Here is a 43,230-nt window from a genome sequence, read left to right as displayed (position 1 = left end):
TTATCATCAAAATTATGCCCTTTTTTTGCCCTTTTTTAATCACCGTGAAAGTATATAATAACAAATGATTATGAATGCTTATTTAAATTGTCTAATCAGTTGTATATAAAATGTTAAAATGGCAATAAAAATTTTGAAATCAAGTGATTTTTATTTAATATTTTTTATCTGGAATCATTAACAAACGCCCAAATAACAAGTACAATAAATGCTGCTGCTAGCAAAATTGATGCAATATATGTATTAACCATACTATATAATGACATGACTATTAATGATATTGAGATAAGTATTTGTATAAATGGAGAATATAAAACTTGGTTAGTTAGTTTCAGAATGATAATTGCTATTACAATAGCGATTATAAATATTATGATTGCATAAATGTATAGATTTATATGCTCCATACCTACATTTCTATAACTGTCATTAAAAAAATGAGAAAGTTTTATTTTGTCACCATATTCTTTTTGGAAAAACTCTCTAGATTCATTTGCAGGTCTATAGAAAGTTAAGTAACCAAATAATAATAATATAAAATTAAACCCACAATACTTTAACTCTTCAAGTAATCTACTCATTTCAATCTCCCTTTTTATTAATGATATTAACGAAACAATAATAAAAGTTACCTTCTTCAAAACTGTTATTTAATTATTTTTTAGTGTTAAAATATCTATATATTATCATTCCTATCCTTGTTGTATCTGGAGTGTAAATAAATTAATAAAATACCAATTAATATAAAAATCAAGTGTCCAATTATACTTATAGTTTTAGATCGTTCTAAATTTAAAATATTGAAAACTATGGGCTGTAATACAATTAAAATTAAAAGATATAAACCTAATTTAAGTGAAGTAAAATATTTTGCCATATTCACACTCCTATTCATCATTTTTACTGTTATAGATAATGAAACTAATACTTAAAAATAATTCGTGAATTTGATATCACTTATAAGACAAGAATTTAGCCATATACACCCTCAATTAGTTTTTCACAAATTCTATTTTACACTTTAACATACATAATTACACAAACTCATTTCTCACTGCGACACAGGACGTTTCTCAGCGTTAAAAAACACCACAATTAAGTGGTGTTTTATAAGATATAAGTGATTCAACTTTACTCTTTAATTAACTATCATTCTACATTTTCTAATGGTAAACTCATGCCTTTCCATCCCTCTAGAGCCCCAGCTAACTCGTATGCCTCAAAACCATTTTGATATAATTCCAATAATGCCTGCTTGCCTAAAATAGTTCCACCAGTCCAATCATATACAACATAGACCTTATCTTTTGATAATTCACTTAAATATTCGTGTAATTCCTTAGCTGGTATTTCAATTGACCCTTTAATTTTATCTTTTTTTACTTTCTTAGGTGCGTTTCTAACATCTATAACAGTATATTTATTTGTACCTTTTTCCATATCTTCAAGAACAACGTGATGATTAATATAAAAGCTTAAAAAAGTTTCTAAAAATTCAATTTTATTCATCTTCTCCATCCCTTTCAATATTATTTCTTAACTTATTCATTAAATGGAAAAACATTTCTTTTTCTTGTTCATCAAAATCACTAAATACATTTGAAACAAAGTCATAGTTATATGGTAAAAACTCATTTAATTTTGAATAACCTAATTCAGTCATTTGTACATAACTAGTTCTCTTATCATTAGATATATTCACTCTTCTAACTAAACCTTGTTTTTCTAATCCTTTAATAATACCAGTAATAGTTGATTTTTTATTACCTATTTTCTTGGATAATTCTGACGGCGATAGCGTTAAATTCTCTTCATATAATAACAACATCAATATTGAAAATTTAGCCTCTGTCAATCCATAATCCTCTATAAAACTATCATAGTTATTTTTCATAAGTTTATAGGTTTTATTAATCTCAAGAAACAACAAGACAGAAATAATATCTAAGTTAAAATATTTCTTTTTTAGCCATTCTAATTTTTTATAAGTTGGACTATCTATCAAATAAAATTCATTCAAGTGAAATCACTCCTAAAATATAGTTAGGCGCCTAACCACTTAAACCCTAACATACCTTTTAGTATTTGAAAAGTATAAATACACTACATACAATAAAAACACCAAACCACTAAGGCTTGGCGCTTATTATAATTGATTATTAAACTTTTTGAATAGTAGTTTTATCAAACCCTAGTGCATATTTAAGCCCATACCCTATAGTTCTATCCATACTAATATGAGCCAACCATATTAAAGATATTTGTAATATTGTTTCTTCATTTGTAACTAAATACAACAAGGTAACAATGATAGGCAGAACATAAGTATGACCTAAATTATATACTTTACTACCAATATCTTTATTAACAGCATATCCAACCATAGAGATGTCTGGGACTAATAGAAATAGTAAAAATATCCATAATGAAAAATCAAAGATAAAATAAACACTGACCACTGCAATAAAAACACATGCATTTTCTAATCTTATTAGATTGCTCATGAAATCCCCCTTTATTTACATTATTCAATTAAATATTAACACTATAGGTTTAACTGTACTACAAAAATTTAGCTACATTTACTTATCTAACTTTTACAAGTTACAATACATGGGTACATATTTTGTTCATATCTTAGATCAAGTTACTTTGGGCGTCGTGTTTCCCTACTCCCTTTATCGAATACTCATTCATGTAGCTAACGTCACAAATTGTTACATCAGCTCATGCACTAAAATACTTCAAAATTGTATTTCTCACTACGTAAATATATAAGTTAGACAAGCCACATTCAGCTTTTCAGAAATTAGAAAACGGATATTTTCGTTTTCTAATGCACTGACTTATTGCATCAGCATTTGTATTAATTAATACGCTCATATTTGAGCCGGTTAAATATATATAGCTATTCAATTCTATTACTGAACTCACATTTGAGCTGAGTATAAACCAATATCCAAAAATTTGAGGATATTAAAAGGGCACCCCTAATTTGAGGCACCCTTTATTCTTTTATCAAACCACTTACCTATTTTAGGGTACTGGTTACAAGCGTACTTTTAAGTCTGTTTGTAACTTTATGAAATGTCAATTTTTGTCAAGTTAAAAAGTCTACATCTAACAGATACAGTCATTTAAAAAATACGCAATTTTGAGAAGTAAATTTCAGCAGCTGCAACTATTATCTTAAAAAAAGACTCTAAATGTATATGATAAACGCTTACTTTTTATAAAAATCTTTCACGTCGCACTTACATTATTGTTTATCTTTGCATTATTTCTATATAGTATCAAGACAAGAAGAAACTCGTTTCAAAACACCCAAATACATCCAACTTATAAATATGGATTCCCGTATTTTTCACAATATTTATAAAAGCCAAACCTTTTCATAAACATTGTCTTTTCAATATTTTCATCAACATCAAAATCAATCTCTCTTAAAACTGATTCAGTAAATTCAAGTGGTGCTGTACCATTTGCTGTTATAAGCAAATTATCACTAACACTCTGTTTTTCTAAAAACTTATTTTCAGGTTTATATTTTTTATAATTTTGCCAAATATAAACCGAATTACCAGTATGTTTATATTTATTTAAAAAACCATTTCTAGCTAAATAATCAACTGCACCACATATAGCACCAATTACTATCTTTTTGTTAAATGCTTCTTCAACAAAATCCAAAAGCTTCTCAGAATCATTATCCCAAGAATTACTTCCAACCATAACTAACAGATCATAATCTTTAGGTTCATCACCAATAATATAATCTACTAAAACAGAAAAGCCACCTAAAGAAGATACATTTTTTTCAATAGAAACAGTACTTACAGACCAACTATCATCTTGATTTAAAGTTGAAGACAAATGTGCACCTTCCCAATCTGCAAATTCATCTAGTAAAAGAAATAAAGCTTTTTTCAAAACTAAAAACCCCTTTTATTTTAATTTAATTCCTTTTAATAAACTTAAGAACATAAGAGATAATGGCGCACAAAATGATAAAAACTAACAAAGTAAGTCCTATATATAAACTACTCTCGTTCCACTTAACTCCTATCTCTACATTTCCACTACTTTCGAACTTTAAATATAAATTAAAGGCTATTAATAATAAAATACTAATGCTTGAAATAATGCCTACAATATCAAATAATATCTTAGCATGAGGGTATTTAACATTTTTATTTAACATAATCTTACCCCTTTTAAATTATCATTTATTAATCAATTTAAATACTAACAAAATAATATCTCAATTAAAATCAAAAATGACCATCTGAATATTTTCAGATAGGCTCTATTCAATCCTCTAACGGTACATCATCAACAATTATAGTTCTATTAGGATAGTTTTCTTTTATTTTATCTAGCTCTCTCTGTGTATCTTCTTCATCGCCTTCACTCCATTCGCCAATATTAACAATTACTGGCGTAACTCTTTTCTCTCAGTAAATAATTTATGGTATTTCCTAAGCATATCACGAGCTTTTAAACGATCACTAGGCTTAATAGGCACTTCTACTAGCTGAACATATTTATTATAAACTAGTTGGACTTGCCATTGACTTGATCAAAAACAAAGATTGTCAGCAGTTAACCTTAAAGTATTACCAATCATAGATATACTTTCGTTATTAATATTACATTCAAAATATTGCAGTAACGGTATTAAAAACAATAGAAAAGATGATTTAAAAAACTTCAAACATCGCAAAGACAGAAAATACAAGCATTATAGAAATATACCGTCCCTTTTGTATCACTTAACAAGATGATTAACTATTATGTTAAAAACAATTAATATAATAAACAAGGAACGAGACAAATGTCTCCAAGAGATTATTTACATCTCTTGTTTATTATGAAAGAACTTTGTTCTTTCCGTTTTAAGAGGTTGCCTCTTTTTTTATGCCTAAATTTCTAAAACTTTCAAACCGCGCCCTTTTCCTGCCCTTTTTAAATATTCAAAAACATAAAAACAACCCCGTAAGCCTATACTTACGGGGTTTTACAATAAATAATATATTATTGTTCTTCTTTAACATATGGTAATAAAGCCATATGACGAGCACGTTTGATAGCTGTAGTCAACATACGTTGATATTTCGCTGAAGTGCCTGTTACACGACGTGGTAAAATTTTACCACGTTCTGAGATAAAACGTTTTAATAATTCAGTGTCTTTATAGTCGATGTGTGTAATACCATTTGCTGTGAAATAGCATACTTTTTTACGACGACGTCCGCCTCTTCTTGGTCCACCTGCCATGGTTAACTGCCTCCTTTGACTCATTTTATTTTATTCGTTCATTATTAGAATGGTAAATCATCATCACTGATATCAATCGGTCCATTAGCATTTGCAAACGGATTATCCGACTGATTTGAGTTTGATGAATTATTGTTGTTGTAAGATGTATTTTGTCCTGATTGCTGACCACCAAATCCTTGACCGTAGTCTTGGAAATTATTGTTCTGTGAACGTTGGCCACCTTGTTGTGCGTTTTTAGGTTCAAGGAATTGAACACTATCACATACGACTTCAGTAACAAAAATACGACGACCTTCTTGATTTTCATAACTACGTGATTGTATGCGACCATCAACGCCAGCTAAACTACCTTTAGACAAGTAGTTATTTACATTTTCTGCTTGTCTACGGAAGACTACACAGTTAATAAAGTCAGCTTCGCGTTCCCCTTGAGCATTCGTGAAAGTACGATTAACTGCTAGAGTAAATGTCGCTACACTTACGCCTGAGGGTGTGGTTCTGTATTCTGGATCTTTCGTTAGACGACCTACTAATACAACTCGATTTAACATTTAAACGCCCCCATCTAAATTATTACTTATCTTGGTCTTCACGGATAACGATGTAACGAATGATATCGTCATTAATCTTAGCTAAACGTTGGAATTCGTCAGTTGATTTATTGTTATCAGTTTTAATACGTACGATGTTATAGAAACCTTCTTTGAAATCATTGATTTCATAAGCTAGGCGACGTTTACCCCAGTCTTTTTCTTCTAAAACTTCTGATCCTTCTGAAGCTAAGATACCATTGAAACGTTCAACTAACGCTTTTTTAGCATCCTCTTCAATGTTAGGACGTACGATATACATAATTTCATATGTTCTCATAGTTTATTTGCACCTCCTTGTGGTCTATACGGCTTATCAACATTTAATGTGATAAGCAAGGAATAATTTTCATTACTCACAGAAAAGAATTATAGCATAGAGCTTTACTTTTTACAATCAATTTCAGATGAATCTTACCCTTAAATATTGATGAGCATTATTTATTTTTGAAAATATCAATACAGATTATTGGTTTAAGACTCCTCTGAGACTTCCCTCGTTGTTCAAACGCAATGATCCTATTTATGTTATACATTACTTTATATTCAAATTATATTAATGTTACTTAATAGATAGTTGATACTTCATTTTAGTTATAATAACATCAAAATTATATTTCATATAATTGCACTTGATACTAAATTCATTATAAAGGAGTCGTTTATGTTAAAGAAATTTTCTTACTCAATCATTTCACTTTCAATTTTCGCTACTAGCCTTAATTTTATAGATACTCAAGCACAAGCGTCTTCATCTTCTGTAAGCGAAAAAGGTACAATGGGGTATGGCTATCAACAATACTTAAAAGACCATCCTAAAAAGCAACCTCATAAAACACAAAATCGTTCTACTTTCTCTGCTGAATCTAATATTACTGAAACAAATAATGGTGAAAGAGTCTTAGATATTTCTGAATGGCAAGGACTTTTAACTAACGAACAAATAAAACAACTAAAGAAAAATTATGATTTTATTATTTTAAGAGCACAGTACGGTTCAGAATATGTTGATAAGACTTTTGAAAAAAATGCAGCATTATTAGAACAAAATAAAATGAAATACGGCGTGTACTCTTATAGCATGTACGAAAGTCCAAAAGATGCACGTTATGAAGCTAACACTTTATCTCAACGTGCCCCCAAAGCCGCCTTTTACATCAATGATTATGAAGAACAAACCGTTACATCCGGAGATGATGAAACAGCTACACAAGCATGGGCAAACGAAATGAGAAAGCTTGCTGGAAACAAGAAGATCCTTTTTTATTCATATGAAAACTTCATGTTAAATCATGCATCAAATGCTGTCAGTTCTTATGATGGCTACTGGTTAGCAGCATATCAAGCTAAGGAACCAAACCGAGAGAAAGTGCTATGGCAATATACAGATAGTTACTACTCTCCTGAATTAAATCAAAATGTCGATGCAAATTACATTGACGAAAATGTGAATTCGTCTTGGTTCACTTCATAAATACGAACGCGTACGAACAAAAACACTTCACTTTAACGAACATTTGTTCTAAAATACATATGAGGTGTTTTTCATGAGATTAAATTTAGATTGGAATAAAGATTTCCAAGAGTTTCAAGATATCTTAAATAGTGGCATTCACCCAGAATGGCTATACTGCGCTAAAGCAAATTTAGTTCTTGAACCCGCATACACTGGTGAGGGCAAACAATTTTTTAGTACACAAGACATCATTAAAGCAAGTAAAATCATTCCATTTTTTTAAGAATTTGGAATCCTTACATAAGAGCAATGATTCTATTTCCTAACTACAAATAATCGCCTCATTAATAGTTGTCATTGTAGTATGCAGAATAATTTATCTCCTAATTTTCAATTTTATTATCAAAAAAACACCCTAAAACTAGAATTTGCTTCTAATTTTAGAGTGCCTCATTAATATAAATACATGCTTTAAGTTAAACATTAAAACGGAAATGAACAATATCCCCATCTTGCATGATGTAATCTTTACCTTCTAAACGTTGTCTTCCCGCTTCTTTAGCACCATTTTCGCCACCATGTTGTACATAATCATCATAGCTTGTTACCTCTGCACGAATAAAACCACGTTCGAAATCGGTGTGAATAATTCCAGCACATTGTGGTGCAGTCATTCCTTGTTTAAATGTCCAAGCACGCACTTCTTGCACACCGGCAGTAAAGTAAGTAGATAAACCTAACAAATCATATGTTGTTCTAATGAGTCTGTCTAAACCTGGTTCTTCAATGCCTAAATCTTCTAAGAACATTTCTTTATCTTCATCATCTAATGTGGCGATTTCTTCCTCAATTTTTGCACTAATAACGATAACTTCTGAATCTTCGTTTGCTGCATATTCACGGATTGCTTTCACTTTATCATTATCTTTATCTCCAATTTCATCTTCACCAACATTAGCAATGTATAACATTTTCTTAGATGTTAATAACTGAGCTTGATTAACCCACTTTTGATCATCTTCATTGAAATCAATACTGCGTACTGGTTTACCGTCTTCTAACGCTTCTTTAATTTGTGTTAATATACGTAATTCCATCTCAGCTGTTTTATCTTTTTGGCGAGCCATCTTCTCTATTTTCGGTAAACGTTTTTCAACAGATTCTAAATCTGCTAAAACAAGTTCCATATTAATGACTTCTATGTCATCAAGCGGATTAACACGCCCTGATACATGTGTAACATTCTCATCGTCAAACGCACGAACCACCTGACATATAGCATCTACTTCACGAATATGTGAAAGAAATTTATTTCCTAAACCTTCGCCCTTAGATGCACCCTTAACAATACCTGCAATATCAGTAAACTCAAAAGTAGTAGGAATTGTTTTTTTAGGTTGAACCATTTCTTCTAATTTTATTAAACGTGAATCTGGCACTTCAACGATACCAACATTGGGATCAATCGTTGCGAAGGGATAGTTTGCTGCTAATGCGCCAGCTTTAGTAATTGCATTAAATAGGGTAGACTTACCTACGTTAGGCAAACCTACGATACCTGCTGTTAAAGCCATTATTCATTCTCCTTACTTTCTTTGTCTTGATGAAATTCAAGAACTTTTTTCATTTTCTTATTAAACACTTGCCGTGGAATCATGACACTGCGCTGACAATGTTCACATTTAATACGAATATCAGCGCCCATTCTAATAATCTTAAAACGATTTGTTCCACATGCATGTGGTTTTTTCATTTCTACTATATCATTTATTCCATACTTTGACGTCATGAAATGACCTCCAATGATGATTAGCTTTTTCCTTCATTATAATTTGAAATGACTGGTTGTGGCATGCGAATACCTTCTTGTCTAAACATTTTTTGAGTTTCTTTACGAATAATACGAGCGCCTGAAAATCCTTCACCAGGAATTGTTTCTGCTGAAATTCGTATAGTAACCTTATTAGATTCTATCGCATCAATGCCATCAACAACTGGATCGCTGACAAATAAGTAATATTTACTGCGTAAAGAAACAAATAAACGATTGAGTTTCTTTTCAACTTGATCTATATTTTCATCAACTGATACTGGTAGTTCTACAATAGCAGTCCCATTTGTAATTGAAAAGTTCGTAATTTCACCCATGCTACCATTAGGTAAAATAGTCAGTTCTCCTGAAATTGTATTAATTCGCGTTGATCTTAAACCAATAGATTTCACAGTACCTTCTGCTACCGTAGTTCCTGAACTATTAATTTTAACATAGTCACCCACATCAAATTGATTTTCAAAGATAATAAAGAAACCTGTAATAATATCTTTCACTATCGTTTGCGCACCGAAACCAACCGCAATACCTACAACTCCAGCACTAGCAATAATACCTTCGACGCTAATACCAAACTTACTTAAAATTGTTGTGATAACAACAAACCATACGATATATTTTACTATGTTTTGTACAAGAGAAATCAGTGTTTTTGAACGCTTTTTATTCCCTTTTTTACTTTTATTTTGAATTTTAAATGCTTGCTCAATAATCTTATTCAAAATTGCTATAACAACAATCGCTACAAGGATATAAATTAAAATCATTATTACTTTAGTAATTAAATTTTCATATGTTTCAACCTTTGTTAAAGGTTCGAACAATGAAGATAAAATATGTTTTAGTTGATTCATATATAATATGCCCTCCTTTTCATTTTTTTGATAATTCATTTATTATAACTTAATTTATTCATTTAGATAATACGTCTATGGTTTTAAAATACTATCCTTTTGAGGGATATTTATAAAACTATGTATATGCTTCCTGTTTATAGAGGGCTAAACTTTTAATATTCCATATAATCTTTATTAAGTTGACGAATCAAGCGTTTGAATTCTGCTTCAGATTTAAATTCAAATGTGATTTTTCCAACATTTTTTGATGTCGAAATATCTACTTTCGTACCATATTGCTTTTTTAAAAATCTTTCCTGCTGTTGAATCATTTTCGGTTTACTTCCCTTAGTCTCTTTGTCAAGTTTCATTGAGATGTCTTTACTGACTAAACCATTGACATACTCCTCTAAATACCTTACACTCCAAGACTCCTGAGCAGCTTTTTTTGCCGTCTTTTTTATTTTACTGGCGTCTTTCAAAGTTAATAACGTACGCCCATGAGCACTAGATAACACCCCGTGTTGAACCATTTGAGCAACATTTTTAGGTAATTGTAATAATCTAAGCATATTGGCAATATAAGGACGTGACTTACCTAATCGTCTCGCAACTTCTTGTTGGGTAATGTTCAAATCTGTCATCATTTTTTTATAACTTTCTGCTTCTTCAATGGCATTTAAATCTTCTCTCTGTAAATTTTCAATAATTGCCAATTCCATCATATCTTCATCAGATAGTTCTTTAATAATAGCTGGCACTTCTGTTAATCCTGCCAACTTAGATGCTCTAAATCGTCGCTCACCCACAACAATATAGTAACCTTGAACAGTTTGACGTAATACAATAGGCTGTAGTATACCATGTTGTTGAATTGATGAAGCTAAATCATTGAGTCGTTCTTCTTCAAACGTCTTACGTGGCTGATAAGGATTAGGTCTAATTAATTCTAGTGCAATAAATTGCACACTATCATCATTATTCATTTTCAACCTCTGATCATCTGTATATGCCATCTCTTTTCCACATCTTTCTATCTTAGTTTAAGTACCTCTAATGAATAATCAATCCTCATTGATTCATTCCTTATTTTAAAAAAGTTCAATCCAATAATACAAGCCTTTCAAATTAATACTAACGGCTTAATATGAAGCTTATTACGTCATATATTTTCAGATGTATTTCTGATAATAAATTAATAGTTAAATCAAAATTTTCAGAAAAATCATTGACAAATAAATTCAAACTATGTAATCTATGTATTAACAATTTAAAAACATTTTACACACTGTAAAAAGGAAAGTAAAACTTACACTGCTTATACAGAGAGTCTTCACACGCTGAGAGAAGGCATTGAAAGAAAGTTTGAAAATGGCCTTGGAGTGTTGATGCCAATATGAGGTATCAACGGGTTCGCCCGTTATAGCGATACAGTATTAACATTGATGTTAAATGGCGTACTGGAAATTTTATACGTCACAATTTATCGTTAATACTCATTTATTCACATATGGATTAAATGAGTTTTTGTTTTATTTAATGATGTTACGATAAGAAAATTGTGTATCCGCTATTTTCAGTATACTGTTTTAACACTATGGCGTACTGATTGAGGTTACTTTAGTAATAAAGTAGCAAACAAAGGTGGTACCGCGAAGTTTAAGCTTTCGTCCTTTACATCCGAATCATTCGGGTCTAAAGGACGGAAGCTTTTTTATTTTTACTGAATAGGAGGAGCTAGCTATGAAGGATACAGATTTAGCTCAAATTGCTTTAACACAAGATCACACTGGCGCAATTGCCAATCCAATATATTTATCTACTGCATATCAGCATCCTCACCTAGGTGAATCAACAGGCTATGATTATACACGAACGAAAAACCCAACAAGAACAGCCTTTGAAGAAGCTTTTGCACAGCTTGAAAAAGGCATTGCTTCATTTGCTACTTCCAGTGGTATGGCAGCGATTCAGTTAATATGCAATATATTCAAACCAGGTGATGAAATTCTCGTTGCATTTGACCTTTATGGTGGAACGTTTCGGTTATTCGATTTTTACGAAAAACAATATGGATTGAAGTTTAAATATGTAGACTTTTTAAATTATGAAGAAGTGGAAAAAAATATCACGCCACAAACTAGAGCATTATTTATTGAACCAATCTCAAATCCGCAAATGATTGAAATTGATGTAGAACCATATTATATCCTTAGCAAAAAACATCAACTGTTAACAATTATCGACAACACTTTTTTAACACCTTATCTTTCGACACCACTCGAAGAAGGTGCAGATATCGTTCTGCATTCAGCAACAAAATACATTGGCGGACATAACGATGTGTTAGCTGGAGTTGTAACTGTTAAAGATGCTCAATTAGCTGAACAATTGAATCAATTCCATAATATGATTGGAGCAACGCTATCACCTCTTGATAGTTATCTTTTACAAAGAGGTTTAAAGACATTACATCTTCGCATAGAGCGTTCCCAAGAAAACGCTCAAAAACTCGCACAACGATGTCGCCAGTCAGATTCAATTGATGAAGTTTTATATAGCGGACGAACAGGCATGCTTAGTTTAAGACTGAACCAAGCATATAGCGTCGCTAAATTTTTAGAAAATTTAGATATTTGCATATTCGCAGAAAGTTTAGGTGGTACAGAAACATTTATCACCTTCCCTTATACACAAACACACGTGGATATGCCAGATGAGGAAAAAGACAAACGTGGCATTGATGAATATCTCATCAGATTATCCGTAGGTATAGAAGATTATAACGATATAGAAGCTGACATAATTCAAGCATTAGAGAATTCTAAAGTAGGAGTGATTTCATGAGTTTATCTAAAGAAACAGAAGTAATATTCGATGTACGTAGAGGTAAAGACTACGACTCAGCTAACCCACCACTTTACGATTCATCTACGTTCCATCAAAAAGTGTTAGGTGGTGAGAGTCAATATGATTACGCACGAAGTGGTAACCCTAACCGAACTTTACTTGAAGAGAAACTGGCACGCTTAGAAGGTGGTAAATATGCATTTGCTTATGCTTCAGGCATTGCCGCAATTTCAGCCGTTTTACTCACATTAAACGCAGGGGATCATGTTGTTTTACCTGATGATGTTTACGGGGGGACATTTAGATTAACTGAACAAATACTCAATCGATTCAATATTGAATTTACTACAGTTAACGCCACACATATAGATCATATCGCTGAAGCTATTCAATCAAACACAAAACTCATCTATGTAGAGACACCTTCAAATCCACTTTTCAAAATTACAGATATTCATGCTGTAGCAACGCTAGCAAAGGAACATAAGTTACTATTAGCTGTTGATAATACGTTTATGACACCTTTGGGTCAATCACCTTTAGCACTAGGCGCTGACATAGTTATTCATAGTGCAACTAAATTTCTAGGTGGACATAGCGATTTAATCGCAGGTGCAGCAATTACTAATAATAGAGAGGTTGCAAATGCATTGTACTTATTACAGAACGGCACAGGCACAGCCCTTTCTGCTTATGATAGTTGGGCACTTGCAAAACATCTTAAAACATTACCAGTTCGTTTTAAACAATCTGTTCATAATGCTGAACGTCTTGTTCAATTTTTGAGTCAAAGAGAGGAGATTTCTGAGGTGTATTACCCAGGAAATAATCCTACACACCTCAAGCAAGCTTCAACTGGAGGTGCAGTGATAGGTTTCCGACTTAAAGATGAATCTAAAGCACAAAAGTTCGTCGATTCTCTTACTTTACCGCTTGTATCAGTGAGTCTCGGTGGTGTAGAAACTATCCTATCACATCCCGCAACAATGTCTCATGCAGCAGTGCCAGAAGATGTGAGACGTGAACGTGGCATCACTTTCGGGTTATTCCGTTTAAGTGTAGGTCTTGAGAATCCAGAAGAACTCATCGCAGATTTTAACTACGCTTTAAAGGAGGCTTTCAATGAGTCATTTACTGAACCAATTAAAGAGCAACGTTTTAGTAGCTGATGGCGCTATTGGAACAATATTCTACTCGGAAGGACTTGATACTTGTCCGGAAGCCTACAACCTTACTCATCCAGATAAGGTCGAGCGGATTCATCGTTCTTATATCGAAGCTGGTGCAGACGTCATTCAAACGAATACGTATGGTGCCAACTTTGAAAAATTAAAGTCCTTTGGTCTTGAACATAAAGTTAAAGAAATTCACCAAGCTGCAGTTCAAATTGCCAAACGTGCAGCAAATGAGGACACAATTATACTTGGAACGGTAGGTGGATTTAGAGGCGTCCGGCAAGAGGATATCAGTCTTTCAACAATTCAATATCATACAGAACTTCAAATCGATACATTAATTGATGAAGGTGTAGATGCCCTTTTATTTGAAACTTATTACGATTTAGATGAATTAACTCGCATCGTCACTGCCACACGACAAAAATACGATATTCCAATCATCGCTCAACTCACCGCTTCAAATACGAATTACTTAGTTGATGGCACTGAAATTAATGAGGCATTGAAATACGTAGTTGAATGTGGCGCCAATGTAGTTGGATTAAATTGTCACCATGGCCCACACCATATGCAACGATCATTTTCACATATAGAACTTCCTAAACATGCGTATTTATCGTGTTATCCAAACGCGAGTTTATTAGATATCGAGAATAGTGAATTCAAATATAGTGATAATGCTCAATATTTCGGAGATATAGCTCAAGAATTAATTAATGAGGGAGTCAGATTGATAGGTGGTTGTTGTGGCACAACACCTGAACACATTCGCTATATTAAATCAGCAGTTAAACATTTAAAACCCGTTAAAGATAAAAAGGTAATCCCTATTAATAAAGCTTCATCTCAAAAGCAAGCGCGAGTTCTTAAACAAAACCTTACTTCTAAAGTTAAAAATGGCCCAACAGTCATCGTAGAACTTGATACACCCAAACATTTGGATACTGATACATTTTTCGATAATGTAGGCAAATTAGATGAAGCTGGCATAGATGCTGTTACATTGGCGGATAATTCGTTAGCTACCGTAAGAGTAAGTAACATCGCAGCGGCAAGTTTAATCAAACAACGCTACGATATTGAGCCTCTTGTACATGTAACATGTCGTGACCGTAATTTAATAGGATTACAGTCTCATCTTCTAGGTTTATCACTCATTGGTGTCAATGAAATACTGGCTATTACCGGAGATCCTTCTAAAGTAGGTCATTTACCCGGAGCTACAAATGTCTATGATGTGAACTCAAAAGGCCTTACAGAACTTGCACTAAGATTTAACAAAGGTATTAACACTGACGGCGATGCGCTGAAGAAACATACTAACTTTAACATCGCTGGTGCGTTTGATCCTAACGTACGAAAATTAGATGGAGCCATTAAACGACTTGAAAAGAAAGTAGCAAGTGGCATGAGTTATTTCATAACTCAACCCGTTTATAGTAAAGAAAAAATTATTCAAGTATATGAAGAAACAAAACATTTAAATACACCTTTCTTCATAGGTATCATGCCAATCGCAAGTTATAACAACGCACTTTTCTTACATAATGAAGTGCCCGGCATCAAAATGTCAGACGATGTACTTAACCAATTCAAAGCTGTTAAAGATGATAAAGAAAAGACTAAAGAATTAAGTTTAAGACTTTCTAAAGAACTCATTGATACAGTACACGAATACTTCAACGGTCTGTACATTATTACACCTTTCCAAAAGGTAGATTATTCGTTGGAACTCGCAGCATACTCTAAATCAATCACTGCCAACAAGGAGGCAATATTATGACAACAATTAAAACTTCAAACTTAGGATTCCCAAGATTAGGTAGAAAAAGAGAATGGAAAAAAGCAATTGAAAATTATTGGGCACATAAAATTGACAAAGCAGAATTAGATCAAACACTGACTGATTTACACAAAGAAAATCTTTTACTTCAGAAAAATTATCATCTTGATAGCATTCCAGTTGGAGATTTCTCTTTATATGATCATATTTTAGATACGTCTTTATTGTTCAATATTATCCCTGAACGTTTCCAAGGACGCGAAGTCAATGATGATTTATTATTTGATATTGCTCGTGGTAACAAAGAGCATGTTGCAAGTGCACTTATTAAATGGTTTAACACCAACTATCACTACATTGTACCTGAATGGGACAACGTAGAACCTAAAGTTGAAAAAAATACGTTATTAGAACGTTTTAAATATGCACAATCAATTAATGTAAATGCGCATCCTGTAATTGTTGGTCCTATCACATTTGTAAAATTATCAAAAGGTGGTCATCAATCGTTCGAGGAAAAAGTTGAAACATTACTTCCTTTATATAAAGAAGTTTTACAGTCACTTGTAGATGCAGGTGCTGAGTATATTCAAATTGACGAGCCTATTCTAGTGACTGATGATAGCGAAAGTTATGAAGACATTACTAGAAAAGCATACGACTATTTCTCAGATGAAGGTTTAGGAAAATACCTCGTTATTCAAACTTACTTTGAACGTGTTCACTTAAAATTCTTAAGTTCATTACCAGTAAGCGGTTTAGGATTAGATTTGGTACACGATAACGGCTATAACTTAAAACAAATTGAAGCTGGTGATTTCGATCAAAGTAAAGCACTTTATGCAGGAATCATTGATGGCCGAAATGTATGGGCTGCTGATATTGAAGCGAAAAAACAACTAATCGAAACATTACAACAACACACACAACAGTTAGTCATTCAACCCTCATCATCACTTCTACATGTTCCAGTATCACTAGATGATGAAACACTTGATGAATCTATTGCAGAAGGATTAAGTTTTGCTACTGAAAAGTTAGATGAATTAGATGCATTGCGTCGCTTGTTTAATGATGATGACCCGTCAAAATATGAACATTACAAAGCTCGTTATGAACGCTTCCAAAGTCAATCATTTAAAAATCTTGAATACGATTTTGAAAGTGTACCGACACATCGTAAATCACCATTTGCTAAACGCAAGCAATTACAAAACCAACGTCTAAATTTACCAGATTTACCTACGACTACGATTGGTTCATTCCCTCAAACTCGTGAAGTCCGTAAATTTAGAGCAGATTGGAAAAATAATCGCATTACAGACGCTGAGTATCAAGAATTTTTACAAAATGAAATCGCTCGTTGGATTAAAATCCAAGAAGATATTGGTTTAGACGTACTTGTACACGGTGAGTTTGAACGTAACGACATGGTTGAATTTTTTGGGGAAAAACTTCAAGGTTTCCTAGTAACAAAATTCGGTTGGGTACAGTCTTACGGTTCTCGTGCAGTTAAACCACCAGTTATATATGGAGATGTGAAGTGGACTGCTCCACTTACTGTAAAAGAAACAGTATACGCGCAAAGCTTAACTGACAAACCAGTAAAAGGTATGCTTACAGGTCCAGTTACTATTCTAAACTGGTCATTTGAACGCGTAGATGTACCTAGAAAGGTTGTTCAAGATCAAATTGCCTTAGCCATTGATGAAGAAGTGTTAGCTTTAGAAGAAGCAGGTATCAAAGTCATTCAAGTTGACGAACCAGCGTTGCGTGAAGGCTTACCTCTACGTTCTGAATATCACGAACAATATTTAGAAGATGCTGTACATTCATTTAAATTAGCAACATCATCTGTGCATGATGAAACACAAATTCATACACATATGTGCTATTCTCAATTTGGACAAATCATTCATGCCATCCATGATTTAGATGCAGACGTTATTTCTATTGAAACTTCTCGTAGTCACGGAGACTTAATTCAAGATTTCGAAGATATTAATTATGATTTAGGAATTGGATTAGGTGTTTACGATATTCACAGTCCACGTATTCCAACCGAAGAAGAGATTACCACTGCAATTAATCGTTCATTACAACAAATTGACCGTTCTCTATTCTGGGTTAACCCAGACTGTGGTCTAAAAACACGTAAAGAAGATGAAGTGAAAGATGCATTAACAGTGTTAGTCAATGCAGTTAAAAAGAAACGTCAAGAATCTGAATCAACAACAGCATAATACGAGCTAGAGGTGAGACAAATGTCACAGTATCCACTTTGGAATCAATTAAATACTTTAAAAGAGGCTCAGTGGGTCGATTTAACACATACTTTCGACCCAAATATCCCTCGTTTTAGCGAATTTGAAAAAGGTGAAGTCTCAACGCTATTCAATGTTAAAGATCATGGGTTTTATGTACAACGTTGGAGTATCGTAACTCAATATGGAACACACATTGATGCTCCAATCCATTTCGTTGAAAATAGAAGATATTTAGAAGAATTAGATTTAAAAGAACTTGTTTTACCATTAATTGTTTTAGATTATTCTAAAGAAGCTGCACAAAATTCAGATTTTATCGTATCACGTAAACATTTAGAAGACTGGGAACAACAACACGGTCGCATTGAAGCAGGTACTTTTGTCGCATTACGTACTGATTGGTCAAAACGTTGGCCAGATATAGAAAAATTTGAAAATAAAGATGTAGATGGCTATCAACATCTTCCAGGTTGGGGCCTTGATGCATTAAAATTTCTCATTGAAGAACGTGGTGTTAAATCCATAGGTCACGAAACATTTGATACTGATGCCTCAATTGATACAGCTAAAAATGGTGACATTGTTGGCGAAAGATATATCTTAGGGCAAGACACATTCCAAGTCGAATTACTTACCAATTTAGATCAATTACCTACCAGAGGTGCAATTATCTATGCAATCAGTCCAAAACCAAAAGATGCACCAGGCTTTCCAGTTCGTGCATTCGCAATAAAACCTTAATTAATGTCTTTCATCTAGCGTTCTCAACCACGTGGTGTTCAAGTTGTGCACAAACGCTATGATATGATTCCATTAATGTTCATCATCATAAGATTTTAATAGCAATGAAATCTTTCTAACTAAGTAAAAAGCTATAAACGAAGTTTTTAAAACGACTTCGTTTATAGCTTTTTTAATACACATTTTTATTATATAAAAACCGTGCTCCACTAAATATTAAACGCCATATTTAGATACAAGCGTAGCGATACCTTGACCGCCTCCGATACATAAAGATGCCACACCTGTTGGCTTAGCATCACTTAATTGATGTAATAATGAAACTAAAGTGCGTGCACCCGAAGCCCCTATTGGATGTCCTAGTGCAATCGCACCACCATTAACATTGACTTTATCTTGCGGTAATTGCAACTCACGATTTACAGCAATTGATTGTGCTGCAAAAGCTTCGTTTAATTCAAAAATATCAACATCATCTATCACTTTATTAGAACGTTTTAAAGCTTTACGTATCGCTTCAACTGGACCAATGCCCATAATTGAAGGCGCCACACCACTCGCACCAAAACTATCTAATACAGCTATAGGTTGTATTCCCAAAGCTTTCGCTTTGTCCTCCGTCATAACGAGCATAACAGCAGCACCGTCATTGATACCAGATGCATTACCAGCAGTTACTGATCCATCTTTTTTAAATGCTGGGCGGAGTTGTGCTAACTTATCAATTGTCGTTTGAGGTCTAATGCCTTCATCTTGAGAAATCATTAGGGGATCACCTTTACGTTGTGGTACCTCTACAGGTACAATTTCAGCATCAAACACACCTGCTTGTTGTGCACGTGATGCTTTTTGTTGGGAATCGAATGCAAATTGATCTTGTTCTTTACGACTAATCTGATACTGTTCAACTAGATTTTCGGCTGTGATGCCCATATGGTAGTCATTAAACTTATCAGTTAAACCATCAGCTATCATACTATCTTCTAAAGTTTGATTTCCCATTTTAAAACCGAAACGACTATTTTTAAGCAGCATTGGAGATTGAGACATACTTTCCATGCCTCCAGCGATAACAATCTCATTATCTCCCGCTACAATAGATTGATAGGCAAGTTGAATCGCTTTTAATCCAGAACCGCAAACTTTATTTACAGTAAAAGAAGGTACCGCTTCTGGCACACCACCATGAATCGCAGCAATACGAGCAGGATTTTGTCCTTGACCTGCCTGTAACACGTTCCCTAGAATAACTTCATTGATTTCATTAGGATCTATTTGACTATGTTCTAAAATTTGACGAATAACTGTTGCACCTAGTTCATAGGCAGGTATATCCTTAAATGCACCACCAAACACGCCTATAGGTGTTCGATATGCTTCAGCTAATACTATGCGTGACATGTCATATTCATCTCCTTAATATAACTTATACTTTTCTAAAAATGAGGGAAGAAGCAAACCTTCTTTTCTTATTGTCATTATATTTGGATATTCAAATCTATTATTTAAGAGTTTATCTCTTACCTTCATTGTATTTAAATGAGTATTACATACTTTAATTGTAGTAAACACATTCCACATTATATTACCAAATTTACATAGAAAAATTCCATTATGATCTATCGTCATCAAATGCATCACTTTCTTTCTAAGCAATGATCAATTTTAATTTCAGAATCACTTTCATTTCACTAAATATAGTTAATTCATTGCTGTAAAAAAGAGGAAACCATAAAAGAAATACTCATGTCTATACAAACGGGGTAGTCTAACCGTCCCACTTAACACAAGGCATCTTTATAAGATTTCCTCAACATCTACTATTATATCTACGATGATTTAACATTTCTAAGTTTTATTATGCAATCAATACTTACTTTCCTTTATATTTGTCACCCATGCTTCATAATAGAAACAACATATTCTACACTTATCTTTCCTATCAATTCACTGGTAAAGTGTTTTTAGAATCACCAACATCTTTGATAATAGATTAAGAAGCCGTATTTAAGCGTCTTGATGTCCCATAGACTTTTATGAATAAGTATAAAACGATCGCCATTGTTAAAAAACAGTTGAGACATATCATCTATTATTTATTCAAAACACGAAATCATTGATTTATCTGCACTATTTTTCCGAAAATGAATCCTATCAACGTATATGTATAAAAATTACATTAAAAGATTTTGACTAAAACCCTGATTTATTCAACAACCTTTTAATATAGATGAAAATTATTTATTTTGATACTGCTTAATCGCATCTTGTATCGTATCGTGTAAACTAGGTTCTTGTAACCAATGTTGGAACTTTTCCATAATTTCCCTTGGGGTCGTAATGTTTTCAGGAAAATTAATATCTTTCATACCTTCAAACAAATCTCCAAAATGACTTTTCTCACCTTCAAAATTCTTCATAAAACGATAAAAGCTCAATACCTAAACCTCCTATATTTTGCAACAATAGGCATATATTACCAAAATGAAGGCATTTACAAAATACATTTGTTTAAATTTAAGTAAAAAATTAATAGTTGAGGTCTTATTTATATGTTAAAAGTATTTCTTTTTTAAAAACTAATAAATTTTATTAAAACTTGTGGTACTAAAAATCAATTTTATACAACCCCTAAAGAGTATAATATATATGTCATTTTGACTAATATACTTGTCATAATGACAAATATATTATATAGTTTATATGTAAGGAAGTGATACAATTTGCGCAATAGACTTAAAGAATTACGAGCCCGTGATGGATATAATCAAACAGAGCTTGCTAAAAAAGCTGGAATATCACGACAAACGGTGTCTTTAATAGAACGCAACGATTTTACACCATCTATATTAACCGCAATAAAAATTGCAAGAATTTTTGGTGAACCTGTTGAAGATATCTTTATTATGGAGGAGGAAGACTTTTGAAAATAAAAAGATATGCACTTCTATGTTTATTAGGAGGATTAGTTGGAGGCATCATCGGATACATCATCGGAGCTATTAACTGGGAGAAGTTATTTAATTATGCACAATTCGCTAACTTTAAAGTTGTGCTTTATACAACCATCGTAGCATCATTAATAAATGTTATACTCACTGTGTATTTATTTATAGTCCAAAATGCGTCACTTCACTATAAAGCTAAAATTGACGCAAATATTTCAGATGATTTGGCAGATACATATGAAAATAAATCATACACCAAATCATTGAAAGTAAGATTTATTTACACAATGCAATTAATTGTCGCTTTTATTGCAATTTTAATACCCGTCATAGGAAATGCATCTGACAATCACATTGCTCTAATAATGATTCCTTTCATTATTACAATCATTTCATCCATAATGATTGGGATATTTTATAGAAAATTTGATGCTCGATACCCTAAATTAGGAGAGAAACATTACACTGAAAAAGCATTTAATATTATGGACGAAGGAGAGCGATACATCACACTCGTTTCCTTGTATAAAGTGCACCAGCAAAATATTGTATTACTTTTTATAGGAATTATGATGTTGGGGATATTCTCAATAACTACAGGCATGAATCAATCACTAGGCATGATTTTGTTCATCATTTTATTTATCTATAATTCATTGGGATATTTACTGAAAGTCAGTAATTTTTATAAATCAGAACAGAAATCCTAAAACTAATTTAAAGAAAAGGAGTAAATTATGGAAAACTTATTAGAAGTTCAGCAACTCAATAAATCATATAAGAATTCAGAATTTCAGCTTACTGACATCACATTCTCTGTTAAACCTGGCGAGGTAGTGGGTTTAATTGGAAAAAATGGTTCAGGTAAGTCTACCCTCATTAATACACTTGTAGGAAATAGACATAAAGATAATGGTTCACTGAAATTCTTCGATAAAGAGGTGACAGAGAACGACTTCAAATATAAAGAACATTTAGGCGTAGTTTTTGATGATTTACGTGTTCCAGATAAATTAACTCTACAATCTATCAATAAAGTTTTTACTGAAATATATGATGCTTGGAACAGTGATACATTCTTTTCTTTAACCAAAGCATTTGAACTACCAACAAATAATCAAATTAAGACATTCTCAAGAGGAATGCGTATGAAAGCAGCTTTAACAATTGCTTTAAGCCATGATGCTAAATTATTAATCTTAGATGAAGCTACAGCAGGTATGGACGTATCAGGACGTGAACATGTGTTAGAAATTCTAGAGGATTATTTAGGAGACGATCGTGCCATATTAATTTCATCACATATTTCTGAAGATATTGAACAGCTAGCTACTCAGCTCGTTTTTATGCGTGATGGTCGAATTATTTTAAAAGAAAGTAAAGAAGTTTTATTGAGCCAATACGGTATCATCGATCAACCAGTTGAGCATTTCAATATTTCAAATGAGTATCTAATCGCAACGCGCAGACGTAATGATCGACAAATCAGTTTAGTGAATAACTATCAAAAAGTACCTGATGCACAACCACTAAAGACAATCGATGATGCAACTAAAATTATTATGCGAGGTGAAGTATAATGAAAGGTCTTACTCTTAGTATATTTTATACAGCTAAAAAATCATTTTTCATCTACTTAGTAGTCGGAATTATTGCTGCAGTCGTTTTCTCATTTTTAAATCCAACGATGAACAGCTTTCTTGCTATCATTTTTTTAATATCTCCTATTACGGATAACTTCAAACGTGAAAAGGACTCAAGATGGATGAATTACATATCCACACTTCCTGTTAGAAGAGCTGATTATGTTAAAAGTTATTATACTATTTTTCTCTTGTGTGCATTAGTTGGGATACTTGCAGGTGTACCTAGTGTCGGTCTAATCACACAAAGTTTAAGTATGGTATTCATTTCACTATGTGTTGCCATTGGTGGCGCAGGGACTTTCTCCATTATGTTTCCTCTAACATTCAAATTCGGTTCTGAAAATTCAAATGTCATTGTGATGACTACAACATTTGCTGTCATTATTATCTATTTCTTATTCTATATCGCATCAATGATATTGAGTAATCAAACAGGAAGCGGCTCTATGATTACAATGCTGAGCAACACACAAAGCTATGTTGTATATTCCATTTATGGAATACTTGGATTGATTTCAATGATTATCTCTTATATTTTATCGATTAAAATTTTTAACAAACAAGAACTATAATATTTAATCTCCCTAAATTTTCGGTAATTGAAAATTCAGGGGGTTATTTATATCATTTAAGTTTTTAATAATTTATTTGCATTTAAAGATAATTATTTATTAATATATTTATAAATAGTTAATTAAAAATGGGATAAAGGAGTACTTTAATGACAATATTAACTAAAGTTTTAGATACTTTAACAGGCATATGTGTTGCTTTATTGTTTACCAAGTATTTTGTAAATTATGCAAATGATATGTTTGACTGGCACTTAAGATGGTATTTCCTAGAAAATGTACCTCACTTAGCGCTCATTTTGTTTATTCTAGTATTTATCTTTGCTGTTCCTTCTGAAATGATTAAAGATAAAAATAAGAAAAAGCATAATGATTCATAATCAATAAGTATATGACCATCATATTTTAAGTGTCACTGGCTCAATAGAACCCAACTTATCGGATTAGATGATAAATAAATGTATCTCGTAGGAGCTTAAAAAGAAAGAGGCACGCTTTTCCTATACTAATCTCGAACTACTTTATACACATTCGTTATTTACTCTAAATCATTGCTCTTTATTTCGGTCAAAAAGGGCCTACTGCATTCGAACTAAATTTCGAGTTATTAGTTGAATTATCAATCCTTTCGTATATCAATGTCTCCAATCAACTCTAGATTCATCTTACTTCTCAGTTTTTACAGCTAATACACTGATATGTTTATATATATGTATTAAAGGAACAGATTAAAAAAGAGAAGATCCATATACATTAAATTTTAACTAAAACTTGTGATAACTTTTATCTTTAATGCATATGCTACCTTTTTAATGGGTATTTTTAGTAATACCATCGATATATAAAAGGAGTAATATGATGAGTAATATCACAGTTTATAATGTCATTGAATTGGGCGTAAACAATCTTTTAGCCGATTATGACAATTGGAATGTTGAAGAAGTATTAGATAAAGAAACTCAACATTTCCCAAACACTTTACATTGGCAATATGGTCATGTATTAACAATCTTTGAACAAGCATTATCATTAGGCAATCAACATGTCGTAGATGTTGAAAAATATAATAAATTGTTTGGATATGGTTCAAATCCTAGAGACTGGAAAGGACAAGATGTACCTGCTATCAACGAAATCAAACAACACATTCAAACATTACCAGAACGTGCTAAAAAATTAACACACGAGCAGTTAGCTCAGAAATTAGACCAACCTATCGCAGGTTGTAACACACTTGATGAATTATTAATGTTAAATGCTATCCATGTGCCTTTACACACTGGTAAAATTGAAGAAATGACACGTGTACTTCGTGAAAAATAAGCATAATATATTTAAGCGTCTGGATTATCATCTCTAGACGCTTTTAAAGTTGTTAGAGGATTATCAAATTTTATTTGAATGCTTTCGCTAAAACAAAGATAAACATATCTTTCGAGGAGTTTTATCTAGTATACGTACATTCTTCTCTCAACAAGCTAAAAACATAACTATCTGAGAATTCTCCTTGTAAACGTTCATTACTTCTCAATATACCTTCTTGTGTAAACCCCAGTCTTATAGGTATAGCTCGACTTTTCTTATTTTTGGTAGACATTCGTATTTCAATACGATTAATATCATATTCTTCATATACATAACGAATTAAAGCTTTAGTACATTTAGTCATAATACCTTTCTTTTGAAAGTCTTCAGCTAAATAATAACCAATTGAAGTTGTTTTATTAACTAAATCTAAGTAATGCAATCCTATGACTCCAATCAATTCTTTATTACTCCATATTCCACAATGAAATCCATTACCATCGATAAATTGTTGCAACGCCGAATGGATAAAGTGTTTACTATCTTCAACCTTCTTCGTATGTTCAACAAAAGGTAGAAATTCAGCTAGATAGTCACGATTGCTATCTACTAATTTAAATAACTGTTCTGCTTCTCGTTCTTCTAATATTTTTAATTTAATATTTTTATTTATTTGATAACTAAACATACAAAACCACCCCTTTTTTAGAATTTTCTGTTATTTTAGTATACACGAATATAGGATTATGTCATAAAACTTGATTACTAGAATTCGATATTCTCTAAGTCATAAGTGTGTATGTAGTTCTCTTGTTTCTATTGTCTTATACCTACAACCAATATTAGAGTGAAAAAGCTTAACTTAAGATAGATAATCATCAACAACACAAACGTTAAAAACACAGAGAAAACTTTTTTAAAATATACTTCTCAATATTGATTAGTAAAATCCAAAAATTGTATTTATTTTTATAGATGTCTTAGAAACTTTACATTTTCTATAGAATTTTCGTTGATAAGAGAGTTAAAACAAGGTTTTTACAAACAACTTGAAAAATAAATTGAACCACCACAGATTTAAATTAATCTTTATCAAACTTCGATACAGTCTTAACTATAAATTTTTAATATTTACCAAATGTATTCATAAATAAAGCTTAAATTATAGGATTGTTTGGAAATATGTATCATGGAAAAGACTATTACCTGTAAGTGCTAGAAACCTCAAAATAGTGATAGTCAATTTTATACAAAAACTTGAAAAATCTATCTAATTTTTCAAACCCAAAGACAAAGCGATTGGGCTAGATGATTTTTCTTTCAGAACTTTCCTGTAGAAAATCTTTACGTTAAGAAATTTTTGAAATTATCTAATACGTTTAAAATGATATCTAGTCAATCTCAATGAAGAAGATACTAAGAAATTTGAGGAATTCGAGTGATAAAATTTGTTTCAATTGCGAGGATATTCTATATATTTATTCATTTTAAAAATGAACCTTTCTCAAAAACCAAATGCTTTCTAAACTATTGCAAAAATCGAATTGCTTTTCATTTATTAAATAATACAACAAATTTATATTTAATCAAAAGACTTTTCTAATTAGATTATTTGAACTTATTAAAAAATATACAACCTTTAACAATACGCATACACAGAAAATATCTTTATTTATTAATAAATTTCTAAAAAATTAAATCTTTTACTTTCGTAATAAATTAAACGTAATTTATCATACAATTTATCCCTCCAACATTTAAAAGTGTTGATAGCAAATAAACAGCTATGATTGTCACACAATTCTGTAAATTATACACATACGATCAAGCTATTGTGGATAATTTCACCCTTACTTAAACATTGCTATAACAACTTTTTTATTTTTCACCTTTCTAGTTATCCACAAATCACTTCTCATCTTTAAAAACATTAATAATTTTTTAATCTTAATTTTATATTGAATTAACGACCTTGGATTACGATTGAAAAGAAGATGAAAATAAGGGATGAAAATATGAATTTCGTTAAATCAAAAACTGACTTATTTAGACTCATAGACGATGAAGCTCAAACATCGACATCTAAGGTGGTTTTATTCTTAATATTAGGAACTATATTTTTAGATGCATATGATATTACTATTTTAGGTACAATGACTGATCAACTCACTCAACAGTTTCATTTATCACCAGCAACGCTATCTATAGTAATGACCTCTTTACCTATTGGTGCATTATTTGGTGCATTACTTGGTGGTACATTAGCATATCAGTTTGGACGCAAGCGCATTTTATCAATTGCCTTACTAACACTCACTGTAACGTCTCTTGGTGCAGCATTCGCACCAAATGTAATTATTCTAATAATATGTCGTTGTGTAATGGGGTTTGCTATTGGAATGGATAGTCCAGTTGCTTTCACTTTTATTGCGGAAATAAGTAATTTAAAGCATAAAGGAAGAAATGTTAATTATTGGCAAGTCGTTTGGTATGTTGCAATAGTTACTTCTGCTTTAGTGGTCATTGCGTTCTTTATGCTAGGGGCTGGTGCACATTTGTGGAGATATGCAGTTGGATTTGGTGCATTTATTGCTTTTGTCTTATACATCTTGCGAATTAAATATTTACACGAAAGTCCGACATGGGTGATTAATCATTATTCTTTAGAAAAAGCAACTGAATTTGTAAGAAAATATTATCATAAAGACATCCACCTAGAGGGAACGCTTGACGATGATTTAAGTTCTGATGTGACTTCGCCTCAAAATTCTTGGACAGACTTATTTAAACCGAGATATATAAAAAGAATTATCCTGGCAACCGCAATTTCAACGTTACAAGGTATGCAGTACTATGGTGTTGGTTTATACATACCTATTATTGCAACCTATCTTATTAGTAAAGAAAAAATAGGTGTATTATTAGGCACTGCCATAGTCAATATAGCAGGTATTCTAGGCGCATATTTAGGTGCTCAATTGACTTATAAATTAGGTACACGGAAGCTTACAATGATAGGCTTCACACTTGTTTTAATTTCAATGGTATGTGTAGGACTCTTTTATCATCATCTACCAATGCTTCTTAACACTTTCCTTATTGGATTATTTCTATTTGGCCATTCAGGAGGTCCTGGTACTCAAGGGAAAACAATTGGCGCCTTATCATTCCCCACTCATTTACGTTCACAAGCTACTGGCTTTGTAGAATCTGTAAGTCGTACTGGTAGTATCATAGGCACTTTTGTCTTTCCAATCATACTTGCTGCGGTAGGTCTAACGAATACTATGTTAATCTTGTCCATTGTCCCTTTACTCGGAATTATCATAACAGTATCTATAAAATGGGAAGCTGTCGGTAAACATATTGAAGTAGAGTAAATATTAAAAAACCCCTTAGTACGCATGTCATTGAAAATATGCACTAAGAGGTTTTTATTTAATTAGTTAGGAAATGTTCCAGGATTAAAACTACCACCCCACCGATTAAATGGCCAGTATCTCAAAACTACTTTTCCAACAACTTGATTTTTATCTAAAAGACCTACTTCATCCATACGACTGTCAATACTGTTTTGACGATTATCACCTAAAACCAAGTATTTACCGTTAGGAATTTTCATATTGCCATTCGTACCCTTAAGATCTTTAGAATTAAAGTTTTCCGTTAGATATTCTCCAACTTTATGTTTTTTATTTTCACTTAAATAAGGCTCATCTACTTTTTTACCGTTTAAATATAGTTGATCTTTTTTATATTCTACTGAATCACCTGGTTTACCAATAAGTCGCTTAATATAATCCTGCTTCGCGTTAGCATGAAAAATCACTACATCTCCTGTATCAATATGATCAAGCGTTTTTGCTATACGACTTACTATCACTTTTTCTCGATTTTCAAATGTTGGATGCATAGACGCTCCTTTGACTGTATAAGAAGCAAATAAAAACTTTTGCACAAGTGTGACGATTACAATTGCAACGATTATGGCTACAATCCATTCTATTATTTCTTTCTTCATTATTATAGCTCCCTTGATATGTTTTTATGTCATTTATCACTGAGCTTACATGGGCTCATAAAAGATTACTGAACAACACCATTTTTAACTTTAATGTGTTTTCCTTTTTCAATTTTGTCATATTGTTTTTTAGGTACAACAACGACACGCTTTCCTTGTTTGGTCTTTACAGTAACAGTATAAAGTTTCTCATGAGGCTTCATTTGTTGTTTCAACATATTAAATTGAGCATCTACACTGTTTTTCTTTTCATGTTGATTTAAAAACGAATATGCAAAGATATAATAGAATAACCAATTATTATAATAAGTTGTAGCTATATATTGAGACGAATACGGTGCACTTGAATCATATGGCCTTTGAGATGGCATTAAAGAACGAGATTGTGCTTTTTGGCTTGATACACTCTGTTGTCCTTTATTTTTGGTTGCTGTCACACGACTTGATTTTGTCGCTTGTTGGGCAGCACGCTGACTAGATTGTTGTGCATTACGAGACGCATTTACTGCACTAGAACGACTCATACTTGTACTTGAAGAAGTTGAACCTCTAGATGCAGAAGCTGCACTGCTACTTGAACTAGAACTTGCCGAACTGGAACTACTCGTTCCGCCCGATGTTGTTGCATGAGAATATGTACTGACAATACTTAAAGAAGACGTGAGAAATACCATCATTACGCAACTTGTTTTGTATAATAGCTGTTTCATTTTGTCACCTTTCTTTTACTTCGTAACTTCATCTTTCGAAATGGCTTTGCCTTCAACATCATCATCACCATAAATCATATATGGTGGTCGGTATACATGAATTTTCTTCCCATCTTTTACAATATATGGTTTTTTATTACCATCATCTAGTATATGTTCATACACGTGATCTAAATCAGCTTTTTCTATATGTGATTTACCTTTTTTATCTTTATATTTAATCTCAACATTTGGCGTTTCAGAATCTCCATCATTTAATATTTCATAATAAACATAATCATATTTATCAGATTTTTGACTTTCCTTAGATGGCTCTTTTTGTTTTCCAGAACCTCCACATGCACTTAAAGTAACAGTTATGGTAAGTATACTTATGATCATAAATACTTTTTTCATATTAATACTCCTTTTCTCCATTTATAAATTCATAATAAATTATAACAAACAATTTTTAAATTATTATTAATGATTAACTAAAACCTTATTTTTAAAAATTCAGTTTAAATTAAGCGTCATGGATAATCCGGCAAATTAAACCAAAAGCATACACTTATATGTATTTTGATAAATTATAAAACAAGTATCTTTCAAACATGTAAGTTTCATGTCTATAAATGTAAGTTTAGATAAAGGCAAGGAGGTCACAACCATCCTACAATTTAAATATAGATAACTAAAGGAGTGAGAGGATGGCTATTTTAACAGCAAATCAATTATCAAAAGTATATGGTCACAAACAAAAATATCGAGCTTTAAATAATATAAGTTTTTCAGTTGAAAAAGGGGAATTCGTAGCTGTCATGGGTCCATCTGGATCAGGTAAAACGACTTTACTCAATGTGTTAAGTTCAATAGATACTATTTCAGGTGGAACTGTGGAAGTTGAAGGCAAAGAAATTAATAAACTGAGCCACAAAGAAGTGGCAAATTTTCGAAAACAACATCTCGGTTTTATTTTTCAAGATTATAGCGTTTTACCCACATTAACAGTAAAAGAAAATATTATGCTACCACTCTCAGTACAAAAATTCCATAAATATGAAATGGAACAAAATTATAAAGAAGTGGCTGAGGCATTAGGTATTTATAACCTGGGAAATAAATATCCAAGTGAAATTTCTGGCGGTCAGCAACAACGTACGGCGGCTGCCCGAGCATTCGTCCATAAACCAACGATCATTTTCGCAGATGAACCTACTGGCGCCTTAGATTCTAAAAGTGCCCAAGATTTGTTACACCGTCTAGAAGATATGAATAAACAATTTAATTCAACCATTATGATGGTGACACATGATCCTTCAGCCGCTAGTTACGCTGAGAGAGTCATTATGTTGAAAGACGGTGATATACACTCAGAAATCTACCAGGGTAACGATTCAAAACAAACATTTTACCAAGAAATTATGAAACTTCAAACCGCACTAGGTGGTGTCACTCATGACATTTAACCAACTTATCCTTAAAAATTTAAGAAAAAATATTAAGCATTATGGAATGTTTCTATTTTCATTATTGATTAGCATTATACTTTATTTTAGTTTCTCAACTTTAAAATATTCACATAGTATTAATAACTCAGATTCTTCAACTATTATTAAAAATGGTGCCACAATTGGTGCTACAATTCTTTTTATCATTATTGTTGTTTTCTTAATGTATGCAAATCATTTATTTATTAAAAGGCGTACAAAAGAGTTTGCCTTATACCAACTGATAGGTTTAACACGTAGAAATATTCTAAGAATGCTCAATATAGAACAACTAGTATTTTTTATTGTAACAGGAATTTTAGGCACTTTAATTGGTATTTTTGGTTCAAAACTTTTACTTGTTATCGCTTCTAAATTAATGAAGTTAAACACACATATCTCTATTGGCTTTGAACCCCAAGCTATACTTATTACTATCGTAATGTTAGCTGTCGCTTTTTTATTGATAATGATACAAAATTACATTTTCTTAAAAAAACACAGCATTTTAGCTTTGATGAAAGACAATTATACCCCGGAAGCTACCCAAAAACGAATAACTACGTTTGAAGCAATCAGCGGTGTTTTAGGAATTATAATGATAGTATTTGGATATTATATGTCTACTGAAATGTTTGGTGTTTTTAAAGCCTTAACAACTGCTTTGATTACACCTTTTAGCATACTTTTCTTAACTATTATAGGTGCTTTCTTATTCTTTAGAAGTTCTGTATCACTTATTTTTAAAACGCTAAAACATATTAAACATGGTCGTGTAAATATCACAGACGTTGTCTTTACATCATCTATCATGCACAGAATGAAGAAAAATGCGATGTCTCTTACAGTTATTGCTATCATTTCAGCTTTCACTGTTAGTATTCTTTGCTTCGCGGCAATTACACAATCTAATACTAATACAACTTTAGAAATGACTTCTCCAGATGATTTTAATATAAGCCAGAATAAAATAGCTACGCAATTTAAACATAAACTAGATCAAGGAAATTTAAAATATCATCAACGGACTTATGAAGTAATCAATCCAAAAACATTAAGCGACCACGTCATGAAGAGTAAGAATGGTTCTGATATGTCTACTAATACAACATCACTAATGATGAACTCACATCTCAAGGGTCATGAAGCTAAAATAACGAATATACAATCATCAACGGGATTAATAGATATTCATTTAAATCATAAGATAACAGTTAAAGGAAAATCTAAACAATCTATTATCGTTAAAGACAAAGATGACTCTAAAATATATCCATCACAATTATCATTTGGAGCTCCTATAGTTGAGGTGAGCCCGGAGGTCTATAACACATTAAAAACTGACAATATTGTTAATAAGATGTACGGTTTTAATTTCAATACTCACAAAGATGTGAAAAAAGCAGAAAAAATTGCCTCAAAAGTTAATCGTAATATTGTGTCGCACGATGAATATAAGAAATTTATAAACCAAAGCAATGGCATACTTATCTTTGTAACATCATTCTTAGGAATAGCGTTTTTAATGGCTGCTGGTTGTATTATTTACATTAAACAAATGGATGAAACTGAGGATGAACTTGATAACTTTAAGATATTACGTCGTATAGGATTTACCTACACTGATATGTCTAAAGGTTTACTATTAAAAATTGCATTTAATTTTGGATTACCGCTTCTCATTGCTTTATTACATGCATTATTTGCAGCACTTGCATTTATGAAACTTCTAGGAAATGTCTCAATGTCACCTATATTTATAGTAATGATTATATATACAGTTGTTTATTTCATTTTTGCTATGATTTCATTTATACACTCGAGTCGTATGATTAAGCATTCTATTTAGTAACTCAATTCACAAAATTATTTTAATAAAGGACGGTTTTTACTATGAAATTCAAAGAATTAATCAAACAATCATATGAGGATTTAAAAAATTTAACAATCAATTGGTTTAACGTACTTAGTTTAACTGTAATCATATTTATTTTAAGTAACATTGTCACACCGCTTATTGGTATACCTGTGGGTTTACTCGGTGGTGCATATATCCTAAAGAGACGTGAAGAGAAAAATAAATAACCATAATACAAAAGCCCTCAATAGAGAGGTCAGTGTGACCTCTCTATATTATGAGGGTTTTCTTATACTATAAATAAAATTATTTATTTGTAATACCGTCAGCTTCTTCGATTCTCATGATATTATCCATAATACCTAGATAGAATTGACCTAATTCTCTACCTGTATGTGTTAAATCAAATGCATCCATACCTACTAAATCTAAATGGTCCCAATCATGTTGAACAGGTCTCACTTGCCAAACTCCTTTATCAGTAGCTGGTGTATGATCATCAACTTTTTTAAAGGCTTGATTAGAAGGATGTTGTGATGATATAACTGGAACTACACCATCATTCGGTCTAATTTCTTTGTTTGCATCCTTACCAATAATACGACTGGTTAAGTTCAACAAAAGAATTTCACTAGAATTAGGTAATTCATTACCAAGAGGTCCTGTGTGCGTCGCAGACCCCGTATAAGTAGTGTAGACAATATTAGGATTTAGACTTGTTTGTTGATTAATTTTTTCAGCACCTTGCGTTGTCAGATCATTAACAGCTTGATCTTCAGTATTCCAAATCTTACTTTTGGATACACGTTCCGCATAATCAATGTAGCTTTCATTTGGTTGTTGTTTTAATCCCCATTGAGAAAAACCTAAATCTATATCTACATCTTTACCACCACTTAATCTACCAATACGATTAATCGTTTCTTTTACAAGTTTACGTGTGCCAATTTTATCTGCCGCCGGTGTACCATTATGTGGTGTGCCAAGTGTAGTAATTGAAGCAACCATATTATCTTTACCACCTGTAAATAAATCGGATATAGTACCTCCATGTTGACGTTGATATTCTATTTCTTCTTGGTTACCATTTCTTAAGAACTCTTCCATTTGACGAATGGTTTGACCACCCATACTATGTCCTATAAAATGAATTTTTTTGCCAGGTTCCCAATCACGCATGATACCCTTGTATGTTCGACCATAGCGATGATGACCATATTTAGCTGCATGCGCTGCGCCGTAATCAACACGTCCTCCTTTGACATAGTAATATAATTCTACTGCGCGATCATAGTTACTACTAAAAGCACCGATATTTGCTTCATGTACATTGTAACCCTCATTAGTTAAATTTCTGTCAATATTGTATTTTGTACCACCCCAATATTTTGGAGCTAAACTAAATTGATTATCACCTGCAAAGCCTAGGAAACCATGGACAAATACGACTGGATATTGGTTTTTGAACTGTGCTTGATGTGTAGACTGATGATTTTGATTAGAATTTGCTGATTGCTTTTGTGTCTCCCTTGTTGTACTTCTATTAGATTGTTCTTTTGTAGCTACTTGATGATGATTTTTTTGTGATGTTGATGTATCATTTTTAGGCTCTTGAGTATGTTGTCTAGCATCTTGAGTGTCATTAGTTTTTTTAGAATCAACGTTATTTGTCTGTTCATTTTCAGTTGTTTGAATTTGATGTTTTGTTGTTTTTTCTTGAGGGAGCTGTTTAGAACTATCTTGTTTAGCTTTTGATTGTGTTTGATATGTAGAATCATTAGACGGCTTTTGTAATTTCACTAATGGCTGATCGATTTCTTCTGAGTCGCTATCTTTTGTTCCTATTGATTGATTATGACTGTTAGAACTCTGAGTATGTTGATTGCTCGCCTTTGAAGTTTGGTCTTCACCTTTTATGTCATTATTTTCTCTCTCATTTGATTGAGTAGCTACGTCTTGTTGATTTACATTTTTAGACGGTTGGACGTCTTGTTTTACTGAGCTTTCTTCTTCTACTTTTGGCTGATTTGCTGTCTCATCACTTTTCAGTTGTGCACTTTCAGCTACAGAATGTTGGTTGTTTTGATTTGTTTTAGATTGATCAATTGTTTGTACTTTTTGACTATCAGCAGTACCTTGTTTTGAAGCTTTTAGCGTTTCTTCTACCTTATCATTTTTTAATTGTTGTGTTGTTTGCGAGTCTTCTGGGTGTGCATCCGCATGTTGCACTGAAATTTCAGCTGCTTGAGCTTGTTGCCCTCCGATGAAAATTGTTACACCTGTAATAATTGATACTACTCCCACTGCGTACTTTCTAATGCTAAATCTTTTTATTCTATTATTATTTTTCAAAGAAATCACCTCTATAAGATTTTTCCCTTATAAAGAATGAAAAAATAACTGCTAAATTCAAAATAACATATAAGTCATTAATTTTTTTAACTAATTTAGTTAAATTTTTGTTAACTTTTTAGTTTTTAAAACATTTTATTGATTCTATTACAGCATTTAAACTAATTCAATACATTATTTTTAATTATATTTATCTATTTTATCGCATTAATCACAATTAAAATTGATAAAACGATATTATTAATAACAATTCAGGTATCATTAAATGAAAAAAGTAGCATGAGAAACATTTTAAATAACTAATCTTAGTTTTTGAGGTGAGTCTTCACAATGTTTAAAGTTATATATATCATCTCAAATTTTCAAATGACCTTTCTATATTTTGCTCGATAGACAATACTCTTGTATATCCTACAATAATGAGTTTTTACCTCACAAAATCAAAACCACCCGTACAAACGGATGGTTTACTTTTCATCTATAATTTTTTCTATTGATCAACCACTATTCGTGCGCTGATAGTAATCTAACTACATTAGCTTTTTTATTTTTCCTGAAAATAATTATAAATACCCTTCTATAGAAATTTAATCTATATCAATATTTTCTAATAATTAATTACGAATATAATATTTAATCACTTTATATTTCCATATCTATTTTTTAAATTCATATTACGAATTAATTAAAGCTTGTGCTAATTTTAGTTAATACATACACTACTTTTATCTTTTTATTCAATTCATGAAAATTAAATTTTTTGCATTCTTCAACTGACCGATAGATAGTCAAAAATAAGTATTCATGTATACATTAACCCCCTCTACTTGAAACAGTGAGGGGGTATAGGTGATAAAGGCTAATAACTACTATGCTCTCAAATTATCGTGTGTACTTAACCATTAAGTAATATAATGCAACAGTATAAACACTAATAGCTGTGTTAACAAGAATTTCGACCATATGGTACCTTACGATAAACCATTCTATGTTATAAATTATTTAATAATATCAATTAATTCTTTTTTAGAAGCTGAACGTGCGGGTATCCAACCGAAAATGATGCCTATCAATGTTGATACACCTACAGCTAGGATGACGGAACCTAGACTGACGGAACTCTTAACCATTTCAGGTGTCACGAGATCAATCAATGTAGCAATAATAATACCTAGAATTAATCCGATGATACCACCTATGAGACATAACACAACACTTTCTACTAAGAATTGTATTTCAATATCTCGACCTTTAGCGCCAAATGCACGACGAATTGCAATCTCTTCTGTTCGTTCAGTGACTGAAATATACATGACATTCATCACACCAATACCTGCAATAAAGAGTGATATTCCCGCAACAGCAGCGACAAAGTAAGTAATCGTGTCTAAGACTGAACCTATCGTTTTCATCACCGCTTCATTATCTTCATAACTATATTGACCTTCAGATACGCCAGTTCCTTTTTTATTCAACGCTTTTTCGACCTTTTTACCTACGTCTTTCTTATCTGAACCTTTTTCAACTGTAACTAATAATTGAGGCATACCTTGTGTCAAATTGCCCATATATTTATTAAATGTTTTTGTAGGTATTTGAATTAATGACTCAATAGGCATCCCACTTTCATCAACTTCTGAGCTATCAGAGACGCCTACGACTTTAAACCCTTCTCCATTTACATAGATAGATTGACCCATTGCATGATTATTAAATACTTTTTTAGCAATTTTTTTATCTATAACGGCTACTTTTTCTAGCACTTCATTATCATCATTCGTAAATCCTTTTCCTTCATCTACATCTGTCAGTTTATCAACCTTTTTTAAACTAGCATCACTACTGCCATGTGTATTCGTAATTTTGACTGAATATGTGCTATCTTTATCCTCTTTTACTTTAGCACTCTTAACACCATTAACCTGTTCAACAACACTCATATCCTCTTGCTTAAATGGATTGTTTTTAGGTGCATCCATATTTTCTGTCATGTAGGAAATTGAAGCTTGATTTTTACCAGCTCCAGCATTATTGAATTGCTCAGTCGTTGACTTCTTAAAACCATTTCCCAACGACATGATAGTAATTACTGATGCGATACCAATAATGATTCCAATCATCGTAAAGATATTACGTCGTTTGTTTTTTAAAATGGAACGAATAGCAACTGATATGACATTTGAAAAGTTACTCACGTGTCAACACCTCTTCCTCTTGCACACGTCCATCCAAAATATGGATAATACGATCAGCTTTTTCCGCCACTTCACGATCATGCGTTACCATAATAATAGTTGTATTCTGTTCTTTGTTCAGTTTTACGAAAAGATCCATAATATCTTGAGATGTCTTCGAATCAAGAGCGCCAGTAGGTTCATCGGCAATAATAAACTTAGGGTCATTAATAATTGCCCGGGCAATAGCTACACGTTGTTGTTGCCCTCCTGACAATTTATTTGGTAAGAGATGCTCTTTACCTTTGAGACCGACGTCATGAAGTCCGTCTAAAACTTTGCTTTTTCTCGCTTTATTACTCAAACCATTATAAATTAGCGGAATACTTACATTTTCTAAAATAGTGTTATTTTGAATCAATTTAAAATTCTGAAAGACGAAACCTACAGTATGATTTCGAATTTCTGCGAGCTTATTATCTGAGCTTTTTTGATAATTCTCATTGTTAAAAAAGTATTCTCCTTCATAACCACGATCAATAAATCCCAAGATATTAATTAACGTACTTTTACCTGAACCAGACGGACCCATGATAGCAATAAATTCACCTTCATCAATATGAATATCTATGTCTTTTAAAATATGATTTGATTCATTTCCATTTTTAAAGTGTCGATTGATTTTTCTCAATTCAATCATGATGACACCTCTACTTTTTCTCCATCATTTAAATTACCTTTTGGTTTTTTAATGACTTTATCGCCAGATTTCAATCCTTTTTTCACAATGATTTCACCATTATTACGTTCTATTTTAATTTCACGTTTGTGAACTTTATTATTCTTATCAACGACAAATACGTTATTATCTTTTGTTAACACGTTATTTGGTAACTTTTTAGTTTTAAGAGGGATTTTAGCATCCATAGAGAAGCCAGATCTCACGGGTATATCTAAATCACCAATAATAACTTTATATTTTGATGTTTCGCCACTTTTACCACCTGTTGGCTGATTAATTGTAGGATTAGATGCCGTCATTTCAGTTCCTTCTTCACTATCACCTTGTGCCCCTGATTGTGCCGATGATGCTGCACTATCGTCACTTGTATCATAGCTTGTAGGAAGTTCGTCTATTTTAAGGATTTTGCCTTTTCCTTTTTTACCTGTGCTATTTACAGTGACATCTACTTCATCGCCTTCTTTAATTTTATTAATATCAAACTCTGTGATTGTTGCGTTAATTTGAGGATTTGAAGAAATTAATTGCAAAATAGGTTGCCCTTCACCTACATCTGAATCATTTTTAATATTGATTTTACCATCGAATGATGCATTCATGCTGTCATTGAGTTGTCTGTCATATTGTGACAATGACTGCTGAGCTTCATTTAAAGCACTTTGATCTTGAGTCAATTTAACTTGTAATTGATTATTGTTAGGACTTTGATTTACTTTTTGATAATCATCATTAACTTGAGATTGTGCTTGATTTACTTTGTTCACTAGTTGTTGGCGTTTATTCCCATTTGTATCATAATTGATGATACGTTCACCCTGTTTAACTGTTTGACCATCTTGTACTGAAACACTTAAGAAATTACCCACAGATTGATTATTATTATAAGTTTTCACAGATTCTGGAGACGCTTTGCCTTCTAAACTAATAGGTGTCTCTTTTCTTACTGTATATGTATCGTAAGCCTTACTATCTTTACTACCTGAACCATTAACTTGTTTTAATATAAAAGCAGCAATGATTAATACGACAATAATTACAATACCAATGATGCTCCACAATAGTTTTTTATTCATATATATTCTCCTTGTGTAATAGATTCACAAGAAAATGATAACACACTTGTAAAATTATTAATCTTTTATATGTAGAAAAATCACTAAATCTTATAATTTTTAATATAGTAGCAATCATTTTGTCTTTAAATTAGTATTAGTAATTATATTTAATTAAATTTAAGGATTTTACATTTTATATTATGTAATAAAATGTTACCATCAAACTAACCTAAATAAGTAAAGGAGATATATTACATGAGTACACAGGAATTAAAAGAAAATGATATTCAGAACTCAAGTATTCCATTTGTTAATCATTTTAACAAACTAAGACATCAGCCAAAATGGATACTTAAATCAATCATAATGATAGTATTAGCTATTATTAGCGCTTTCATCACATATAATACTAGCAATGATCTATTAGATAACCAATCGATAGCTAATAGCCAAATGGATGAAAATATGTTTCGTATGACTACAACTATAGGTGCTTTCATAGGAACAATCTTTAGTGTTGTTGTAGTATTTTTAATCTTTTTAGTTATTTCTAAAATATTTAAATCAGATGCCAAAGCGAGCAGTTTATTCTCAGCTGCACTCTCTTATTCAATCATTATTTTAGGATTTACAACTATTATTTCTTTAATTCAAATAGTTTTTGGACTAAAGATAACAGATTATAAGCTTGATAGCTTAAACATTTTTTCAAAGGATAATAAAACACTCATGGCTTTCAGTTTAACTAATCTTTTAAAAGCCTTTTTAACAGGTGTTGTCTATTACTCAACAAGTCGATTATCTAAAAAAACATCTATGATATTAGGAATCGTTGCACTCATCATATTAATAGGATCAGGTATGATAGGTGGAATGAATAGCTAAACGCTGCTATTAAGTGCAATAAAAACTATGTAAGGAAATATTTATGAAAACAATAATCATAATGATTTGTATTATGTGTTGTTTCATATTTCCCATTATTATTATGAGTGGACAAAGCAATAAATAATCATTCTTAGAGTAGGCTGGGTGTCAAATTCAATAGACATCCAGTCTATTCTCTTTTTGATTTTTATAAAAAATAATCAGTTAAAATGATACTTAAGTAACTTATACCGATGATCACACCAACAAAGAAAATAAAAGAAATTAAAGATGTCCATATATATCTAAACTTACTTTTCTGCACCTCTTTAGGATCTTTACCATTAATAAACGCTAATATCCTGTCGTATGTTTCAATATCATTTTTTATTTTAATTTTTTCTAATTTTGTAGAAGCAATGATACCTATTAAAAATACTAAATATGTTATTCCTATTCCTAACCAATGAAAGTAATGAATCATAGGACCTATGAGAACACTCCCCAATACCATTGGAATTATCATCATCCATGTCCAAAAGTCTAATTCTTTTTTAATGTTTTTGATTTGCACGTTTTTCAAATCATCCTCCACCAGTTCGTCTAGAGATACCTTGAAGAGTTGACACATAATAAGTAAATTATGAATATCCGGATAACTTTTATCATTTTCCCAATTTGAAATGGTTTGTCTTGAAACAAACATTTTCTCAGCCAAAAATTCTTGTGAATACCCATCTCTTTCTCTAAATTTTTTGATTTGATTGCTAACATTCATTACGTTAAACTCCTTAATTATGATTTGAAATCATTTAATATTATTATTAAATCAAATCAAGTTTTCTCTACAAAAGCTATCAAATAGTTTTTACGATGTCACTCTTATCATTGTCAAAATGCTTTGACATATTATGGTTAAGGGTTTTAATAGACTGACCTTAGGCTAACCTGTTACATGAAATACAAAAAACGCTCCTCGAAAGAAGCGTTTTTCATATCAATGATATATACGTAGAACTTGATTCAACATCTTTTTAATGTAATTTTCATCGAGAGTTTCAGGTTTAATTAATATATTAAAATAGATGGGTGAGAAGATTAAATCGATAAACAAATCTTGTTCTTCCTCTTTTATATGCTTACGAACAATCTCTTTTAAAACTTTGCGATTATGATTAAAGTAATTAGTCATAAAAGTTTCTCTAGCTTCCATTTGTTGATGACTAATTAATATTTCAATCACAGCACTACCTAGTTTTGTTTTATAGATATCTTTTATTTTTACTAAAAACTGGAATAAATCATCATATAAATTATCTTGATTATGAATCACAATATATTGAGATTGTTCAATAAACGCAGACATGATAATTGAAGATTTATCCTTCCAACGTCTATAAATAGTTGCTTTAGAAATACCAGTATTCTCAGAAATTTGATCTATAGTAATATCTCTAAAATGAGTCGTTTCCAATAAACGTTGAATCTCAGTATAAATTTTTTTATTGATTGTTGGATCTTTTGGTCTTCCAGCCATGTTTATCCCTTCTTTTATGTGCGATGAATTCCACAATTTCAAAAATAATCAATGCACTTACAAACCAAGCTACAAAACCACCAATAATGCTCAATAGCCACATATGTGTAGCTTGTAGTAATCCCCAGGTTGCTAGTATACTACATAAAACTCCTATCATGCCAAAGACTGCACCTCTGCTCACATGCATAGCTACTTCATTGCCAAATTGCATCCCAGTAATACACATTGAAACTAAAAACACTGCAGGAAAGGTTGCAAATATACCTCCAAATTCCTTCCATGGAAGCACGACAGAAACAATATAACTAATTAAAACAGCTAAACCACCAACTGAAAATTTAATAATTGCTAACTTCATTTTTAATCCTCCAATTTAAATATGTCTGACTAAGAAAATCGCAACAGAAATCACAAACCAGCAAAGAATTGCAAATACTGTTCCACTCCTATAATTTTTCTTACCAATAAAAATTGAAGTAAAGAACACTGTTACAATACATGAGACAATCCCAACAATCGCTCCTGTACTTAAATGAATTGACATTTGAATAAGTTGCTGTCCTTTATGGTCTATAGCTAACGCTATAATAGCTGCAAGGTAGACTGCCGGCATAGTGGCAATAATACCACCTAATTTCCCTCCTACTTTATCAGCCATAATTGATGCAAGTGCAACAGCAAATCCTCCGATAACGAAATGTAGTATAGCACTAGAAATTGATATACCAAACACAATAACCCTTCTCATCCATATTTATTAAACGAAACGTATCGTTTACTTTTAGTTTATAGCGTAAATCAATTGTTGTAAATATATTGTTTAAATCACCTAATTTTCTAAATAATGACAATTTTTGTTTCACGTAAAACATTTTAAAATCACTTTTTATCAATTAAAATATTATAAGTTTATCTACTATAATCACGCTTTCATTGAGTGACATAATACAAGTTATCTTTGCTATGGTTAAGATGTTATTAGGTACATTTAATATGATTATTAATGTTGATATTTGCTATTTGGATATTTTATTGCAGAGAATTTTTTACCGTTATAATATCAAAGATAATGCACTGTAATACGATAAAAAAGAGCCTGATACATCATCACAATATGTACCAGACTCTTCCTACGATTAGTCAAGTACTTATAATTAAA

45 protein-coding genes, 2 pseudogenes and 1 other annotated feature are annotated in these 43,230 nt (G+C 31.8%); of the genes and pseudogenes, 19 read left to right on the top strand and 28 right to left on the bottom strand.

The genetic code is table 11. From position 1 onward, the window contains the following. Positions 1 to 164: 164 nt before the first annotated feature. The 6 genes and pseudogenes from HMPREF2663_RS03390 to HMPREF2663_RS12985 all read right to left on the bottom strand — a co-directional run. Positions 165 to 581, bottom strand: a complete 417-nt coding sequence (locus HMPREF2663_RS03390) for a hypothetical protein (protein ID WP_002447689.1) — start codon at positions 579 to 581, stop codon at positions 165 to 167. Between the two features lie 568 nt (positions 582 to 1,149). Continuing rightward, positions 1,150 to 1,509, bottom strand: coding sequence for a rhodanese-like domain-containing protein (locus HMPREF2663_RS03380; protein ID WP_002496090.1), 360 nt, complete (start codon positions 1,507 to 1,509; stop codon positions 1,150 to 1,152). Continuing rightward, positions 1,502 to 2,020, bottom strand: a complete 519-nt coding sequence (locus HMPREF2663_RS03375) for a MarR family winged helix-turn-helix transcriptional regulator (RefSeq protein WP_002496089.1) — start codon at positions 2,018 to 2,020, stop codon at positions 1,502 to 1,504. Before HMPREF2663_RS03375 ends, HMPREF2663_RS03380 begins: the two co-directional genes overlap by 8 nt. 139 nt (positions 2,021 to 2,159) lie before the next feature. Next, entirely contained in the window at positions 2,160 to 2,504 is a 345-nt protein-coding gene (locus HMPREF2663_RS03370; RefSeq protein ID WP_002447685.1) for a DUF4260 domain-containing protein, read from the bottom strand. A gap of 835 nt (positions 2,505 to 3,339) precedes the next feature. After that, positions 3,340 to 3,930, bottom strand: coding sequence for a type 1 glutamine amidotransferase family protein (locus tag HMPREF2663_RS03365; protein WP_002447684.1), 591 nt, complete (start codon positions 3,928 to 3,930; stop codon positions 3,340 to 3,342). A 380-nt stretch (positions 3,931 to 4,310) separates the two neighbouring features. After that, positions 4,311 to 4,567 (bottom strand): annotated as a pseudogene (locus HMPREF2663_RS12985) (terminase small subunit); the annotation flags it as partial. Positions 4,568 to 4,574: 7 nt separating this feature from the next. Here HMPREF2663_RS12985 and HMPREF2663_RS13175 point away from each other — a divergent pair. Continuing rightward, positions 4,575 to 4,810 (top strand): annotated as a pseudogene (locus HMPREF2663_RS13175) (Abi family protein); the annotation flags it as partial. Between the two features lie 224 nt (positions 4,811 to 5,034). Here the strand turns inward: HMPREF2663_RS13175 and rpsR are convergent. The 3 genes from rpsR to rpsF are packed head-to-tail and all read right to left on the bottom strand — an operon-like array spanning position 5,035 to position 6,150. Beyond that, on the bottom strand, positions 5,035 to 5,277 hold the full coding sequence (rpsR, locus tag HMPREF2663_RS03355) for a 30S ribosomal protein S18 (RefSeq protein WP_001831354.1): 243 nt from the start codon (positions 5,275 to 5,277) through the stop codon (positions 5,035 to 5,037). Between the two features lie 44 nt (positions 5,278 to 5,321). Then, positions 5,322 to 5,831, bottom strand: coding sequence for a single-stranded DNA-binding protein (gene ssb / locus HMPREF2663_RS03350; protein WP_002447681.1), 510 nt, complete (start codon positions 5,829 to 5,831; stop codon positions 5,322 to 5,324). A 22-nt stretch (positions 5,832 to 5,853) separates the two neighbouring features. After that, positions 5,854 to 6,150 (bottom strand): 30S ribosomal protein S6, encoded by a 297-nt coding sequence (gene rpsF, locus HMPREF2663_RS03345; RefSeq protein ID WP_001831345.1) that lies wholly within the window; start codon positions 6,148 to 6,150, stop codon positions 5,854 to 5,856. Between the two features lie 384 nt (positions 6,151 to 6,534). Here rpsF and HMPREF2663_RS03340 point away from each other — a divergent pair, with 384 nt between their 5' ends. Then, positions 6,535 to 7,344 carry a GH25 family lysozyme gene (locus tag HMPREF2663_RS03340; protein WP_002447680.1) on the top strand — a complete coding sequence of 270 codons (810 nt, stop codon included), beginning with the start codon at positions 6,535 to 6,537 and terminating at the stop codon, positions 7,342 to 7,344. 73 nt (positions 7,345 to 7,417) lie between these two features. Then, positions 7,418 to 7,609: a hypothetical protein gene (locus HMPREF2663_RS03335; RefSeq protein ID WP_001831355.1), complete on the top strand. Its 192-nt coding sequence runs from the start codon at positions 7,418 to 7,420 to the stop codon at positions 7,607 to 7,609. A 193-nt stretch (positions 7,610 to 7,802) separates the two neighbouring features. Here HMPREF2663_RS03335 and ychF read toward each other — a convergent pair whose 3' ends face one another. From ychF to HMPREF2663_RS03315, 4 genes are all read right to left on the bottom strand, one after another. Then, positions 7,803 to 8,900 (bottom strand): redox-regulated ATPase YchF, encoded by a 1,098-nt coding sequence (gene ychF / locus HMPREF2663_RS03330; protein ID WP_002447679.1) that lies wholly within the window; start codon positions 8,898 to 8,900, stop codon positions 7,803 to 7,805. Then, on the bottom strand, positions 8,900 to 9,115 hold the full coding sequence (locus HMPREF2663_RS03325) for a DUF951 domain-containing protein (protein WP_002447678.1): 216 nt from the start codon (positions 9,113 to 9,115) through the stop codon (positions 8,900 to 8,902). The genes ychF and HMPREF2663_RS03325 overlap by 1 nt, the downstream gene beginning before the upstream one ends. Positions 9,116 to 9,135: 20 nt before the next feature. Next, a complete protein-coding gene (locus HMPREF2663_RS03320; RefSeq protein ID WP_002458618.1) occupies positions 9,136 to 10,011 on the bottom strand; it encodes a mechanosensitive ion channel family protein in 876 nt (291 codons plus the stop codon). Between the two features lie 155 nt (positions 10,012 to 10,166). Next, on the bottom strand, positions 10,167 to 11,009 hold the full coding sequence (locus tag HMPREF2663_RS03315) for a ParB/RepB/Spo0J family partition protein (protein WP_002447676.1): 843 nt from the start codon (positions 11,007 to 11,009) through the stop codon (positions 10,167 to 10,169). Between the two features lie 265 nt (positions 11,010 to 11,274). Continuing rightward, positions 11,275 to 11,671, top strand: a binding site (T-box leader). Positions 11,672 to 11,736: 65 nt separating this feature from the next. Between HMPREF2663_RS03315 and HMPREF2663_RS03310 the strand changes: the two genes are divergently transcribed. Genes HMPREF2663_RS03310 through HMPREF2663_RS03290 form a run of 5 tightly spaced genes read left to right on the top strand, consistent with a single transcriptional unit; the run spans position 11,737 to position 18,812 of the window. Further along, positions 11,737 to 12,840, top strand: coding sequence for a PLP-dependent transferase (locus HMPREF2663_RS03310; RefSeq protein ID WP_002447675.1), 1,104 nt, complete (start codon positions 11,737 to 11,739; stop codon positions 12,838 to 12,840). Further along, positions 12,837 to 14,012, top strand: a complete 1,176-nt coding sequence (metC, locus tag HMPREF2663_RS03305) for a cystathionine beta-lyase MetC (RefSeq protein WP_002447674.1) — start codon at positions 12,837 to 12,839, stop codon at positions 14,010 to 14,012. Before HMPREF2663_RS03310 ends, metC begins: the two co-directional genes overlap by 4 nt. Continuing rightward, positions 13,966 to 15,804: a bifunctional homocysteine S-methyltransferase/methylenetetrahydrofolate reductase gene (locus HMPREF2663_RS03300; RefSeq protein WP_002458619.1), complete on the top strand. Its 1,839-nt coding sequence runs from the start codon at positions 13,966 to 13,968 to the stop codon at positions 15,802 to 15,804. Before metC ends, HMPREF2663_RS03300 begins: the two co-directional genes overlap by 47 nt. Continuing rightward, complete coding sequence (gene metE, locus HMPREF2663_RS03295) at positions 15,801 to 18,047, top strand: 5-methyltetrahydropteroyltriglutamate--homocysteine S-methyltransferase (RefSeq protein WP_070845774.1); 2,247 nt, start codon at positions 15,801 to 15,803, stop codon at positions 18,045 to 18,047. Before HMPREF2663_RS03300 ends, metE begins: the two co-directional genes overlap by 4 nt. A 21-nt stretch (positions 18,048 to 18,068) precedes the next feature. Then, a complete protein-coding gene (locus HMPREF2663_RS03290) occupies positions 18,069 to 18,812 on the top strand; it encodes a cyclase family protein (RefSeq protein ID WP_002487128.1) in 744 nt (247 codons plus the stop codon). Positions 18,813 to 19,028: 216 nt separating this feature from the next. Here the strand turns inward: HMPREF2663_RS03290 and HMPREF2663_RS03285 are convergent, their stop codons facing one another. From HMPREF2663_RS03285 to HMPREF2663_RS03275, 3 genes are all read right to left on the bottom strand, one after another. Then, entirely contained in the window at positions 19,029 to 20,213 is a 1,185-nt protein-coding gene (locus HMPREF2663_RS03285; RefSeq protein WP_070845772.1) for an acetyl-CoA C-acetyltransferase, read from the bottom strand. Positions 20,214 to 20,228: 15 nt separating this feature from the next. Beyond that, entirely contained in the window at positions 20,229 to 20,441 is a 213-nt protein-coding gene (locus tag HMPREF2663_RS03280; RefSeq protein ID WP_002447670.1) for a hypothetical protein, read from the bottom strand. 608 nt (positions 20,442 to 21,049) lie between these two features. Beyond that, the gene (locus HMPREF2663_RS03275) at positions 21,050 to 21,250 is read right to left on the bottom strand and encodes a sterile alpha motif-like domain-containing protein (protein WP_001831332.1); all 201 of its coding nucleotides are present in this window, start codon (positions 21,248 to 21,250) and stop codon (positions 21,050 to 21,052) included. Positions 21,251 to 21,535: 285 nt separating this feature from the next. Here HMPREF2663_RS03275 and HMPREF2663_RS03270 point away from each other — a divergent pair, with 285 nt between their 5' ends. From HMPREF2663_RS03270 to HMPREF2663_RS03245, 6 genes are all read left to right on the top strand, one after another. Further along, the gene (locus HMPREF2663_RS03270) at positions 21,536 to 21,739 is read left to right on the top strand and encodes a helix-turn-helix transcriptional regulator (RefSeq protein WP_001831346.1); all 204 of its coding nucleotides are present in this window, start codon (positions 21,536 to 21,538) and stop codon (positions 21,737 to 21,739) included. Continuing rightward, positions 21,736 to 22,470 (top strand): DUF3169 family protein, encoded by a 735-nt coding sequence (locus HMPREF2663_RS03265; protein WP_002491718.1) that lies wholly within the window; start codon positions 21,736 to 21,738, stop codon positions 22,468 to 22,470. The genes HMPREF2663_RS03270 and HMPREF2663_RS03265 overlap by 4 nt, the downstream gene beginning before the upstream one ends. A gap of 27 nt (positions 22,471 to 22,497) precedes the next feature. Next, positions 22,498 to 23,340: an ABC transporter ATP-binding protein gene (locus HMPREF2663_RS03260; RefSeq protein ID WP_002458623.1), complete on the top strand. Its 843-nt coding sequence runs from the start codon at positions 22,498 to 22,500 to the stop codon at positions 23,338 to 23,340. Then, complete coding sequence (locus tag HMPREF2663_RS03255; protein ID WP_002447666.1) at positions 23,340 to 23,978, top strand: ABC-2 transporter permease; 639 nt, start codon at positions 23,340 to 23,342, stop codon at positions 23,976 to 23,978. Before HMPREF2663_RS03260 ends, HMPREF2663_RS03255 begins: the two co-directional genes overlap by 1 nt. A 149-nt stretch (positions 23,979 to 24,127) precedes the next feature. Next, positions 24,128 to 24,358 carry an epilancin biosynthesis-related protein ElxI1 gene (locus tag HMPREF2663_RS03250; RefSeq protein ID WP_070845771.1) on the top strand — a complete coding sequence of 77 codons (231 nt, stop codon included), beginning with the start codon at positions 24,128 to 24,130 and terminating at the stop codon, positions 24,356 to 24,358. A gap of 478 nt (positions 24,359 to 24,836) precedes the next feature. Next, positions 24,837 to 25,301: a bacillithiol transferase BstA gene (locus HMPREF2663_RS03245; protein ID WP_001831338.1), complete on the top strand. Its 465-nt coding sequence runs from the start codon at positions 24,837 to 24,839 to the stop codon at positions 25,299 to 25,301. Between the two features lie 121 nt (positions 25,302 to 25,422). Here HMPREF2663_RS03245 and HMPREF2663_RS03240 read toward each other — a convergent pair whose 3' ends face one another. Beyond that, positions 25,423 to 25,971 (bottom strand): GNAT family N-acetyltransferase, encoded by a 549-nt coding sequence (locus tag HMPREF2663_RS03240; RefSeq protein ID WP_002458624.1) that lies wholly within the window; start codon positions 25,969 to 25,971, stop codon positions 25,423 to 25,425. Between the two features lie 1,327 nt (positions 25,972 to 27,298). Here HMPREF2663_RS03240 and HMPREF2663_RS03235 point away from each other — a divergent pair. Then, on the top strand, positions 27,299 to 28,663 hold the full coding sequence (locus tag HMPREF2663_RS03235; protein WP_049383323.1) for an MFS transporter: 1,365 nt from the start codon (positions 27,299 to 27,301) through the stop codon (positions 28,661 to 28,663). Positions 28,664 to 28,725: 62 nt separating this feature from the next. Here HMPREF2663_RS03235 and lepB read toward each other — a convergent pair whose 3' ends face one another. The 3 genes from lepB to HMPREF2663_RS03220 form a co-directional block, all read right to left on the bottom strand. Beyond that, the gene (gene lepB / locus HMPREF2663_RS03230; protein WP_002447662.1) at positions 28,726 to 29,304 is read right to left on the bottom strand and encodes a signal peptidase I; all 579 of its coding nucleotides are present in this window, start codon (positions 29,302 to 29,304) and stop codon (positions 28,726 to 28,728) included. A gap of 65 nt (positions 29,305 to 29,369) precedes the next feature. Beyond that, entirely contained in the window at positions 29,370 to 30,014 is a 645-nt protein-coding gene (locus HMPREF2663_RS03225) for a hypothetical protein (protein ID WP_046044521.1), read from the bottom strand. Positions 30,015 to 30,029: 15 nt separating this feature from the next. Continuing rightward, positions 30,030 to 30,410: an LptM family lipoprotein gene (locus HMPREF2663_RS03220; protein ID WP_002474869.1), complete on the bottom strand. Its 381-nt coding sequence runs from the start codon at positions 30,408 to 30,410 to the stop codon at positions 30,030 to 30,032. 293 nt (positions 30,411 to 30,703) lie between these two features. On the opposite strand from HMPREF2663_RS03220, the gene HMPREF2663_RS03215 reads away from it, so the two are divergent. From HMPREF2663_RS03215 to HMPREF2663_RS03205, 3 genes are read left to right on the top strand one after another with little or no spacing between them, the layout of a single operon-like run. Further along, positions 30,704 to 31,462, top strand: coding sequence for an ABC transporter ATP-binding protein (locus HMPREF2663_RS03215; RefSeq protein ID WP_002458531.1), 759 nt, complete (start codon positions 30,704 to 30,706; stop codon positions 31,460 to 31,462). Continuing rightward, a complete protein-coding gene (locus tag HMPREF2663_RS03210; RefSeq protein WP_002499498.1) occupies positions 31,452 to 33,332 on the top strand; it encodes an ABC transporter permease in 1,881 nt (626 codons plus the stop codon). The genes HMPREF2663_RS03215 and HMPREF2663_RS03210 overlap by 11 nt, the downstream gene beginning before the upstream one ends. Before the next feature lie 44 nt (positions 33,333 to 33,376). After that, positions 33,377 to 33,568, top strand: coding sequence for a VraH family peptide resistance protein (locus HMPREF2663_RS03205; protein ID WP_001831751.1), 192 nt, complete (start codon positions 33,377 to 33,379; stop codon positions 33,566 to 33,568). 79 nt (positions 33,569 to 33,647) lie between these two features. On the opposite strand, the gene lip is transcribed toward HMPREF2663_RS03205, so the two are convergent. The 4 genes from lip to HMPREF2663_RS03185 form a co-directional block, all read right to left on the bottom strand. Beyond that, complete coding sequence (gene lip / locus HMPREF2663_RS03200; RefSeq protein ID WP_070845769.1) at positions 33,648 to 35,693, bottom strand: YSIRK-targeted triacylglycerol lipase; 2,046 nt, start codon at positions 35,691 to 35,693, stop codon at positions 33,648 to 33,650. 998 nt (positions 35,694 to 36,691) lie between these two features. Continuing rightward, positions 36,692 to 37,888, bottom strand: coding sequence for an ABC transporter permease (locus HMPREF2663_RS03195; RefSeq protein WP_002487246.1), 1,197 nt, complete (start codon positions 37,886 to 37,888; stop codon positions 36,692 to 36,694). After that, positions 37,881 to 38,567, bottom strand: coding sequence for an ABC transporter ATP-binding protein (locus HMPREF2663_RS03190; RefSeq protein ID WP_070845767.1), 687 nt, complete (start codon positions 38,565 to 38,567; stop codon positions 37,881 to 37,883). Before HMPREF2663_RS03190 ends, HMPREF2663_RS03195 begins: the two co-directional genes overlap by 8 nt. Beyond that, positions 38,564 to 39,682, bottom strand: coding sequence for an efflux RND transporter periplasmic adaptor subunit (locus HMPREF2663_RS03185; RefSeq protein ID WP_002501618.1), 1,119 nt, complete (start codon positions 39,680 to 39,682; stop codon positions 38,564 to 38,566). Before HMPREF2663_RS03185 ends, HMPREF2663_RS03190 begins: the two co-directional genes overlap by 4 nt. A gap of 237 nt (positions 39,683 to 39,919) precedes the next feature. On the opposite strand from HMPREF2663_RS03185, the gene HMPREF2663_RS03180 reads away from it, so the two are divergent. Then, positions 39,920 to 40,549, top strand: a complete 630-nt coding sequence (locus HMPREF2663_RS03180; RefSeq protein WP_002447653.1) for a YIP1 family protein — start codon at positions 39,920 to 39,922, stop codon at positions 40,547 to 40,549. A 190-nt stretch (positions 40,550 to 40,739) separates the two neighbouring features. Here HMPREF2663_RS03180 and HMPREF2663_RS03175 read toward each other — a convergent pair whose 3' ends face one another. The 4 genes from HMPREF2663_RS03175 to HMPREF2663_RS03160 all read right to left on the bottom strand — a co-directional run bounded on the left by HMPREF2663_RS03175 (position 40,740) and on the right by HMPREF2663_RS03160 (position 42,804). After that, positions 40,740 to 41,309 (bottom strand): helix-turn-helix transcriptional regulator, encoded by a 570-nt coding sequence (locus HMPREF2663_RS03175; RefSeq protein ID WP_002447652.1) that lies wholly within the window; start codon positions 41,307 to 41,309, stop codon positions 40,740 to 40,742. Between the two features lie 219 nt (positions 41,310 to 41,528). Then, positions 41,529 to 42,068, bottom strand: coding sequence for a TetR/AcrR family transcriptional regulator (locus HMPREF2663_RS03170; protein WP_002447651.1), 540 nt, complete (start codon positions 42,066 to 42,068; stop codon positions 41,529 to 41,531). After that, complete coding sequence (locus tag HMPREF2663_RS03165) at positions 42,034 to 42,429, bottom strand: DUF3147 family protein (RefSeq protein WP_001831775.1); 396 nt, start codon at positions 42,427 to 42,429, stop codon at positions 42,034 to 42,036. The genes HMPREF2663_RS03170 and HMPREF2663_RS03165 overlap by 35 nt, the downstream gene beginning before the upstream one ends. A 15-nt stretch (positions 42,430 to 42,444) precedes the next feature. Further along, the gene (locus tag HMPREF2663_RS03160) at positions 42,445 to 42,804 is read right to left on the bottom strand and encodes a DUF3147 family protein (protein WP_001831810.1); all 360 of its coding nucleotides are present in this window, start codon (positions 42,802 to 42,804) and stop codon (positions 42,445 to 42,447) included. Positions 42,805 to 43,230 lie beyond the last annotated feature (426 nt).

The organism is Staphylococcus sp. HMSC077D08, assembly GCF_001837945.1.
Classification (GTDB): domain Bacteria; phylum Bacillota; class Bacilli; order Staphylococcales; family Staphylococcaceae; genus Staphylococcus; species Staphylococcus epidermidis.
This window is presented reverse-complemented; position numbering and strand designations above follow the sequence as displayed.

Coding starts and splice junctions, on each gene's coding strand:
- HMPREF2663_RS03390 (WP_002447689.1), bottom strand. CDS start 581: ATGAGTAGATTACTTGAAGAGTTAAAGTATTGTGGGTTTAATTTTATA.
- HMPREF2663_RS03380 (WP_002496090.1), bottom strand. CDS start 1,509: ATGAATAAAATTGAATTTTTAGAAACTTTTTTAAGCTTTTATATTAAT.
- HMPREF2663_RS03370 (WP_002447685.1), bottom strand. CDS start 2,504: ATGAGCAATCTAATAAGATTAGAAAATGCATGTGTTTTTATTGCAGTG.
- rpsR (WP_001831354.1), bottom strand. CDS start 5,277: ATGGCAGGTGGACCAAGAAGAGGCGGACGTCGTCGTAAAAAAGTATGC.
- ssb (WP_002447681.1), bottom strand. CDS start 5,831: ATGTTAAATCGAGTTGTATTAGTAGGTCGTCTAACGAAAGATCCAGAA.
- rpsF (WP_001831345.1), bottom strand. CDS start 6,150: ATGAGAACATATGAAATTATGTATATCGTACGTCCTAACATTGAAGAG.
- HMPREF2663_RS03340 (WP_002447680.1), top strand. CDS start 6,535: ATGTTAAAGAAATTTTCTTACTCAATCATTTCACTTTCAATTTTCGCT.
- HMPREF2663_RS03335 (WP_001831355.1), top strand. CDS start 7,418: ATGAGATTAAATTTAGATTGGAATAAAGATTTCCAAGAGTTTCAAGAT.
- ychF (WP_002447679.1), bottom strand. CDS start 8,900: ATGGCTTTAACAGCAGGTATCGTAGGTTTGCCTAACGTAGGTAAGTCT.
- HMPREF2663_RS03325 (WP_002447678.1), bottom strand. CDS start 9,115: ATGACGTCAAAGTATGGAATAAATGATATAGTAGAAATGAAAAAACCA.
- HMPREF2663_RS03320 (WP_002458618.1), bottom strand. CDS start 10,011: ATGAATCAACTAAAACATATTTTATCTTCATTGTTCGAACCTTTAACA.
- HMPREF2663_RS03315 (WP_002447676.1), bottom strand. CDS start 11,009: ATGGCATATACAGATGATCAGAGGTTGAAAATGAATAATGATGATAGT.
- HMPREF2663_RS03310 (WP_002447675.1), top strand. CDS start 11,737: ATGAAGGATACAGATTTAGCTCAAATTGCTTTAACACAAGATCACACT.
- metC (WP_002447674.1), top strand. CDS start 12,837: ATGAGTTTATCTAAAGAAACAGAAGTAATATTCGATGTACGTAGAGGT.
- HMPREF2663_RS03300 (WP_002458619.1), top strand. CDS start 13,966: ATGAGTCATTTACTGAACCAATTAAAGAGCAACGTTTTAGTAGCTGAT.
- metE (WP_070845774.1), top strand. CDS start 15,801: ATGACAACAATTAAAACTTCAAACTTAGGATTCCCAAGATTAGGTAGA.
- HMPREF2663_RS03290 (WP_002487128.1), top strand. CDS start 18,069: ATGTCACAGTATCCACTTTGGAATCAATTAAATACTTTAAAAGAGGCT.
- HMPREF2663_RS03285 (WP_070845772.1), bottom strand. CDS start 20,213: ATGTCACGCATAGTATTAGCTGAAGCATATCGAACACCTATAGGCGTG.
- HMPREF2663_RS03280 (WP_002447670.1), bottom strand. CDS start 20,441: ATGACGATAGATCATAATGGAATTTTTCTATGTAAATTTGGTAATATA.
- HMPREF2663_RS03260 (WP_002458623.1), top strand. CDS start 22,498: ATGGAAAACTTATTAGAAGTTCAGCAACTCAATAAATCATATAAGAAT.
- HMPREF2663_RS03255 (WP_002447666.1), top strand. CDS start 23,340: ATGAAAGGTCTTACTCTTAGTATATTTTATACAGCTAAAAAATCATTT.
- HMPREF2663_RS03250 (WP_070845771.1), top strand. CDS start 24,128: ATGACAATATTAACTAAAGTTTTAGATACTTTAACAGGCATATGTGTT.
- HMPREF2663_RS03245 (WP_001831338.1), top strand. CDS start 24,837: ATGAGTAATATCACAGTTTATAATGTCATTGAATTGGGCGTAAACAAT.
- HMPREF2663_RS03240 (WP_002458624.1), bottom strand. CDS start 25,971: ATGTTTAGTTATCAAATAAATAAAAATATTAAATTAAAAATATTAGAA.
- HMPREF2663_RS03235 (WP_049383323.1), top strand. CDS start 27,299: ATGAATTTCGTTAAATCAAAAACTGACTTATTTAGACTCATAGACGAT.
- lepB (WP_002447662.1), bottom strand. CDS start 29,304: ATGAAGAAAGAAATAATAGAATGGATTGTAGCCATAATCGTTGCAATT.
- HMPREF2663_RS03225 (WP_046044521.1), bottom strand. CDS start 30,014: ATGAAACAGCTATTATACAAAACAAGTTGCGTAATGATGGTATTTCTC.
- HMPREF2663_RS03220 (WP_002474869.1), bottom strand. CDS start 30,410: ATGAAAAAAGTATTTATGATCATAAGTATACTTACCATAACTGTTACT.
- HMPREF2663_RS03215 (WP_002458531.1), top strand. CDS start 30,704: ATGGCTATTTTAACAGCAAATCAATTATCAAAAGTATATGGTCACAAA.
- HMPREF2663_RS03210 (WP_002499498.1), top strand. CDS start 31,452: ATGACATTTAACCAACTTATCCTTAAAAATTTAAGAAAAAATATTAAG.
- HMPREF2663_RS03205 (WP_001831751.1), top strand. CDS start 33,377: ATGAAATTCAAAGAATTAATCAAACAATCATATGAGGATTTAAAAAAT.
- HMPREF2663_RS03190 (WP_070845767.1), bottom strand. CDS start 38,567: ATGATTGAATTGAGAAAAATCAATCGACACTTTAAAAATGGAAATGAA.
- HMPREF2663_RS03185 (WP_002501618.1), bottom strand. CDS start 39,682: ATGAATAAAAAACTATTGTGGAGCATCATTGGTATTGTAATTATTGTC.
- HMPREF2663_RS03180 (WP_002447653.1), top strand. CDS start 39,920: ATGAGTACACAGGAATTAAAAGAAAATGATATTCAGAACTCAAGTATT.
- HMPREF2663_RS03175 (WP_002447652.1), bottom strand. CDS start 41,309: ATGAATGTTAGCAATCAAATCAAAAAATTTAGAGAAAGAGATGGGTAT.
- HMPREF2663_RS03170 (WP_002447651.1), bottom strand. CDS start 42,068: ATGGCTGGAAGACCAAAAGATCCAACAATCAATAAAAAAATTTATACT.
- HMPREF2663_RS03165 (WP_001831775.1), bottom strand. CDS start 42,429: ATGAAGTTAGCAATTATTAAATTTTCAGTTGGTGGTTTAGCTGTTTTA.